65 protein-coding genes and 5 tRNA genes (1 of these 70 running past the window's edge) are annotated in these 54,180 nt (G+C 65.2%); 65 read left to right on the top strand and 5 right to left on the bottom strand.

What is annotated here, in order from left to right; all coding sequences use genetic code 11:
* The 21 genes from ACZ5V4_RS04280 to rpoC all read left to right on the top strand — a co-directional run.
* Positions 1-378: the 3' end of an ASKHA domain-containing protein gene (locus tag ACZ5V4_RS04280; RefSeq protein ID WP_464316931.1), read on the top strand. 1,161 nt of this gene lie to the left of the window's left edge; 378 of the gene's 1,539 nt are visible here — the last part of the coding sequence; its start codon lies off the left edge, out of view; it ends in the stop codon at positions 376-378.
* Positions 371-1,528: a small ribosomal subunit Rsm22 family protein gene (locus ACZ5V4_RS04275; protein ID WP_464316930.1), complete on the top strand. Its 1,158-nt coding sequence runs from the start codon at positions 371-373 to the stop codon at positions 1,526-1,528. Before ACZ5V4_RS04280 ends, ACZ5V4_RS04275 begins: the two co-directional genes overlap by 8 nt.
* Positions 1,528-2,169, top strand: coding sequence for a lipoyl(octanoyl) transferase LipB (gene lipB / locus ACZ5V4_RS04270; RefSeq protein WP_464316929.1), 642 nt, complete (start codon positions 1,528-1,530; stop codon positions 2,167-2,169). The genes ACZ5V4_RS04275 and lipB overlap by 1 nt, the downstream gene beginning before the upstream one ends.
* On the top strand, positions 2,129-3,013 hold the full coding sequence (gene lipA, locus ACZ5V4_RS04265; RefSeq protein WP_464316928.1) for a lipoyl synthase: 885 nt from the start codon (positions 2,129-2,131) through the stop codon (positions 3,011-3,013). The genes lipB and lipA overlap by 41 nt, the downstream gene beginning before the upstream one ends.
* Before the next feature lie 88 nt (positions 3,014-3,101).
* On the top strand, positions 3,102-3,659 hold the full coding sequence (gene rfbC / locus ACZ5V4_RS04260; RefSeq protein WP_464316927.1) for a dTDP-4-dehydrorhamnose 3,5-epimerase: 558 nt from the start codon (positions 3,102-3,104) through the stop codon (positions 3,657-3,659).
* Positions 3,660-3,680: 21 nt separating this feature from the next.
* On the top strand, positions 3,681-5,132 hold the full coding sequence (locus ACZ5V4_RS04255; RefSeq protein WP_464316926.1) for a mannose-1-phosphate guanylyltransferase/mannose-6-phosphate isomerase: 1,452 nt from the start codon (positions 3,681-3,683) through the stop codon (positions 5,130-5,132).
* Positions 5,133-5,312: 180 nt separating this feature from the next.
* Positions 5,313-5,388, top strand: a tRNA-Thr gene (locus ACZ5V4_RS04250).
* 11 nt (positions 5,389-5,399) lie between these two features.
* A tRNA-Tyr gene (locus ACZ5V4_RS04245) sits at positions 5,400-5,485 on the top strand.
* 56 nt (positions 5,486-5,541) lie between these two features.
* Positions 5,542-5,618, top strand: a tRNA-Gly gene (locus ACZ5V4_RS04240).
* Between the two features lie 33 nt (positions 5,619-5,651).
* Positions 5,652-5,727: transfer RNA gene (locus tag ACZ5V4_RS04235), tRNA-Thr, on the top strand.
* 65 nt (positions 5,728-5,792) lie between these two features.
* Positions 5,793-6,986 carry an elongation factor Tu gene (tuf, locus tag ACZ5V4_RS04230; RefSeq protein WP_464316925.1) on the top strand — a complete coding sequence of 398 codons (1,194 nt, stop codon included), beginning with the start codon at positions 5,793-5,795 and terminating at the stop codon, positions 6,984-6,986.
* Between the two features lie 4 nt (positions 6,987-6,990).
* Positions 6,991-7,140 (top strand): 50S ribosomal protein L33, encoded by a 150-nt coding sequence (rpmG, locus tag ACZ5V4_RS04225; RefSeq protein ID WP_027191949.1) that lies wholly within the window; start codon positions 6,991-6,993, stop codon positions 7,138-7,140.
* 16 nt (positions 7,141-7,156) lie between these two features.
* A tRNA-Trp gene (locus tag ACZ5V4_RS04220) sits at positions 7,157-7,232 on the top strand.
* A gap of 18 nt (positions 7,233-7,250) precedes the next feature.
* Positions 7,251-7,508, top strand: a complete 258-nt coding sequence (gene secE, locus ACZ5V4_RS04215; protein WP_464316924.1) for a preprotein translocase subunit SecE — start codon at positions 7,251-7,253, stop codon at positions 7,506-7,508.
* Positions 7,505-8,077 carry a transcription termination/antitermination protein NusG gene (gene nusG, locus ACZ5V4_RS04210; RefSeq protein WP_464316923.1) on the top strand — a complete coding sequence of 191 codons (573 nt, stop codon included), beginning with the start codon at positions 7,505-7,507 and terminating at the stop codon, positions 8,075-8,077. The genes secE and nusG overlap by 4 nt, the downstream gene beginning before the upstream one ends.
* A 45-nt stretch (positions 8,078-8,122) precedes the next feature.
* On the top strand, positions 8,123-8,548 hold the full coding sequence (rplK, locus tag ACZ5V4_RS04205) for a 50S ribosomal protein L11 (RefSeq protein WP_464316922.1): 426 nt from the start codon (positions 8,123-8,125) through the stop codon (positions 8,546-8,548).
* A gap of 15 nt (positions 8,549-8,563) precedes the next feature.
* Complete coding sequence (gene rplA, locus ACZ5V4_RS04200; RefSeq protein WP_464316921.1) at positions 8,564-9,271, top strand: 50S ribosomal protein L1; 708 nt, start codon at positions 8,564-8,566, stop codon at positions 9,269-9,271.
* Between the two features lie 119 nt (positions 9,272-9,390).
* Positions 9,391-9,915, top strand: a complete 525-nt coding sequence (gene rplJ / locus ACZ5V4_RS04195) for a 50S ribosomal protein L10 (protein WP_464316920.1) — start codon at positions 9,391-9,393, stop codon at positions 9,913-9,915.
* Between the two features lie 28 nt (positions 9,916-9,943).
* A complete protein-coding gene (gene rplL, locus ACZ5V4_RS04190) occupies positions 9,944-10,336 on the top strand; it encodes a 50S ribosomal protein L7/L12 (protein ID WP_464316919.1) in 393 nt (130 codons plus the stop codon).
* A 231-nt stretch (positions 10,337-10,567) separates the two neighbouring features.
* Positions 10,568-14,668, top strand: a complete 4,101-nt coding sequence (rpoB, locus tag ACZ5V4_RS04185) for a DNA-directed RNA polymerase subunit beta (protein ID WP_464316918.1) — start codon at positions 10,568-10,570, stop codon at positions 14,666-14,668.
* Positions 14,669-14,724: 56 nt separating this feature from the next.
* The gene (gene rpoC, locus ACZ5V4_RS04180; RefSeq protein WP_464316917.1) at positions 14,725-18,879 is read left to right on the top strand and encodes a DNA-directed RNA polymerase subunit beta'; all 4,155 of its coding nucleotides are present in this window, start codon (positions 14,725-14,727) and stop codon (positions 18,877-18,879) included.
* Between the two features lie 89 nt (positions 18,880-18,968).
* On the opposite strand, the gene ACZ5V4_RS04175 is transcribed toward rpoC, so the two are convergent.
* Positions 18,969-21,305 carry a PAS domain S-box protein gene (locus ACZ5V4_RS04175; protein ID WP_464316916.1) on the bottom strand — a complete coding sequence of 779 codons (2,337 nt, stop codon included), beginning with the start codon at positions 21,303-21,305 and terminating at the stop codon, positions 18,969-18,971.
* A 346-nt stretch (positions 21,306-21,651) separates the two neighbouring features.
* Here ACZ5V4_RS04175 and rpsL point away from each other — a divergent pair, with 346 nt between their 5' ends.
* The 38 genes from rpsL (at position 21,652) to ACZ5V4_RS03985 (ending at position 46,405) form a co-directional block, all read left to right on the top strand.
* The gene (gene rpsL / locus ACZ5V4_RS04170; RefSeq protein ID WP_464316915.1) at positions 21,652-22,023 is read left to right on the top strand and encodes a 30S ribosomal protein S12; all 372 of its coding nucleotides are present in this window, start codon (positions 21,652-21,654) and stop codon (positions 22,021-22,023) included.
* 24 nt (positions 22,024-22,047) lie between these two features.
* Entirely contained in the window at positions 22,048-22,518 is a 471-nt protein-coding gene (rpsG, locus tag ACZ5V4_RS04165) for a 30S ribosomal protein S7 (protein WP_464316914.1), read from the top strand.
* Positions 22,519-22,535: 17 nt separating this feature from the next.
* Positions 22,536-24,608, top strand: coding sequence for an elongation factor G (fusA, locus tag ACZ5V4_RS04160; protein WP_464316913.1), 2,073 nt, complete (start codon positions 22,536-22,538; stop codon positions 24,606-24,608).
* Between the two features lie 23 nt (positions 24,609-24,631).
* Positions 24,632-25,825, top strand: a complete 1,194-nt coding sequence (gene tuf, locus ACZ5V4_RS04155; protein ID WP_464316912.1) for an elongation factor Tu — start codon at positions 24,632-24,634, stop codon at positions 25,823-25,825.
* A 7-nt stretch (positions 25,826-25,832) separates the two neighbouring features.
* Positions 25,833-26,141: a 30S ribosomal protein S10 gene (gene rpsJ / locus ACZ5V4_RS04150; RefSeq protein ID WP_464316911.1), complete on the top strand. Its 309-nt coding sequence runs from the start codon at positions 25,833-25,835 to the stop codon at positions 26,139-26,141.
* A gap of 18 nt (positions 26,142-26,159) precedes the next feature.
* A complete protein-coding gene (gene rplC, locus ACZ5V4_RS04145) occupies positions 26,160-26,795 on the top strand; it encodes a 50S ribosomal protein L3 (protein ID WP_464316910.1) in 636 nt (211 codons plus the stop codon).
* Positions 26,796-26,798: 3 nt separating this feature from the next.
* The gene (gene rplD, locus ACZ5V4_RS04140) at positions 26,799-27,419 is read left to right on the top strand and encodes a 50S ribosomal protein L4 (protein WP_464316909.1); all 621 of its coding nucleotides are present in this window, start codon (positions 26,799-26,801) and stop codon (positions 27,417-27,419) included.
* 2 nt (positions 27,420-27,421) lie between these two features.
* Positions 27,422-27,712, top strand: coding sequence for a 50S ribosomal protein L23 (gene rplW / locus ACZ5V4_RS04135; protein WP_464316908.1), 291 nt, complete (start codon positions 27,422-27,424; stop codon positions 27,710-27,712).
* A 3-nt stretch (positions 27,713-27,715) separates the two neighbouring features.
* The gene (gene rplB / locus ACZ5V4_RS04130) at positions 27,716-28,546 is read left to right on the top strand and encodes a 50S ribosomal protein L2 (RefSeq protein ID WP_464316907.1); all 831 of its coding nucleotides are present in this window, start codon (positions 27,716-27,718) and stop codon (positions 28,544-28,546) included.
* A 10-nt stretch (positions 28,547-28,556) separates the two neighbouring features.
* Positions 28,557-28,841, top strand: coding sequence for a 30S ribosomal protein S19 (gene rpsS, locus ACZ5V4_RS04125; protein ID WP_464316906.1), 285 nt, complete (start codon positions 28,557-28,559; stop codon positions 28,839-28,841).
* A gap of 12 nt (positions 28,842-28,853) precedes the next feature.
* Positions 28,854-29,189 carry a 50S ribosomal protein L22 gene (rplV, locus tag ACZ5V4_RS04120; RefSeq protein ID WP_464316905.1) on the top strand — a complete coding sequence of 112 codons (336 nt, stop codon included), beginning with the start codon at positions 28,854-28,856 and terminating at the stop codon, positions 29,187-29,189.
* Between the two features lie 5 nt (positions 29,190-29,194).
* Positions 29,195-29,836 carry a 30S ribosomal protein S3 gene (gene rpsC, locus ACZ5V4_RS04115; protein WP_464316904.1) on the top strand — a complete coding sequence of 214 codons (642 nt, stop codon included), beginning with the start codon at positions 29,195-29,197 and terminating at the stop codon, positions 29,834-29,836.
* A complete protein-coding gene (gene rplP, locus ACZ5V4_RS04110; protein WP_464316903.1) occupies positions 29,836-30,249 on the top strand; it encodes a 50S ribosomal protein L16 in 414 nt (137 codons plus the stop codon). The genes rpsC and rplP overlap by 1 nt, the downstream gene beginning before the upstream one ends.
* Positions 30,250-30,254: 5 nt before the next feature.
* The gene (rpmC, locus tag ACZ5V4_RS04105) at positions 30,255-30,449 is read left to right on the top strand and encodes a 50S ribosomal protein L29 (protein WP_464317810.1); all 195 of its coding nucleotides are present in this window, start codon (positions 30,255-30,257) and stop codon (positions 30,447-30,449) included.
* A 6-nt stretch (positions 30,450-30,455) separates the two neighbouring features.
* Positions 30,456-30,716 carry a 30S ribosomal protein S17 gene (rpsQ, locus tag ACZ5V4_RS04100; protein WP_173086783.1) on the top strand — a complete coding sequence of 87 codons (261 nt, stop codon included), beginning with the start codon at positions 30,456-30,458 and terminating at the stop codon, positions 30,714-30,716.
* Positions 30,713-31,081 (top strand): 50S ribosomal protein L14, encoded by a 369-nt coding sequence (gene rplN, locus ACZ5V4_RS04095; protein WP_464316902.1) that lies wholly within the window; start codon positions 30,713-30,715, stop codon positions 31,079-31,081. Before rpsQ ends, rplN begins: the two co-directional genes overlap by 4 nt.
* A 20-nt stretch (positions 31,082-31,101) precedes the next feature.
* Complete coding sequence (gene rplX / locus ACZ5V4_RS04090) at positions 31,102-31,425, top strand: 50S ribosomal protein L24 (RefSeq protein WP_464316901.1); 324 nt, start codon at positions 31,102-31,104, stop codon at positions 31,423-31,425.
* Positions 31,426-31,436: 11 nt separating this feature from the next.
* Positions 31,437-31,976, top strand: coding sequence for a 50S ribosomal protein L5 (gene rplE, locus ACZ5V4_RS04085; protein WP_464316900.1), 540 nt, complete (start codon positions 31,437-31,439; stop codon positions 31,974-31,976).
* A gap of 12 nt (positions 31,977-31,988) precedes the next feature.
* Complete coding sequence (locus tag ACZ5V4_RS04080; protein ID WP_464316899.1) at positions 31,989-32,174, top strand: type Z 30S ribosomal protein S14; 186 nt, start codon at positions 31,989-31,991, stop codon at positions 32,172-32,174.
* 9 nt (positions 32,175-32,183) lie between these two features.
* Positions 32,184-32,567, top strand: a complete 384-nt coding sequence (rpsH, locus tag ACZ5V4_RS04075) for a 30S ribosomal protein S8 (RefSeq protein WP_464316898.1) — start codon at positions 32,184-32,186, stop codon at positions 32,565-32,567.
* Positions 32,568-32,579: 12 nt separating this feature from the next.
* On the top strand, positions 32,580-33,119 hold the full coding sequence (gene rplF / locus ACZ5V4_RS04070; RefSeq protein ID WP_464316897.1) for a 50S ribosomal protein L6: 540 nt from the start codon (positions 32,580-32,582) through the stop codon (positions 33,117-33,119).
* Between the two features lie 9 nt (positions 33,120-33,128).
* Positions 33,129-33,488 carry a 50S ribosomal protein L18 gene (gene rplR / locus ACZ5V4_RS04065; RefSeq protein WP_464316896.1) on the top strand — a complete coding sequence of 120 codons (360 nt, stop codon included), beginning with the start codon at positions 33,129-33,131 and terminating at the stop codon, positions 33,486-33,488.
* Positions 33,489-33,499: 11 nt separating this feature from the next.
* On the top strand, positions 33,500-33,991 hold the full coding sequence (gene rpsE, locus ACZ5V4_RS04060) for a 30S ribosomal protein S5 (RefSeq protein WP_464316895.1): 492 nt from the start codon (positions 33,500-33,502) through the stop codon (positions 33,989-33,991).
* Positions 33,992-33,995: 4 nt separating this feature from the next.
* On the top strand, positions 33,996-34,172 hold the full coding sequence (rpmD, locus tag ACZ5V4_RS04055) for a 50S ribosomal protein L30 (RefSeq protein ID WP_464316894.1): 177 nt from the start codon (positions 33,996-33,998) through the stop codon (positions 34,170-34,172).
* 1 nt (position 34,173) lies between these two features.
* The gene (rplO, locus tag ACZ5V4_RS04050) at positions 34,174-34,632 is read left to right on the top strand and encodes a 50S ribosomal protein L15 (RefSeq protein ID WP_464316893.1); all 459 of its coding nucleotides are present in this window, start codon (positions 34,174-34,176) and stop codon (positions 34,630-34,632) included.
* Between the two features lies 1 nt (position 34,633).
* Complete coding sequence (gene secY / locus ACZ5V4_RS04045) at positions 34,634-35,947, top strand: preprotein translocase subunit SecY (protein WP_464316892.1); 1,314 nt, start codon at positions 34,634-34,636, stop codon at positions 35,945-35,947.
* A 1-nt stretch (position 35,948) separates the two neighbouring features.
* Positions 35,949-36,722, top strand: coding sequence for a type I methionyl aminopeptidase (map, locus tag ACZ5V4_RS04040; RefSeq protein ID WP_464316891.1), 774 nt, complete (start codon positions 35,949-35,951; stop codon positions 36,720-36,722).
* Positions 36,723-36,754: 32 nt separating this feature from the next.
* On the top strand, positions 36,755-36,868 hold the full coding sequence (rpmJ, locus tag ACZ5V4_RS04035; RefSeq protein WP_084502162.1) for a 50S ribosomal protein L36: 114 nt from the start codon (positions 36,755-36,757) through the stop codon (positions 36,866-36,868).
* 28 nt (positions 36,869-36,896) lie between these two features.
* A complete protein-coding gene (gene rpsM / locus ACZ5V4_RS04030) occupies positions 36,897-37,268 on the top strand; it encodes a 30S ribosomal protein S13 (RefSeq protein WP_464316890.1) in 372 nt (123 codons plus the stop codon).
* A gap of 33 nt (positions 37,269-37,301) precedes the next feature.
* Complete coding sequence (gene rpsK, locus ACZ5V4_RS04025) at positions 37,302-37,691, top strand: 30S ribosomal protein S11 (RefSeq protein ID WP_027190532.1); 390 nt, start codon at positions 37,302-37,304, stop codon at positions 37,689-37,691.
* Positions 37,692-37,709: 18 nt separating this feature from the next.
* On the top strand, positions 37,710-38,336 hold the full coding sequence (gene rpsD / locus ACZ5V4_RS04020; RefSeq protein ID WP_464316889.1) for a 30S ribosomal protein S4: 627 nt from the start codon (positions 37,710-37,712) through the stop codon (positions 38,334-38,336).
* Between the two features lie 9 nt (positions 38,337-38,345).
* A complete protein-coding gene (locus tag ACZ5V4_RS04015) occupies positions 38,346-39,389 on the top strand; it encodes a DNA-directed RNA polymerase subunit alpha (protein WP_464316888.1) in 1,044 nt (347 codons plus the stop codon).
* Entirely contained in the window at positions 39,379-39,777 is a 399-nt protein-coding gene (gene rplQ / locus ACZ5V4_RS04010; protein WP_464316887.1) for a 50S ribosomal protein L17, read from the top strand. Before ACZ5V4_RS04015 ends, rplQ begins: the two co-directional genes overlap by 11 nt.
* A gap of 96 nt (positions 39,778-39,873) precedes the next feature.
* The gene (locus ACZ5V4_RS04005) at positions 39,874-40,785 is read left to right on the top strand and encodes a selenium metabolism-associated LysR family transcriptional regulator (protein ID WP_464316886.1); all 912 of its coding nucleotides are present in this window, start codon (positions 39,874-39,876) and stop codon (positions 40,783-40,785) included.
* Positions 40,786-40,789: 4 nt separating this feature from the next.
* A complete protein-coding gene (gene selD / locus ACZ5V4_RS04000) occupies positions 40,790-41,839 on the top strand; it encodes a selenide, water dikinase SelD (protein WP_464316885.1) in 1,050 nt (349 codons plus the stop codon).
* 109 nt (positions 41,840-41,948) lie between these two features.
* Positions 41,949-42,362, top strand: a complete 414-nt coding sequence (locus ACZ5V4_RS03995; protein WP_464316884.1) for a hypothetical protein — start codon at positions 41,949-41,951, stop codon at positions 42,360-42,362.
* 74 nt (positions 42,363-42,436) lie between these two features.
* A complete protein-coding gene (locus ACZ5V4_RS03990) occupies positions 42,437-44,215 on the top strand; it encodes a serine hydrolase domain-containing protein (protein ID WP_464316883.1) in 1,779 nt (592 codons plus the stop codon).
* A 162-nt stretch (positions 44,216-44,377) separates the two neighbouring features.
* Entirely contained in the window at positions 44,378-46,405 is a 2,028-nt protein-coding gene (locus ACZ5V4_RS03985) for a methyl-accepting chemotaxis protein (RefSeq protein WP_464316882.1), read from the top strand.
* Positions 46,406-46,495: 90 nt separating this feature from the next.
* Here the strand turns inward: ACZ5V4_RS03985 and mobA are convergent, their stop codons facing one another.
* Complete coding sequence (mobA, locus tag ACZ5V4_RS03980; protein WP_464316881.1) at positions 46,496-47,101, bottom strand: molybdenum cofactor guanylyltransferase; 606 nt, start codon at positions 47,099-47,101, stop codon at positions 46,496-46,498.
* Positions 47,076-47,786, bottom strand: a complete 711-nt coding sequence (locus ACZ5V4_RS03975) for a formate dehydrogenase accessory sulfurtransferase FdhD (protein ID WP_464316880.1) — start codon at positions 47,784-47,786, stop codon at positions 47,076-47,078. Before ACZ5V4_RS03975 ends, mobA begins: the two co-directional genes overlap by 26 nt.
* A gap of 70 nt (positions 47,787-47,856) precedes the next feature.
* Here ACZ5V4_RS03975 and ACZ5V4_RS03970 point away from each other — a divergent pair, with 70 nt between their 5' ends.
* The 6 genes from ACZ5V4_RS03970 (at position 47,857) to ACZ5V4_RS03945 (ending at position 52,750) form a co-directional block, all read left to right on the top strand.
* On the top strand, positions 47,857-48,678 hold the full coding sequence (locus tag ACZ5V4_RS03970; RefSeq protein WP_464316879.1) for an ABC transporter substrate-binding protein: 822 nt from the start codon (positions 47,857-47,859) through the stop codon (positions 48,676-48,678).
* Entirely contained in the window at positions 48,679-49,377 is a 699-nt protein-coding gene (locus ACZ5V4_RS03965) for an ABC transporter permease (protein WP_464316878.1), read from the top strand. It begins immediately after the preceding gene.
* Positions 49,374-50,054, top strand: a complete 681-nt coding sequence (locus ACZ5V4_RS03960) for an energy-coupling factor ABC transporter ATP-binding protein (RefSeq protein WP_464316877.1) — start codon at positions 49,374-49,376, stop codon at positions 50,052-50,054. The genes ACZ5V4_RS03965 and ACZ5V4_RS03960 overlap by 4 nt, the downstream gene beginning before the upstream one ends.
* The gene (locus tag ACZ5V4_RS03955) at positions 50,042-50,755 is read left to right on the top strand and encodes a molybdopterin-guanine dinucleotide biosynthesis protein MobB (protein WP_464316876.1); all 714 of its coding nucleotides are present in this window, start codon (positions 50,042-50,044) and stop codon (positions 50,753-50,755) included. Before ACZ5V4_RS03960 ends, ACZ5V4_RS03955 begins: the two co-directional genes overlap by 13 nt.
* 81 nt (positions 50,756-50,836) lie before the next feature.
* Positions 50,837-52,279: a sensor histidine kinase gene (locus tag ACZ5V4_RS03950; RefSeq protein WP_464316875.1), complete on the top strand. Its 1,443-nt coding sequence runs from the start codon at positions 50,837-50,839 to the stop codon at positions 52,277-52,279.
* Between the two features lie 45 nt (positions 52,280-52,324).
* On the top strand, positions 52,325-52,750 hold the full coding sequence (locus tag ACZ5V4_RS03945; protein WP_464316874.1) for a PaaI family thioesterase: 426 nt from the start codon (positions 52,325-52,327) through the stop codon (positions 52,748-52,750).
* A gap of 67 nt (positions 52,751-52,817) precedes the next feature.
* Here the strand turns inward: ACZ5V4_RS03945 and ACZ5V4_RS03940 are convergent, their stop codons facing one another.
* Positions 52,818-53,231 carry a universal stress protein gene (locus ACZ5V4_RS03940; protein WP_464316873.1) on the bottom strand — a complete coding sequence of 138 codons (414 nt, stop codon included), beginning with the start codon at positions 53,229-53,231 and terminating at the stop codon, positions 52,818-52,820.
* Positions 53,232-53,254: 23 nt separating this feature from the next.
* Positions 53,255-54,094: a hypothetical protein gene (locus tag ACZ5V4_RS03935; RefSeq protein ID WP_464316872.1), complete on the bottom strand. Its 840-nt coding sequence runs from the start codon at positions 54,092-54,094 to the stop codon at positions 53,255-53,257.
* Positions 54,095-54,180 lie beyond the last annotated feature (86 nt).

The following is a 54,180-nucleotide window of genomic DNA, read 5'->3' as shown; positions in this document are numbered from 1 at the left end:
GGCGGCGCGCGCCTGTACGCCTCGGACGTGGAGGCGGTGCTCAAGGTCAAGGCGGCCTTCGGCGTGGCCGTGAAGCTCTTGCTGGCCGAGGCCGGGCTCGGCTTCACGGCGCTTGCCGGGGTGCTCCTGGCCGGGGCGATGGGCTCGCACGTGCGTCCGGCCGACCTGGAAGCGCTCGGATTTTTCCCGCCGGGAGGGGCCGCGCGCGTGCGCGCCGTGGGCAACACCTCGCTCGCGGGAGCCTGCCTGGCCGCGCGCAGCGGCGAGGCCCGGTCCTGGCTCGCCGGGCTCGGCCAACGCACGGGCCTGGTGGAAGTTGCCCTGAAACCGGAATTTCAGAAAATATACATAGAATCCATGAGGTTCACCCATGTCTGAGGCAAAGACCGGGACCATCCGCAAGGCCACGCCCCTTTTTCCCCGCCCCGGGGCCGACCTGGCCCAGGCGCTCGCCTCCTACCGGGACGTGCTGAACGCGGCCCACCCGCTCAAGCCCCGCCACCGCGCGGGCCTGCACGAGGACGTGAAGCGCCTCTCCCTGGCCCTCACCGCCGAGCGCGGCCCGGGCCCCAAGGTCAACTACCTCTCGGACCCGGCCAGCCTCTCGGCCTACCTTCATTATTTCCTGCCCTGGAACCTCTACCGGCTCTCCAGGCTCTTCACCGGGCTCGATTTCGACCTGCCGGACGGCGCCGAGGTACTGGACCTGGGCGCGGGACCCCTGACCATGGTCCAGGCCCTGTGGATGAGCCGCCCGCACCTGCGTTCCCGCAGGTTGCGCTTCGTCTGCGTGGACCAGACCGGCCAGGCCCTGCGCGCCGGGCGCGCGCTCTTCGAGGCCATGGCGGGCGAGGCCGCCAAGGCCTGGGACGTCGAGACCGTGCAGGCCCCGGCGCACAAGGCTCCCGAGGGGCCCTTCCACACGGTGATGGCCGCCAACGCCTTGAACGAACTGGTGCGCGGCAGGGGGGAGGAGGGGCACGAGGCGATGGAGCGCGCGGGCGAACTGATCGGGTCGCGCGTGGCCGAGGGCGGGCGCGTGTTCCTGGTGGAGCCGGGCACGCGCCTGGGGGGGAAACTCCTCTCCAGGCTGCGCGAAGCGTTCATGGAGGAGGGCTTCTCCCCGCTTTCGCCCTGCACGCACGCCGGGCCGTGCCCCATGCTCGCGCCGCGCTGGCGCTCCTGGTGCCACTTCGTTTTCCCGGCCGAGGGCGCACCCGGCTGGCTCACCGGGCTCTCCAAGCTGGCCGGCCTGGAAAAGGACCGCGTGAGCCTGAGCTTCCTCTCCATGCTCGCGGGGGAGCACGCCCACGCCCCGGACGCTTGGCGGCTGGTGTCGCACCGCTTCACCCTGCCCGACGGGTTGGGCGTCTACGCCTGCGGCGAGGGCGGGCTCAGGCTCTTCACCTTCCCGGCCGCGCCCAGGGGGGTCGTGCCCGGCGCGGCCGTGCAGGCCGACCTGCCCGCGCCCACCCGGCGCGACCCGAAGAGCGAGCTCTGGCTCACCCCGGTGAAGGGGCAGCCCTGATGCGCGTCACGGACCTGGGGCTCGTCTCCTACGCCGAGGCCCTGGCCCTTCAGGAAAAGGCGGTGGACGAGGTGCTGGAGGGCGGCGAGGAGCGCCTGTTCGTACTCGAGCACACGCCTGTGGTCACCTTCGGCCGCCACGGCGGCGAGGCCTTCCTGGGACTGCCCCCGGGCGAGTTGGAGGCGCGCGGGGTGGACGTGGCCAAGGCCGCCAGGGGCGGCAGCGTGACCTGCCACTTTCCGGGCCAGGCCGTGCTCTACCCGGTGATGCGCCTTTCGCGCAGGCCCGGCGGGCTCAAGGGCTTCTTCCACATGATCGAGCAGACTGCCATCGACGCCCTGGCCAGCTTCGGCGTCCAGGCCGGGCGTTTCCCGGGCAGGCCCGGGGTCTGGACCGGGCCGCGCAAGATCGCCAGCGTCGGCGTGGGCGTGCGCCGCTGGGTGAGCTACCACGGGCTGGCGCTGAACGTGGGGCCGGACCTGTCGCTTTTTTCCACCATAACCGCCTGCGGCCTGCCCGGGGTGGAGATGACCTCCGCTGCCCGGGAGCTCGAGCGCCTGGGTCTCGACCCGGCGTTCGCCGACATGGGGAGAATGAAGGATGTCCTCGTCCAAGCCTTCCTGTCCCTCGCGGGACGATAGCCCGCGCCTGCCCCCCTGGCTCAGGGTCAGCCTGCCCAGGGACGGCGCCTTCGCGGCCACCGCGAAGGTGGTGGCCGGGCAGGACCTGCACACGGTCTGCCGCCAAGCGCGCTGCCCGAACATCTTCGAGTGCTTCGGCAAGGGCGTGGCCACGTTTTTGATCCTCGGCGGCGTGTGCACGCGCGGCTGCGGCTTCTGCAACATCACCCCGGGCCAGCCGCTGCCCGTGGACCCGGGCGAGCCCGCCCGCGTGGCCCAGGCCGCGGCGAAGCTCGCGCTGCGCCACGCGGTGATCACCTCCGTCACGCGAGACGACCTGGGCGACGGCGGGGCGGGGCAGTTCGCGGCCACGGTTCGCGCCGTTCGCGAGGCCCTGCCCGGGGCCTCGGTCGAGGTGCTCGTCCCGGATTTCCAGGGCAGCGCGGAGGCCCTGCGGACCGTGCTGGACGCGGGCCCGGCCGTGTTCAACCACAATCTCGAGACCGTGCCCGCGCTCTATTCCACGGTCAGGCCCCAGGCCCGCTACGAAAGAAGCCTCGAGCTTCTCGGGCGCGCCAAGGGGGCGGCTCCGACCGCGCTGACCAAGAGCGGGATCATGCTGGGCCTGGGCGAGACGCGCGAGCAGATAACGCGGGTGCTCGAAGACCTGCATGGGGTGGGCTGCGACATCGTCACCGTGGGCCAGTACCTGCGCCCCTCGCGGCGCAACCTGCCCGTGGCGCGCTACGTGCCGCCCGAGGAGTTCGAGGAGATCGCGGAGCTCGGGCGCTCTCTCGGCATCGCCAGGATGTACTGCGGCCCGCTGGTGCGCTCCAGCCACGACGCGGGCAGCCTGATCGGGTAGCTTCCGCCCGGCCGGGCCGCGCGGTTGCCGTGACGCAATCTATAGGATACACGGCGGCAGTTTCACATCCGCCGCCAGGAGGTACGACGTGGGCTTTCAGGACACCGGCATTCCGGGTCTTCTTCTTTTCGCCCCCAGGGTCATCAAGGACGACCGGGGCTTCTTCATGGAGAGCTACAAGCAGGCCGCCTTCCAGGAGCAGGGCCTGAAGATCGACTTCATCCAGGACAACCACGCCCTGTCCAAGACGCGCCACGTGCTGCGCGGCCTGCACTTCCAGACCCCGCCGCGCGCCCAGACCAAGCTCGTGCGCGTGACCAGGGGCGAGGTGCTGGACGTGGTGGTGGACCTGCGGGCGGGCTCGCCCACCTACGGGCAGTGGCGCTCCTTCGTGCTCTCCGAGAGCAATTTCCTGCAGCTGCTCGTGCCCAAGGGCTTCGCCCACGGCTACCTGACGCTCACCGACGAGGTGGAGTTTCTCTACAAGGTGGACGACTACTACGCCCCGGACAACGACAGCGGCATCATCTGGAACGACCCGGACCTGGCCATCGACTGGGGCGTCGCCGACCCGGTGCTCTCGCCCAAGGATTCCAGGCTCGGCTTCTTCAAGGACTTCACCTCGCCCTTCGTCTTCGAGGGCTGACACGCAAGCGAGGCCCCGCTCATGCCCGATCAGGCAGACAAGAAGAATCGTTTCGCCGCCTGCCACGCGATTATCCTGGCCGGCGGCTCCGGCACCAGGCTCTGGCCGCTCTCGCGCACGCTCCTGCCCAAGCAGCTCCTTTCGCTGGACGGCGGGCAGACGCTCCTCAAGCGCACCGTGACCCGCGCCCTGGAGGCCTTCGACCCGGCCAGCGTCTGGGTGGTGACCAACGAGGAGCACGTCTACGAGGTGCGCGGCCAGTTGCGCGAGGTCGACCCCAACCTGGAGGCCGGGGCGCTGGCCGAGCCCATGGGCAGAAACACCCTGCCCGCCATCATGCTCGCCCTGGACAAGATCACGGCCCGCGATCCCGAGGCCCTGGTGGCCGTCTTCCCGTCCGACCACCTGATCGAATCCAACGGGGCCTGGCTGGAGACCCTGTCCGAGGCCCTGCCCCTGGCGCGCGACGGCAGGCTCGTGACGTTCGGCATCAAGCCCTCCAAGCCCGAGACGGGCTACGGCTACATCCGCAAGGGCGAGCCCCTCGGCCCGGGCGCGTTCGACGTGCGCTCCTTCGTGGAGAAGCCCGACGCAGCCACGGCCCAGTCCTACCTGGAGAGCGGCGAGTATTACTGGAACAGCGGCATGTTCGTCTTTTCGGCCGCAGCCTTCCTGGATGCCGTGGCCCGCTTCCAGCCCGTGTTCCGGGAGTGGTGGGACGAGCGCGGGGAGACGCCCCTGGCGCTCGGCTACCACAAGCTCCCGGACATCTCGGTGGACTACGCCGTGGTGGAGAAGATGGACAGGCTGGCCGTGGTGGAGGCGCGCTTCGCCTGGGACGACCTGGGCAACTGGGAGGCCATCTACCGCATGGGCGGCAAGGACGCCTCGGGCAACGCCGTGCAGGGCGACGTTCTGTCCCTGGACTGCCGGGACAACCTGCTCATCTCCCACGGGGGCAAGCTCGCCTGCGTGGGCATCGAGGACATGATCGTGGTCCAGACGCGCGACGCCACGCTCATCTGCCCGCGCGGGAAGTCCCAGCGCGTCAAGGACGTGGTGGCCGCGCTGAAAAAGCAGGGCAGCCAGCTGGTCAACGCGCACGTCACCGTGCGCAGGCCCTGGGGCAGCTACACCGTGCTCGAGGAAGGGCCGCACTACAAGATCAAGCGCATCGAGGTCCCGGCCGGGGGCAAGCTGTCGCTCCAGATGCACCACCACCGCTCCGAGCACTGGGTGGTGGTCTCGGGCACGGCCCTGGTGCAGGTGAACGACAAGGAGATGCTCCTGACCGAGAACCAGTCCGTGGACATCCCCAAGACGGCCACGCACAGGCTCTCCAACCCGGGCAAGGTGCCGGTGGAGATCATTGAGATCCAGACCGGGCCGTACCTGGAGGAGGACGACATCGTGCGCTTCGAGGACGTCTACGGTCGCAAGGCCGGGGGCGGGCACGACGCGGAGCAGTGCTAGGGGAGGGCGCTTTCCTAAAATTGCGCGAGAAAAATGCGCGGGTTCCGTGGCGGACGCTTGACAAGCGGGGCATCCTCTGTCAGTTAGCCCGTCGCTCTTTGAGTTTGGAAGTTTCCCGCGAGGGCAAAAAAATAACCCTTGCAAGCCAATGGAGATTGAGCTAAAGCTCGCCGTCTTGGCGCTGGCGTAGCTCAACTGGTAGAGCAGCTGATTTGTAATCAGCCGGTTGCGGGTTCAAGTCCCTTCGCCAGCTCCAGGGGATATAAAGGTGGGGTTCCCGAGTGGCCAAAGGGAACAGACTGTAAATCTGTCGGCGTCAGCCTTCGGTGGTTCAAATCCACCCCCCACCACCACTGATAATGCGAGAAGCGCAGGAGACGTAAAACGTCGCTCGGACTGCGGATATGACGCGGGAATAGCTCAATTGGCTAGAGCATCAGCCTTCCAAGCTGAGGGTTGCGGGTTCGAGTCCCGTTTCCCGCTCCACGTCGCATCCCTCCGGCCTCGCTTCTAAAGAAGGCCCACGTAGCTCAGTAGGTAGAGCACTTCCTTGGTAAGGAAGAGGTCACCGGTTCAATTCCGGTCGTGGGCTCCATATAATTTCTATTAAAAACTCGCTGGCGGCAGCCACAAGAAAGAACGACCACTAGGGGGATTACCATGGGTAAGGCCAAATTCGAGCGCAACAAGCCGCACGTCAACATCGGCACCATCGGTCACATCGACCACGGCAAGACCACGCTGACCGCCGCGATCACGAAGCTTTCGTCTCTGCGGGGTTACGGCGATTACGTGGCGTTCGACCAGATCGACAAGGCTCCCGAAGAGAAGGAGCGCGGCATCACGATCGCGACCGCGCACGTGGAATACCAGACGGCCACCCGCCACTACGCCCACGTGGACTGCCCCGGCCACGCCGACTACATCAAGAACATGATCACGGGCGCGGCCCAGATGGACGGCGCGATCCTGGTGGTCGCGGCCACGGACGGCCCCATGCCCCAGACCCGTGAGCACATCCTGCTTGCGCGTCAGGTCGGCGTGCCGCACCTGGTGGTGTTCCTGAACAAGGTCGACCTGGTCGACGACCCTGAGCTCCTGGAGCTGGTCGAGCTGGAAGTGCGCGAGCTGCTGACCAAGTACGGCTACCCCGGCGACGACATCCCGGTGATCAAGGGCTCGGCCCTGAAGGGCCTTGAGTCCGACGACCCGAAGAGCGCCGACGCCGCTCCGATCTACGAGCTGCTGGACGCTTGCGACTCCTACTTCCCCGAGCCGCAGCGCGACATCGACAAGCCCTTCCTGATGCCCATCGAGGACGTGTTCTCGATCTCCGGCCGCGGCACCGTGGTGACCGGGCGTGTGGAGCGCGGCACCGTGAAGGTTGGCGAGGAAGTGGAGATCGTGGGCATCAAGGCGACCACGAAGACCACCTGCACGGGCGTCGAGATGTTCCGCAAGCTTCTGGACCAGGGCCAGGCCGGCGACAACGTGGGCGTGCTGCTCCGCGGCGTGAAGCGCGAGGACGTGGAGCGCGGCCAGGTTCTGGCCAAGCCGGGTTCGATCACCCCGCACAAGAAGTTCAAGGCCGAGGTGTACGTCCTGAACAAGGAAGAGGGCGGCCGTCACACGCCGTTCTTCTCGGGTTACCGCCCGCAGTTCTATTTCCGCACCACCGACGTGACCGGCGTGGTCACGCTGAACGAGGGCGTTGAAATGGTCATGCCCGGCGACAACGCCACCTTCAACGTCGAGCTCATCGCCCCCATCGCCATGGAGACCGGCCTCCGCTTCGCCATCCGCGAAGGCGGCCGCACCGTCGGCGCGGGCGTCGTGACCGAGATCACGGAGTAACACCATGCGGCTGAACATCATCTTGCAGTGCACCGAGTGCAAGCGCAAGAACTACGCGACTGAAAAGAACAAGAAGAATACGACCGGCCGTCTCGAAGTGAAGAAGTACTGCCCCTGGGACAAGAGGCATACCGTTCACCGCGAGGCGAAATAACCGGGCCGTATAACGCAGGGCAGTAGCTCCAACGGCAGAGCATCGGACTCCAAATCCGAGGGTTGTGGGTTCGAATCCCTCCTGCCCTGCCATATTTCTGGTAGGCACAAATGGCCACGAAGAAGATTAAATCCGGCGATGCGGCGGAGGTCGAAACTTCCGCCGCCTCATCGGTGAAAGGCAAGGTCGAGGAGTTCAAGGAATTCCTCGAACTTTCCAAAGTGGAGATCAAGAAGGTCACCTGGCCGACCCGCAGGGAGACCATGGTCACCTCCGTGGCCGTGCTCGTCCTGGTGGTGGTGATGACCATCTTCCTGGGCGCCGTGGATCTTGGCCTTTCACATTTGATGCAGCTCATCTTGTCATGACCGAAAACGTGACCGACACCACTCTTCCGGAGGGCTCTTCCAGGGCTCGCTGGTTCATCGTCCACACCTACTCGGGCTTCGAGAACCGGGTGGAGCAGACGATCCGCGAGATGATGCGCACGGGTCAGGACGAAGGCGCCATCGAGGAAGTCGTGGTGCCCACCGAAAAGGTTATCGAGCTGGTCAAGGGCGAAAAGAGGACCTCCACCCGGAAATTCTACCCTGGCTACGTGATGATCAAGATGGTCATGCACGACAAGTCGTGGCACCTGATCCAGGAGATTCCCCGCGTCACCGGGTTCGTCGGCGGCAAGAACAGGCCGACCCCTATGCGCGATTCCGAAGCCGAGCGCGTGCTTTCCATGATGGAGAGCCGGCAGGAACAGCCCCGTCCCAAGTTCAATTTCGATCGCGGGGACGAGGTCCGGGTCATCGACGGCCCGTTCGGCGGGTTCAACGCCCTTGTTGAGGACGTGAACTACGACAAGGGCAAGCTCAAGGTCTCCGTGTCCATCTTCGGCCGCCAGACCCCCGTCGAGCTCGATTTCGTTCAGGTGACCAAAAACTAGGCGGATCCCCAAAGATCCGTTGACCGATCAAAGGACGACACTACAATGGCTAAGAAGGAAGTCGCCAAAATCAAGCTGCAGCTCCCGGCCGGCAAGGCCAACCCCTCGCCTCCGGTGGGCCCGGCGCTGGGCCAGCACGGCGTCAACATCATGGAGTTCTGCAAGGCCTACAACGCCAAGACGCAGGACCAAATCGGCATGACCATCCCCGTGGTCATCACCGTGTACGCCGACCGCTCCTTCAGCTTCATCACCAAGACGCCGCCCGCCTCCGTGCTGCTGATCAAGGCCGCCAAGGTGGAGAAGGGCTCGGGCGAGCCCAACAAGAACAAGGTCGGCAAGGTGACCAAGGCCCAGATCGAAGAGATCGCCAAGCTCAAGATGCAGGATATGACCGCCAAAGACCTGGACGCCGCCATGAATACCATCATGGGTACGGCCCGCAGCATGGGTCTGGACGTGGTGAGCTAATAAGGAATTACCGCCATGCCCAAACACGGAAAGAAATACCGCTCCGCCGTCGAAGGTGTCGACCGTACCACCAAGTACGATCTCCCCGAGGCCGTGAAGATGGCCCTCCAGGCCGGACCCGCCAAGTTCGACGAGACCGTTGACGTGGCCGTCTGCCTTGGCGTCGATCCCAAGTATTCCGACCAGATGGTGCGCGGCGCCGTCACCCTGCCGCACGGCCTGGGCAAGACCATCCGCGTGGCCGTGTTCTGCAAGGGCGACAAGGTCGCCGAGGCCAAGGCCGCCGGAGCCGACATCGTCGGCGCCGAGGACCTGGTCGAGCAGATCCAGGGCGGCATGCTCGACTTCGACAAGGCCGTCGCCACCCCGGACATGATGGCCCTGGTCGGCAAGATCGGCCGCGTGCTCGGCCCCCGCGGCCTCATGCCCAACGCCAAGACCGGCACCGTGACCATGAACGTCACCGATGCGGTCAAGGAGCTCAAGGCCGGCCGCGTGGAGTTCAAGGTCGACAAGGCCGGCGTGCTGCACGCCCCCCTGGGCAAGAAGAGCTTCGGCCTGGACAAGATCCTCGAGAACTTGAAGGCCCTGCTCGACACCGTGATCCGCCTGAAGCCCAGCGCGGCCAAGGGCACCTACCTGAAGGCCATGGCCGTGGCCACCACCATGGGCCCCGGCTTCAAGGTGGACCCCGTCACGGTGAAGAAATTCCTGGAAGGCTAACAGCCTGACAGAACATCCGGAAGTAAGTCAAAGAAAGCGGGTGGGGCCGTTCCCCTTAATTTCCCGCCGAGACAGTCGCTTTGGCTTGCTTCCACCTATAACCCTGGAGGAGGCCGACCTTGCAAACTCGCGAACAGAAAGCCGAGATCATTGAGAAACTCAAGGATCGGGCCGTACGTGCGAGCATTGCCGTGGTCACCGATTTCAAGGGCTTGACGGTGGAAGAAGTGACCGCCCTGCGTGTCAAACTCCGCGAACAAGGAGTTGACTACCAGGTGGTCAAAAACACCCTGGCCCGAATCGCGCTGACCGACAGCCCGCACGACACCATCAAGGACCGCTTCAAGGAGCAGTGCGCCGTCGCCTTCGGGTATGATGACCCGGTGGCCGCCGCAAAGGCTCTGGTGGACTACGCCAAGGCCAACAAGAAGTTCGTCATCCGCTTCGCCTGCCTGCAGGGGAAGGTGATCGACGAGAACGGCATCAAGGCCCTGTCCACCATGCCCAGCAAGCCCCAGCTGCTTGCCCAGCTGCTCGGCACCATGAACGCGGTGCCCACGAGCTTCGTGTCCCTGCTGGCCAATGTGCCCCGCGGCATGCTCAACGTGCTGACGGCCCTGAAAGAGAAAAAAGAAGCCGCTTAAGCCAAAGCGTACTGAAGGAGAAGACTAAATGTCCGAGATCACCAAAGAGCAAGTTGTCGACTTCATCGCCAACATGACCGTTCTTGAGCTGTCCGAGTTCATCAAGGAGCTCGAGGAGAAGTTCGGCGTCTCCGCCGCCGCCCCCGTGGCCGCCATGCCCATGATGGCCATGGCCGGTGCTGGCGAGGCCGCTGCCGAGGTCGAGGAAAAGACCGAGTTCGACGTCATCCTCACCGGCTCCGGCGGCAACAAGATCAACGTCATCAAGGTCGTCCGCGCCCTCACCGGCCTGGGCCTGAAGGAAGCCAAGGACAAGGTGGACACCCTGCCCTCCACCATCAAGGAAGCCGTGTCCAAGGCCGACGCCGAGGACGCCAAAAAGCAGCTCGAGGAAGCCGGAGCCACTTGCGAAATCAAGTAGTCTGGTTAATATAACCAAAACGCCACGAAAGAGCGCACCCCCCGCAAGGGGGGAGTGCGCTCTTTTGTGCTTTCTCTTACAATCCTGCAAATCTTCAATGATTTTGGCAGGTTAGCATATAGGTCGAAATCAGGGCGAAGAGGCCCAGGCCAGCCCGGCAATGCCCGGGAAACCAACGTGAAGGCCGCCGGAAGCTGCGGCGGATCAACACAACTTCTCTTCGAGGGAACAATGGCCCAGCTGATCAAGAGTTTCGGCAAGGTCGACGACTCCGTCACCATCCCCCATCTCCTCAACCTGCAGGTGGACTCCTACGAGCTCTTCCTGCAGCGCGACATTCCGCCCGCTTCCCGCGCCGACGCCGGGCTCGAGGGCGTTTTCCGCTCCGTCTTCCCCATCGAGGATTTCAACAAGACAGCCAGCCTCGAGTACGTCAACTACGAGATCGGCGAACCCAAATACGACGTCCCGGAGTGCATCTCCAAGGGCCTGACCTTCGAGGCCCCGCTGCGCATCAAGGTCCGTCTGGTCGTTTACGACGTGGACGAGGAGACCGAGAACCGCACTATCCGCGACATCAAGGAGCAGGTGATCTACTTCGGCACCGTGCCCCTGATGACCGAGAAGGGAACCTTCATCATCAACGGGACCGAGCGCGTCATCGTCAACCAGCTCCAGCGCTCCCCGGGCATCATCTTCGAGCACGACTCCGGAAAGACGCACACCTCCCGCAAGGTGCTCTATTCCTGCCGCATCATCCCCATGCGCGGCTCCTGGCTCGACTTCGACTTCGACCACAAGGACATCCTCTACGTCCGCATCGACCGCCGCAGGAAGATGCCGGCCACCATCCTGCTCAAGGCCATGGGGATGTCCAAGTCCGATATTCTGGCATATTTCTACGACATCGAGCACTACTACCTTTCCGGTGAGAAGCTCTCCCGCGAGGTCCAGCCGCAGTTCTACCGCAAGGAGAAGGCCTGGGCGGACGTGATCGGCCCCGACGGCAAGGCCATCGTCACCGTGGACAAGCCCATCACCAAGCGCGCCTGGCGCCTCATGCAGGAGGCCGGGATCAGCCGCATCGACGTCGACCCCGCGTCGGTGCTCGGGCTCTTCGTCTCCCAGGAGTTCGTGGACAAGAACACCGGCGAGGTCATCGCCGAGCCCGGCGACGAGATCACCGAGGCCCTTCTCGAGCGCCTGCGCGAGCAGGGCGTGGAGACCATCCCCACCTTGTTCACCAAGGGCATGGACGTCTCAAGCTCCGTGCGCGACACCCTGCTGCTCGACAAGACCGCGGACCTCTCCGCCGCCCAGGTGGAGATCTACCGCCGCCTGCGCCCGAGCTCGCCCCCGACCCCGGAGATCGCGGCCAACTTCTTCGAGAACCTCTTCCGCAACCCGGACTACTACGACCTCTCCCCCGTGGGCCGCTACAAGCTGAACTCGCGCCTGCGCGTGAGCGAGCCCCTGGACTTCAGGACCCTCTCCAACGAGGACATCCTGAAGGCCGTGAAGCACCTGGTCTTCCTGAAGGACTCCCACGGCCCGGCCGACGACATCGACCACCTGGGCAACCGCCGCGTGCGCCCCGTGGGCGAGCTGGTCGAGAACCAGTACCGCATCGGCCTGGTGCGCATGGAGCGCGCCATCAAGGAGCGCATGAGCCTGCAGGAAGTGGCCACGCTCATGCCCCACGACCTGATCAACCCCAAGCCGGTGGCCGCGGTCCTCAAGGAGTTCTTCGGAACCTCCCAGCTGTCGCAGTTCATGGACCAGACCAACCCGCTCTCCGAGGTCACCCACAAGCGCCGCCTCTCGGCCCTCGGCCCCGGCGGCCTGACCCGCGAGCGCGCTGGCTTCGAGGTGCGCGACGTGCACACCTCGCACTACGGCCGCATCTGCCCCATCGAGACGCCTGAAGGCCCGAACATCGGCCTGATCGTGTCCTTGACCACCTACGCCAAGGTCAACGACTTCGGCTTCATCGAGACCCCCTACCTGGTGGTCAAGGACGGGCAGGTCACGGACGAGGTGGTCTACATGGACGCCTCCCGCGAGATCGACGAGGTGGTCGCGGCCGCCAGCACTCCGCTGGACGCCGGAAACCGCTTCACCACCCCGTTCGTTTCGGGCCGCATCAGGGGCGACCAGCTGATCATCCCCGTGGAGCAGGTCACGCTCATGGACGTGTCCCCGGGCCAGATCGTGTCCGTCTCGGCCGCGCTGATCCCCTTCCTGGAGCACGACGACGCCAACCGCGCGCTCATGGGCTCCAACATGCAGCGCCAGGCCGTGCCGCTCCTGCGTTGCGAGCAGCCCCTGGTGGGCACGGGCATGGAAGGCGCCGTGGCCCAGGATTCGGGCTCGTGCCTGCTGGCCGAGAACGACGGAGTGGTCGAGTACGCCGACGCCGAGCGCATCATCGTGCGCTACCTGGGCGGGGCCTCCCCGGAATCGGGCGGGGTCAAGGCGTATGAGCTCCTCAAGTTCCACAAGTCCAACCAGAACACCTGCTTCGGCCAGCAGCCCCGCGTGCTGGTGAACCAGAAGGTGAAGAAGGGCGACGTGCTGGCGGACGGCCCGGGCATCCGCGACGGCGAGCTGGCCCTGGGCAAGAACCTGCTGGTCGCGTTCATGCCCTGGTGCGGCTACAACTTCGAGGACTCCATCCTCATCTCCGAGCGCGTGGTTAAGGAAGACGTCTTCACCTCCATGCACATCGAGGAGTTCGAGGTGGTGGCCCGCGACACCAAGCTCGGGCCCGAGGAGATCACCCGGGACATCCCCAACGTCGGCGAGGAGATGCTCAAGAACCTCGACGACTGCGGCATCATCCGCATCGGCGCCAAGGTGAAGCCCGAGGACATCCTCGTGGGCAAGATCACGCCCAAGGGCGAGACGCAGCTCACCCCCGAGGAGAAGCTCCTGCGCGCCATCTTCGGCGACAAGGCCCGCGACGTGAAGAACACCTCCCTCAAGGTGCCGCCGGGCATCGAGGGCACGGTCATCGACGTGCGCGTGTTCAACCGCCGCTCCGGCGAGAAGGACGAGCGCACCCGCCAGATCGAGGACTTCGAGCTGGCCAAGATCGACACCAAGGAAGGCCAGCACATCGCTGGCATCACCGCCCAGACCCGGGCCAAGATCTGGGAGTTCGCCCAGGGCAAGTCCATCGGGCAGACGCTCATGGGCAAGAAGAAGGGCGAGGTCCTGGTGGAAGCCGGGCACCCGGTCAAGGCCGAGATCTTCGACACCCTGCCGGTGAAGAAGCTGGCCAACCTGTTCGTCTCGCGAGAGATCAACGAGCAGATCGCCGACATCCTGGAGAGCTACGACCGCCAGGTGCAGTTCGTGCGCGACGTGTACGAGTCCAAGCGCGGCAAGGCCGTGGAAGGCGACGACCTGCCCCCGGGCGTGATCAAGATGGTCAAGGTCTACGTGGCCGTGAAGCGCAAGCTCCAGGTGGGCGACAAGATGGCCGGCCGCCACGGCAACAAGGGCGTCGTGTCCTGCATCCTGCCCGCCGAGGACATGCCCTTCTTCTCCGACGGCACCCCCATGGACATCGTGCTGAACCCCCTGGGCGTGCCCTCGCGCATGAACATAGGCCAGATCATGGAGACCCACCTCGGGTGGGCCGCCAAGGAACTGGGCACCCAGCTGTCCTCCATGGTGGAGCAGGGCCTGCACACCAAGGACCTGCGCGAGCAGGTCAAGGCGACCTTCGAGTCGTCCTGGACCGCCAGGCTCGTGGACGAGATGGACGACGACGAGTTCGTGGCCGCCGTGAAGAAGCTCCGAAGCGGCATCGTGTGCAAGACCCCGGTCTTCGACGGCGCGTCCGAGGAGGAGATCTGGGGCTGGCTCACCAAGGCCGGGCTCCCCGAGGACGGCAAGGCCGTGCTCTACGACGGCCGCACCGGAGAGCCGTTCCACCGCACGGTCACCGTGGGCATCATGTACATGCTGAAGCTGCACCACCTGGTGGACGAGAAGATCCACGCCCGCTCCACGGGCCCATACTCGCTGGTGACGCAGCAGCCCCTGGGCGGCAAGGCCCAGTTCGGCGGCCAGCGCTTGGGCGAGATGGAAGTGTGGGCGCTCGAGGCCTACGGCGCCTCGTACCTCCTGCAGGAGTTCCTCACGGTCAAGTCCGACGACGTGGGCGGGCGCGTGAAGATGTACGAGAAGATCGTCAAGGGCGACAACTTCCTGGAGGCGGGGCTGCCCGAATCCTTCAACGTTCTGGTCAAGGAGCTCATGAGCCTGGGCCTGGACGTGGATCTGCTCCAGGAAGAGAAGAAGGTTAAAGCCGCCCGACGCTAGGCGGTTCGACATAGATTAGTAGACGGGACGACCCACAACATCACACGAGGGTAACCATGTCCTTGGACGACCTGTTCAGCTTGAGGGGCACAGCGGCGACGCAGCTTTCCAGCCGCACGCTCAAGGCCATCAAGATATCGATCGCCTCGCCCGAGAAGATCCGCGAGTGGAGCTTCGGCGAGGTGAAAAAGCCCGAGACCATCAACTACCGGACCTTCAAGCCGGAGCGCGACGGCCTTTTTTGCGCCAAGATCTTCGGCCCCGTGAAGGACTACGAGTGCAACTGCGGCAAGTACAAGCGCATGAAGCACCGCGGCATCGTGTGCGAGAAGTGCGGCGTGGAGGTCATCGCCTCCAAGGTCCGCCGCGAGCGCATGGGCCATATAGAGCTGGCCGCCCCGGTGGCCCACATCTGGTTTTTGAAGACCCTGCCCTCCAAGATCGGCACCCTGCTGGACATGACCATGGTCGATCTGGAGAAGGTGCTCTACTTCGACTCCTACGTGGTCATCGACCCCAAGGAGACCAACCTGGCCAAGTTCCAGGTTATCTCGGAAGACCAGTACCTGCAGATCATCGACCATTACGGCGAGGACGCCGTGACCGTGGGCATGGGCGCCGAGGCCGTGCGCTCCTTCCTGGAGGAGCTCGACCTGGTCAAGCTGCGCACCGAGCTGCGCGAGGAATCGCTGACCACGCGCTCCCAGACCAAGAAGAAGAAGATCATCAAGCGCCTGAAGATCGTCGAGGCCTTCCTGGAGAGCGGCAACAGGTCCGAGTGGATGATCATGGAAGTCATCCCGGTCATCCCGCCCGAGTTGCGTCCCCTGGTCCCCCTGGACGGCGGCCGCTTCGCCACGTCGGACCTGAACGACCTCTACCGCCGGGTGATCAACCGCAACAACCGCCTCAAGCGCCTGCTCGAGCTCGGAGCGCCGGACATCATCATCCGCAACGAGAAGCGCATGCTTCAGGAGGCCGTTGACGCCCTGTTCGACAACGGACGGCGCGGCCGTGCCATCACCGGCACCAACGGCCGCCCGCTGAAGTCCCTCTCCGACATGATCAAGGGCAAGCAGGGCCGTTTCCGCCAGAACCTCCTGGGCAAGCGCGTGGACTACTCCGGCCGTTCGGTCATCGTGGTGGGTCCCAAGCTCAAGCTGCACCAGTGCGGCCTGCCCAAGAAGATGGCCCTGGAGCTCTTCAAGCCCTTCATCTACGCCAAGCTCGAAGAGAAGGGCCTGGCCACCACCATCAAGACGGCCAAGAAGATGGTGGAGCGCGAGGAACTGGTGGTCTGGGACATCCTCGAGGACGTGGTCCGTGAGTACCCGATCATGCTCAACCGCGCCCCCACGCTGCACCGCCTGGGCATCCAGTCCTTCGAGCCCACCCTGGTGGAAGGCAAGGCCATCCAGCTGCACCCGCTGGTCTGCGCCGCCTACAACGCGGACTTCGACGGCGACCAGATGGCCGTGCACGTGCCCCTGTCCGTGGAGGCCCAGATCGAGTGCCGCGTGCTCATGATGAGCACCAACAACATCCTCTCCCCGGCCAACGGCAACCCCATCATCGTGCCCTCCCAGGACATCGTGCTGGGGCTCTACTACCTGACCGTGGAGCGCTCCTTCCAGCCCGGCGAAGGCAAGGTGTTCGCCAACCCCATGGAGTGCATCACCGCGCACCACGCGGGCGCGGTGCACCTGCACGCCAGGGTCAAGGTGCGCATGGACGGCCAGCTGGTGGACACCAGCGCCGGGCGCATCATGGTGGGCGAGCTTCTGCCCGAGGACGTGCCCTTCGAACTGGTCAACTGCGTGCTGAACAAGAAGTCCATCGGCCGCCTGGTCAGCGAGGTCTACCGCCTGGCCGGAACCAAGGCCACGGTGCTCCTCTGCGACCACCTGAAGGACCTGGGCTTCGAGTACGCCACGCGCGCGGGCGTCTCCATCGGCGTGAAGGACCTGATCATCCCCTCCAAGAAGGCGGACATCCTGGGCAAGTCCAACCGCGAGGTGGAGGAGATCGAGCAGCAGTACGCCGAGGGCATCATCACCCGCACGGAGAAGTACAACAAGGTCGTGGACGTGTGGACCAAGGCCACCAACGACGTGGCCTCGGAGATGATGCGCGAGATCTCCACCGACCTGATGATCGACCCCAAGAGCGGCAAGCAGGAGCGCAACACCTCCTTCAACGCCATCTTCATGATGACCCACTCCGGATCGCGCGGTAACCCCGACCAGATGCGCCAGCTTGCGGGCATGCGCGGCCTGATGGCCAAGCCTTCCGGCGAGATCATCGAGACGCCCATCACCTCGAACTTCCGCGAGGGCCTCTCGGTGGCGCAGTACTTCAACTCCACCCACGGCGCTCGTAAGGGCCTGGCCGACACCGCGCTCAAGACCGCGAACTCCGGCTACCTGACCCGCCGCCTGGTCGACGTGGTCCAGGACGTGATCATCACGGAGTACGACTGCGGCACCGTGGACGGCCTGGAGATCAGGCACTACGAGAAGTCCGGCGAGATCAAGCAGCGCCTCTCCGAACGCGCCCTCGGCCGCACGAACATGTTCGACGTGTTCGACCCCGAGACCTTCGAGGTGCTCATACCGTCCAACACCATCATCGACGAGACCTGGGCCATCAAGCTCGAGGAACTGGGCCTGCCCAGCCTGACCATCCGATCCACCCTGACCTGCCAGTCCGGCCACGGCGTGTGCGCCATGTGCTACGGCCGCGACCTGGCCAGGGGCCACCTGGTGAACACCGGCGAGACCGTGGGCATCATCGCCGCCCAGTCCATCGGCGAACCCGGCACCCAGCTGACCATGCGCACGTTCCACATCGGCGGCACCGCGGCGCGCGAGATCGAGAAGTCCTCGATCCCGGCGCAGCACAGCGGCCGCGTGGTCCTGCACCGCATCAAGCTGGTGAAGAACCAGGAAGGCGTGCAGATCGTGCTCGGCAAGTCCGGCCAGGTGTCCATCGTGGACGAGCAGGGCCGCGAGCGCGAGAAGTACTCGCTGCCCTCCGGCGCGCGCCTGGCCGTGTCCGACGGGCAGGATGTCAAGAAGGACCAGATCCTGGCCGAGTGGGACCCCTTCAACGAGCCCTTCGTCACCGACGTCGAGGGTACGGTCAAGTTCACCGACATCATCGAGGGCAAGACCTACCAGGAGAAGGTGGACGACACCACCAAGCGCGCCACCCAGACCATCATCGAGTACCGCACCACGCCGTACCGCCCGACCATCACCGTGGTGGGCGACGACGGGCAGGCCAAGATCCGCCCCGGCACCAACAGCGCCGCGGTGTTCCAGCTGCCCGTGGGCGCGATCCTGATGATCCGCGACGGCGAGCCGGTCCGCGCGGGCGACGTGCTCGCGCGCAAGCCCCGCGAATCCTCCAAGACCAAGGACATCGTGGGCGGTCTTCCCCGCGTGGCCGAGCTCTTCGAGGTGCGCAAGCCCAAGGACCTGGCCGTGGTCTCCGAGATCGACGGCATCGTGTCCTTCGGCCCCGAGACCAAGGGCAAGCGCAAGGTCATCGTCACCCCCGAGACCGGCGACCCCAAGGAATACCTGGTGCCGCGCGGCAAGCACATCACCGCCCAGGAGGGCGACTTCGTGGAGGCGGGCGAAGCCCTGACCGAGGGCAACCCCGAGCTGCACGACATCCTCAAAATCAAGGGCGAAAAGCACCTGGCCCGCTACCTGGTGGAAGAAATCCAGGACGTGTACCGGTTCCAGGGCGTGAACATCAACGACAAGCACATCGAGATCATCGTGCGCCAGATGCTCAAGAAGGTCTCGATCACCGACTCGGGCGACACCAACTTCCTCATCGGGGAGCAGGTGGACAAGTCCAAGTTCATGGAAGAAAACGCCCGCGTCATCCGCGAGGGCCTGAAGCCCGCCGTGGCCGAACCCCTGGTCCTGGGCATCACCCAGGCCAGCCTGACCACGGACTCCTTCATCTCGGCCGCCTCCTTCCAGGAGACCACCAAGGTGCTCACCGAAGCCTCCCTCATGGGCAAGGAAGACCACCTGCGCGGCCTCAAGGAGAACGTCATCGTGGGCCGGCTCATCCCGGCGGGCACCGGCTACCGCCGCTACATGGAGGCCGACATCGAGGTGCCCGACCAGCCCGAGCGCCCCGACAGGTTCCTGGAGGAGCTCGAGGAGAACTCCTCCTACATGGAGCAGTAGGCCTAGGCGCGAAAGCGAAAGAGAAGGGCGGCCCCGCGAGGGGCCGCCCTTTTTTTCGTAGGCCGGCCGTATCCGGGGCCGCGCCTCGCTCAACCCGGCCTGAAGAGGAGCCTGAACACGGCCCCGTTCTGCGTGAACGCCTCGATGGTCCCGCCGAGCTGCGCGGCCAGCGCCAGGAGCAGTTGTGCCCCGAGCGAGTCCTGCTCCGCAAGCGAGAATCCCTCGGGCAGGCCCTGGCCGCTGTCGGCCACGACGAGCTCAACGAAAGTGCCGTTGCGGCGCAGGCCCACCTTGAGCTCGGAGCCGGAGGAGCCGTTGAAGGCGTGCTTGAAGGCGTTTGTCAAAAGCTCGTTGAGCAAAAGCCCGAAGGGCACGGCCTGGTCGATGCGCAGGAAAACGTCGTGAGCCTCGATGTCCTGGGCGACGCGAACGCCGAGCCCAGCGTAAGCGCTGGCTATGCGCCGGGTCAGGTCCGGGATGTAGCGGGCGAGGTCCACGGCCGAGAGGTCGCTCGACTGGTAGAGTTGCTCGTGGACCAGGGCCATGGCCCGGATGCGCCCGAAAATGCGCGCGATGGGGCCCTCGCCAGCCTCGTCGCCGCCCTGGAGGCTAAGCAGGCTCAGGATGATCTGGAGGTTGTTCTTCACCCGGTGGTGGATCTCCTTGAGCATGACCTCCTTTTCCCTGAGCGAGCGGCGCACGGCCTCCTCGGCCTGTTTGATGGCGGTCACGTCGTGGACGATCCCGTTGAACCCGGCGAGTTCCCCGTCCGGGCCGAGAAAGGAGTTGACGGTCCACCGCATGTGGCGCGCGGAGCCCTCGTTGTCCGTCATCCTGTTCTCGAAGGCGGCCTTGGGCGCGCCGGCGCTCGTCCAGGAATCGAACGCCGCGCGCGTGTCCTCGCGGTCGCCGGGGTGGACGAGGTCGAAGAGCGAGGCCCCGTCCAGCCCGCCCCGGGCCATGCCGAAGAACCTCTCGGCCCTGCCGTTGGCGAAGAGCAGCCTGCCGTGCGTGTCCACGCTGACGATGAGGTCGTCTGTCCCCTCCACGAAGGTTTCGTACTTCTGTTTGCTCTCGAGGTGCTCGGCCTCGAGCTTGAGCTGCTCCGTCATGTCGACGTTGATGCCCAGGATGCCGATGGCGCCGCGCTCGTCGCGGATGGGGCCGAGGAAGGTCCGGGTGGGCCGCCTCGTGCCGTCGGGAAGGATTTCCTCCTCCAGCACTGAGAACGTCTCCCCCCTGAAGGCCCTTTCGTTGCGCCCCTGCCAGAGGGCGAGCGTCTCGGGCGGGACGCTCTCGGCCTGGAACGGCTTGCCGCGCAGATCCCCCCAACGCTGCACGCAGTTCTCGCTCTGGAAGATGACCCGGCCAGCGGTGTCGCGCGCCCAGGCCTCCACGGGAAGGTTGCGGAGCAGGGTGGAGAAGAGCACCTCGCTTCGGCGCAGGGCCTCGTCGGAGAGGGCCGCGGCGGTCACGGCCCGGATGCAGTAGCGCGTCAGCAAGAGGATGCTCCCGGCTCCGGCCAGGGCCGCGAGCACGTGGATGAGGCTTCGCGTGCGCCAAGGGTCGAGGACCGCGCTCGCGCTCTCGGACACCGCGACGACCAGGTCCGGGGGAAACTCCAGGCCGTGGAACACGACCAGGCGCTCGACCCCGTCGATGCTGTTTACCACCCTGTAGTCCTGGGATTTCTGGCCGGAGGCGATGAACCTCTCGGTGAACTCAGCTCCCTTGAGGTTTCTGCCCAGGTAGGGGGGCGGGTCCGGCACGCGCATGCGCACGAGCAGGTCGCGGCCGAGCAGGGTGATCCCCCCGTGGCGCGGGGGCAGCGCCGCTTCGAGCATGGCCTGGAAGAAGGCGGGCGTGAGCGCGATGCCAACCACTCCCGCGAATTCCCCCTTGTCGTCCCATACGGGCCGGGACGCGACCATGACGAACTTGTCGGTGAGGGTCAGGAAGGGCGCGGAAAGGAAAAAGGAGTCCACGCCGCTGTCCGCGTGAGCCTTGAAGTAGGACCGTTCGGAGACGTCCAGGCCGATGGCCTCGGGGGCGGTACCCGCGGTGATGATCCCGGAGGCGTCGGTGACGGTGGCGCTCACGGATTCGGGTAGGAAGCCCACCCGGTCGGTGAGCAGCGCGGCGAGGTCATGAGCGGAGAGCTCGCCTGAACGGATGCGCGCGCGCACGTCCAGGAGGATGGCGTCCACGTTGCGAAGACTGGCGGCCAGTTGAAGATCGATCTTCTGGGCCAGGAAAAGCCGGAAGGACCGGGCCTCGCGCAGGCAGGAGACGTACCCGTCCCAGATGCTAAGCCCGGTGACCCCCATGACGACGCACGCGGCGGCGATGCCCAGGATGCGGATGATCCTGGCCGCCGCGGGCCCGGGGCAGTATGAGGCGCGAATGGCCGACGTTCGAACTGCCACGTCCGCCGCGTCCGCCTGAGGGGAGCGGGAGGGGGCGCGCATGCCCCGCAGTATCCCGATCCGCGATTCATGGCAACGGGTTAGAAGGAACAGACCGGAAACTTTGGGAATCGGCTTGGGACGTCGATTTCTGGAAATAAAACTTGCCAAGCTTCGGCAGGGTTGCTATCTAAACGTGCTTTCAGCGAGTCGCACGGTATTTCCGCGGCCCGTGACCGGACGGGAGGGCAGGTCTCTCCGCGCGGTCCAGCGCCGTCGCATACTCCCCGGAGCTTGGTTGACAGGACCGGGTTTTTTGTCTACTGCCGTGCGCCTTTGCCAATTAAAAAAGTGAACGGAGCGAATCATGCCCACGATCAACCAGCTCATCAGCAAAGAGCGGGTGAAGCAGACCAAGCGCAAGAAGACCCCGGCTCTGCAAGCCTGCCCGCAGCGCCGTGGTGTGTGCACCCGCGTGTACACCACCACCCCCAAGAAGCCCAACTCGGCCTTGCGCAAGGTCGCGCGCGTGCGCCTGACCAACGGCATCGAGGTCACCAGCTACATCCCCGGTGAGGGTCACAACCTCCAGGAGCACTCGGTGGTCATGATCCGCGGCGGCCGTGTCAAGGACCTTCCCGGCGTGCGCTACCACATCGTGCGCGGCACCCTGGACACCGCGGGCGTTTCCGACCGCCGTCAGAGCCGCTCCAAGTACGGCGCCAAGCGCCCCAAATAAGGTTGTAAAAGGTAGGTACGACCCATGCCCCGCAAAGGTCCCGTTCCCAAGCGCCACATTCTGCCGGACCCGGTTTTCGGCAGCGTCCTCGTCAAGAAGTTCATCAACCGCCTGATGCTCGACGGCAAGAAGTCCATCGCCGAGTCGGTCTTCTACAAGGCCTGCGAAGTGCTCTCCGAGAAGACCCAGGAAGAGGGCCTGAAGGCTTTCGAGAAGGCCATTTCCAACGTGAAGCCGCACATGGAAGTGAAGCCCCGCCGCGTGGGCGGCGCCACCTACCAGGTGCCCATGGAAGTGCGCCCCGAGCGCCAGACCACCCTGGCCATCCGCTGGCTGATCAACAACGCCCGCAACCGCGGCGAGAAGGGCATGGTCAACAAGCTCTCCGGCGAGCTGCTGGACGCCTTCAACAATCGCGGCGGCGCTGTGAAGAAGCGCGAAGATACCCATCGCATGGCCGACGCCAACAAGGCCTTCGCCCACTACCGGTGGTAGGATAGAGGAAGCCAGACGTGTCCAAGATCGTTCCCATCGAGCGCCAGCGCAATATCGGCATCATGGCCCATATTGACGCGGGCAAGACCACCACGACCGAGCGCATCCTCTTCTACACGGGCGTCTCGCACAAGATCGGCGAAGTTCACGACGGCCAGGCCACCATGGACTGGATGGTTCAGGAGCAGGAGCGCGGCATCACCATCACCTCCGCCGCCACCACCTGCTTCTGGCGCGATCACCGCATCAACATCATCGACACCCCGGGCCACGTGGACTTCACCATCGAGGTGGAGCGCTCCCTGCGCGTGCTCGACGGCGCCGTGGCCGTGTTCGACGCCGTCGCCGGCGTCGAGCCCCAGACCGAGACCGTCTGGCGCCAGGCCGAGCGCTACCGCGTTCCGCGCATGTGCTTCGTGAACAAGATGGACCGCATCGGAGCGAACTTCTTCCGCTGCGTGGACATGGTCAAGGAACGCCTTGGCGCCAAGGCCGTCCCCCTGCAGATCCCCATCGGGTCCGAGGACGAGTTCAAGGGCGTCGTCGACCTGATCACGGGCAAGGCCTTCGTGTTCGACGACACCACCAAGGGCAAGGAATACAACATCGTCGACGTTCCCGCCGACCTCCAGGACCTCTACGAGACCCTGCGCCTCGAGATGCTCGAAGCCATCGCCGAAGAAGACGAAGGCCTCATGGAGAAGTACCTGAACGGCGAGGAGCTCACCCCCGAGGAACTGCGCGTCGGCATCCGCAAGGCCGTGATCGGCCTGTCCATCGTGCCCGTGCTGTGCGGCTCCGCCTTCAAGAACAAGGGCGTGCAGCCCCTTCTCGACGCGGTGATCGACTTCCTGCCTTCCCCCGTGGACATCCCCGCCATCGTGGGCATGAACCCGGACAACGAGGAAGAGCAGATCGAGTGCCCCTGCGACCCGGCCAAGCCCCTGGCCGCGCTGGCCTTCAAGCTGATGAGCGACCCGTTCATCGGCCACCTGACCTTCCTGCGCATCTACTCGGGCAAGATCGAGTCCGGCATGACCGTGCTCAACGCCGCCACCGGCAAGAAGGAGCGCATCGGCCGCCTGCTCAAGATGCACGCCAACAAGCGCGAGGACATCAAGGAGGCCCTGGCCGGCGACATCGTGGCCGCCGTGGGCCTGAAGCTCACCTCCACGGGCGAGACCGTGTGCGAGGACAGGCAGCCCGTGGTGCTCGAATCGCTGAACATCCCCGAGCCGGTCATCGAGGTCGCCATCGAGCCCAAGACCAAGGCCGACCGCGACACCCTGTCGCAGGCCCTGGCCAAGCTCGCCAAGGAAGACCCGTCGTTCCGCGTCAAGACCGACGAGGAGACCAACCAGACCCTCATCGCGGGCATGGGCGAACTGCATCTGGAGATCATCGTCGACCGCCTGATGCGCGAGTTCAACGTGAACGCCAACGTGGGCGCCCCCCAGGTCGCCTACCGCGAGACCATCACCAAGGCCGTCAAGCACGAGAACCGCTACGTCAAGCAGACCGGCGGCCGTGGCCAGTACGCGCACGTGGTCCTCGAGGTCTCCCCGCGCTCCGAGGGCGGCTACGAGTTCACCAACTCCATCGTGGGCGGCGTGATTCCCAAGGAATACATCCCCGCCGTGGACAAGGGCATCCAGAACGCCATGAAGGCGGGCGTGCTCGCGGGCTTCCCCGTGGTGGACATCAACATCAGCTTGGTGTTCGGTTCCTACCACGAGGTCGACTCCTCCGAGCAGGCCTTCTACATCTGCGGCTCCCAGGCTTTCAAGGAAGCCTGCCGCGCCGCCTCGCCGGTGCTGCTCGAGCCCATCATGAGCGTCGAGGTCGTCACCCCCGAGGAGTACCTGGGCGACGTCATGGGTGACCTGAACGGCAGGCGCGGGCGCGTCTCCAACCTGGAAGGCCGCGTGGGCTCGCAGGTGATCAAGTGCCACGTGCCCCTGTCGAACATGTTCGGCTACGCCACGGACCTGCGCTCGCGCACCCAGGGCCGCGCCACGTTCACCATGCAGTTCGACCACTACGAGCAGGTTCCCAACAGCCTGGCCGAAGAAATCATCAAGAAGAAATAGAGGGACGCCCCAGGAGATCAATTATGGGTAAGGCCAAATTCGAGCGCAACAAGCCGCACGTCAACATCGGCACCATCGGTCACATCGACCACGGCAAGACCACGCTGACCGCCGCGATCACGAAGCTTTCGTCTCTGCGGGGTTACGGCGATTACGTGGCGTTCGACCAGATCGACAAGGCTCCCGAAGAGAAGGAGCGCGGCATCACGATCGCGACCGCGCACGTGGAATACCAGACGGCCACCCGCCACTACGCCCACGTGGACTGCCCCGGCCACGCCGACTACATCAAGAACATGATCACGGGCGCGGCCCAGATGGACGGCGCGATCCTGGTGGTCGCGGCCACGGACGGCCCCATGCCCCAGACCCGTGAGCACATCCTGCTCGCGCGTCAGGTCGGCGTGCCGCACCTGGTGGTGTTCCTGAACAAGGTCGACCTGGTCGACGACCCCGAGCTCCTGGAGCTGGTCGAGCTGGAAGTGCGCGAGCTGCTGACCAAGTACGGCTACCCCGGCGACGACATCCCGGTGATCAAGGGATCCGCCCTGAAGGGCCTTGAGTCCGACGATTCGAAGAGCGCCGACGCCGCTCCGATCTACGAGCTGCTGGATGCTTGCGACTCCTACTTCCCCGAGCCGCAGCGCGACGTCGACAAGCCCTTCCTGATGCCCATCGAGGACGTGTTCTCGATCTCCGGCCGCGGCACCGTCGTGACCGGGCGTGTGGAGCGCGGCACCGTGAAGGTTGGCGAGGAAGTGGAGATCGTGGGCATCAAGGCGACCACGAAGACCACCTGCACGGGCGTCGAGATGTTCCGCAAGCTTCTGGACCAGGGCCAGGCCGGCGACAACGTGGGCGTGCTGCTCCGCGGCGTGAAGCGCGAGGACGTGGAGCGCGGCCAGGTTCTGGCCAAGCCGGGTTCGATCACCCCGCACAAGAAGTTCAAGGCCGAGGTGTACGTCCTGAACAAGGAAGAGGGCGGCCGTCACACGCCGTTCTTCTCGGGTTACCGCCCGCAGTTCTATTTCCGCACCACCGACGTGACCGGCGTGGTCACGCTGAACGAGGGCGTTGAAATGGTCATGCCCGGCGACAACGCCACCTTCAACGTCGAGCTCATCGCCCCCATCGCCATGGAGACCGGCCTCCGCTTCGCCATCCGCGAAGGCGGCCGCACCGTCGGCGCGGGCGTCGTGACCGAGATCATGGAGTAAACCAACAATGAACAGCGACCGCATCCGGATCAAGCTCAAGGCCTACGACTACCGCATTCTGGACAAAGCCGTGGCCGAGATCGTTGATACCGCCCGCAACACCGGCGCGGGCATTGCCGGGCCCATACCGCTGCCCACCAACATCCACAAGACCACGGTCAACCGTTCCGTGCACGTGGACAAGAAGTCGCGCGAACAGTTCGAGATGCGCATCCACAAGCGCCTGCTCGACATCCTCGAGCCGACTCAGCAGACCGTCGACGCCCTGGGCAAGCTTTCCCTGCCCGCCGGCGTTGACGTTGAAATCAAGCTTTAAAGGAAGGGGTAGACAATCATGGCCAAGAAAACCCTTGGCATCATCGGCCGCAAGCTGGGCATGACCCGCGTGTTCAGCGACGACGGCTCGGTGGTTCCGGTGACGGTCATCGCCGCCGGCCCCTGTCCGGTGATGCAGATCAAGTCCCAGGAGAAGGACGGTTACACCGCCCTGCAACTGGGCTTCGATACGCGCGAGGAAAAGGAGATGAACAAGCCGGAGAAAGGCCATCAGGTCAAGACCGGCAAGGGCTTCTTCCGCACCCTGCGCGAGATCCGCCTGGACTCCGTGGACGGCTACGAGGCCGGCCAGGAGATCACGGTCGAGATCTTCGCTCCCGGCGACAAGATCAAGGTGACCGGCACCTCCATCGGCAAAGGATTCCAGGGCCCCATGAAGCGCCACGGCTTCGCCGGCCTGAAGGCCACCCACGGCACTGAAAAAGCCCACCGCTCCGGTGGCTCCATCGGCCACAACACCGAGCCCGGAAAAGTCATGAAGGGCAAGAAGATGGCCGGACATATGGGCGCTCGCACCGTGACCAGCATCAATCTTGAGGTCTATGACGTGCGGCCCGAGAACAACATCATCCTGGTCAAAGGCCAGGTCCCCGGCCACCGCAACGGCCTGGTGATGATCCGCAAGCAGGGGTAGGCCATGGCCAACGTTAAAGTTTTTGATCAGCAGAACAAGGAAGTGGGACAGATCGACCTGGCTCCCGAGGTGTTCGAGGTGGCTATCCGCCCCGAGATCCTGCACCTCGTCGTCCGGGCCCAGCTGGCCGCCAAGCGCGCCGGCACCCACAAGGTGAAGACCCGTTCCTTCGTGTCCGGCTCGGGCGCCAAGCCCTGGCGGCAGAAGGGCACCGGCCGCGCCCGCTCCGGCGCCAAGCGCTCCCCCATCTGGAAGGGCGGCGCCGTGGTGCACGGACCGCAGCCGCGCAGCTACGCGTTCAAGGTCAACAAGAAGATCAGGACTCTTGCCCTGAAGATGGCCCTCTCCACCAAGGTGGCGGAAGAGTCGCTCATCGTGGTGGACAAGCTTGAGCTTCCCGAGATCAAGACCAAGCTCTTCGCCGGTGTCGCCAACAATTTCGGGCTGAAAAAGGCCTTGATTGTCCTGGGCGATTCCAATAACAATGTCGAGCTTTCCGCCCGGAACCTCCCCGGCATCAAAGTCGTTCGGCAGGATATGCTGAACGTTTACGATTTGCTGAAGCATCCTCAGCTGGTGATGGTGCAAGGCGCTGCCCAGGCCGTCCAGGAAAGGTTGAAATAGCCATGAGCTACGCAAACATTCTTTTGAAGCCCCTGGTCACCGAGAAGGCCACCAAGGCCAAGGAAGAGTCCAACCAGGTTCTCTTCTACGTCGCCCCGTCGGCCAACAAGATCGAGATCAAGGCCGCCGTCGAGGAAGCTTTCAAGGTGAAGGTCACCGAAGTGAACGTCGTGCGCCGCCGCCCCCTGAAGCGCACCCGCCATGGCCGCCCCACCGGTCACGTCCCCGGCTACAAGAAAGCCTACGTGACCCTGGCCGAAGGCGACAAGATCGAATTCTTCGAGGGAGTCTAAGCCATGGCCGTGCGCACTTTGAAACCCACTTCGGCCGGACGGCGCTTCCAGACCGTTTCCGATTTCGCCGAAATCACCAAGGCTACGCCCGAGAAGTCGCTCACCAAGGGCCTGAGCAAGAAGTCCGGCCGCAACAACCAGGGCCGCATCACTTCTCGCCGCCGCGGCGCGGGCAACAAGACCCGTTACCGCCTGATCGACTTCAAGCGCGACAAGTTCGACATCCCGGCCAAGGTCGCCTCCATCGAGTACGATCCCAACCGCTCCGCCCGCATAGCCCTTCTTAACTATGCCGACGGCGAGAAGCGTTACATCATCGCGCCGGTCGGGATAAATGTCGGTGACACGCTCATCGCCGGCGAGACCGCGGACATCAAGCCCGGAAACGCCCTGCCCATGAGCAAGGTCCCTGTTGGCACGCTCCTGCACAACATCGAGATGAGCCCGGGCCGCGGCGGCCAGATGTGCCGCGCCGCCGGAACCTACGCCCAGCTCATCGCGAAGGAAGGCAAGTACGCGCTTCTGCGCCTTCCCTCGGGTGAGGTCCGCAACGTCCTGGCCGCGTGCATCGCCACGGTGGGCCAGGTCGGCAACGTGACCCACGAGAAGGTTTCCATCGGCAAGGCCGGGCGTAACCGCTGGCTGGGCAAGCGCCCCAAGGTCCGCGGCGTGGCCATGAACCCTGTCGACCACCCGCTGGGCGGCGGCGAGGGCAAGAGCTCCGGCGGCCGTCACCCGGTTTCCCCTTGGGGCAAGCCGGCCAAGGGTCAGAAGACCAGAAACCGCAAGAAGGCCTCGTCGCGGCTTATCGTGAAGCGCCGCAACGAGAAGTAGGAGCCAGGACATGCCCCGTTCGCTCAAAAAAGGTCCCTTCGTGGACGGCCACCTCACCGCGAAGGTGGACAAGGCCAACGAGACCCAGGATCGCCGCGTGATCAAGACCTGGTCGCGCCGCTCCACCATCCTGCCGGAGATGGTCGGCCTGACGTTCGCCGTCCACAACGGCCGCAAATTCATCCCCGTCTTCGTTTCCGAGAACATGGTCGGACACAAGCTGGGCGAATTCGCCCCCACCCGCACCTTCCACGGCCACGCTGCCGACAAGAAGGCCGCCAAGGGCAAGAAGTAGGGGAGTTAAGCCATGGAAGCCAAAGCCATAGCCAAATACATCCGGGTCTCTCCCCAGAAGGCCCGCTTGGTGGCCGACACCATCAAGGGCAGGAACGTCGAGGAAGCCATGAACATCCTCAAGTTCACGCCCAAGAAGGCCGCCAAGATCATCGGCAAGGTGCTGCACTCGGCCCTTTCCAACGCCGAACAGCTGTCCGCCGACGTGGACACGCTCAAGGTGAAGGAAGTCATCGTGAACCAAGGCCCCACCCACAAGCGGATCATGCCCCGCTCCATGGGCCGGGCCAACCGCATCCTCAAGCGCACCAGCCACATCACCGTGGTGGTCGAGGAAGAGAAGGAGTAGGGGCCATGGGTCAGAAAGTCCACCCGTACGGCTTCCGCCTGGGTTACAACAAGAACTGGACTTCCCGCTGGTTCGCGAAGAAGGATTATCCCGCCTTCGTCTACGAGGACAACAAGATCCGCAAGTTCGTGAAGTCCTCGCTGTTCCACGCGGGCATCTCCCGTATCGAGATTGAACGCGCCGGCGGCAAGATCAAGCTCATCATCCACACCGCCCGCCCCGGCATCGTCATCGGTCGCAAGGGCACGGAGATCGAAAAGGTCCGCGCCGATCTCAAGAAGCGCTTCGGCCGCGAGTTCGCGGTCGAGGTCAACGAGATCCGCCGTCCCGAAGTCGATGCCCAGCTGGTGGCCGAAAACATCGCCCTGCAGCTGGAGCGCCGCGTGGCCTTCCGTCGCGCCATGAAGCGCACCGTGGGCCTGGCCCGCAAGTTCGGCGCCGAAGGCATCAAGGTGTTCTGCGCCGGCCGCCTGGCCGGAGCCGAGATCGCCCGCTCCGAATGGTACCGCGACGGCCGCGTGCCGCTGCACACCCTGCGTGCCGACATCGACTACGGCCTGGCCACGGCCAAGACCACCTACGGCGTCATCGGCGTCAAGGTCTGGATCTTCAAGGGCGAGATTCTCGATAGCGAGGTTGAACAATAATGCTCTCCCCGAACAGAACCAAGTTCCGCAAGCGTCATAAGGGCCGCCTGGACGGTCCCGCCACCGGCGGCACCGAGGTCTCCTTCGGCGAAGTCGGCATCAAGGCCGTCGAGCACGGCAAGCTGACCAGCCAGCAGATCGAAGCCGCCCGTGTCGCCATCATGCGCCACATCAAGCGCGGCGGCAAAGTCTGGATCCGCGTCTTCCCGGACTTCCCGGTCACCGCCAAGCCCGCCGAAGTCCGCATGGGCTCGGGCAAGGGCTCCCCGGTGGGCTGGTGCGCTCCGGTCAAGCCCGGCCGCGTGCTCTACGAGGTCAAGGGTGTCGAGATGGAGGTCATGATCGAGGCCCTCAAGCGTGCCCAGCACAAGCTGCCGATCAAGACCAAGATCGTGACCAAGGAGCTCGTCTAGCCATGTTGACCGCCAAGGAACTGCGCGAACTCGACGAGGCCAAGCTTGCCGAGAAGCTCTCCCAGTCCGAGGAAGAGCTTTTCAAGCTGCGTTTCCAGCACGCCACGGCCCAGCTGGAGAAGACGCACCGTTTGGGTGAGCTGAAGAAGGACATCGCCCGCATCAAGACGGCGATGAACCAAATCAAAAGCGGCAGGTAGGAAACCATGGAAGAGCACAAGAGCAACCGCCGGGTGCTGACCGGCATCGTGGTCTCCGACAAGTGCGACAAAACCATTGTCGTGCGCGTCGAGACCCTGGTCAAGCATCCCCTGGTGAAGAAGTACATCCGCCGCCGCAAGAAGTTCATGGCCCACGATCCGATGAACGAGTGCGGCATGGGCGACAAGGTGCAGATCATCGAGCACCGCCCCCTGTCCGCCCGTAAGCGTTGGCATCTGGTCAAGATCATGGAGAAGGCGAAATGATCCAGGTTGAATCCGTCCTCGACGTCGCCGATAACTCCGGCGCCAAGAAGGTCGCCTGCATCAAGGTGCTCGGCGGTTCGCGCCGCCGTTACGCCTCCGTGGGCGATATCATCGTCGTCTCCGTGAAGGAAGCCATGCCCCATTCCAAGGTGAAGAAGGGGCAGGTGATGAAGGCCGTCATCGTGCGCACCAAGAAAGAAGTTGGCCGCCCCGATGGCTCCTACATCAAGTTCGACAACAACTCGGCCGTGCTGCTCACCGCCCAGCTCGAGCCAGTGGGAACCCGCATCTTCGGACCAGTGGCCCGCGAACTTCGATTGAAGAACTTCATGAAGATCGTGTCGCTGGCCCCTGAAGTCCTCTAGATCGGCAGCCCGAGGAAACTATGAAAACGTACCGCATCCGCAAGGACGACAAGGTGATGGTCATCGCGGGAAAGGACAAGGGCAAGATCGGCAAGGTCTTGAAGGTCCTTCCCAAGACTGACCGCATCCTGGTGGAAAAGGTCAACGTGGTGAAGCGTCACCGCAAGGGCAACCCCTACGCCGGACAGGCCGGGGGCATCGAGGAGAAGGAGGCCCCCCTGGCCATCTCCAACGTCGCCCTGATGTGCGACGCCTGCGCGAAAGCCACCCGCGTCGGCTACAAGTACACCGAGGACGGCAAGAAGCTCCGCTTCTGCAAGAAGTGCAACGAAGTCATCAGCTAAAGGGAATCAACATGACTCGCCTCGAACAAGTTTACTCCGAGAAGGTCTTTCCGGCCCTTCAGAAGGAGTTCGGGTACAAGTCGCCCATGCAGATTCCCAAGTTCAAGTTCATCTCCCTGAACATCGGACTTGGCGAAGCCTCGCAGAACTCCAAATTGATCGACGAGGCCGTGGCCGAACTCACCGCCATCGCCGGCCAGAAGGCCGTCATCACCCGCGCCAAGAAGTCCATCGCGGCCTTCAAGCTGCGTGAGAATCAGCCCGTGGGCTGCCGGGTGACGCTTCGCAAGGACCGCATGTGGGACTTTTATGACAAGCTGGTGAACTTCGCCCTGCCCCGCGTCCGCGACTTCCGCGGCGTGCCGGACAGGGGCTTTGACGGCCGGGGTAATTTCACCCTGGGCATCAAGGAGCACACCATTTTTCCCGAGATCAACATCGACCGGGTCGAGCGCGTGAAGGGCATGAACATCACTATCGTGACGAGTGCCCAGACCGACAAGGAAGGCAAGGTCCTTCTCGATCTGCTCGGCATGCCCTTCAGAAAGTAGGAGGATACGACCGTGGCACGCACTGCTCTCATGGTGAAAGCCCGGCGCAAGCCCAAGTTTTCGGCCCGGGCCTACAACCGCTGCCCCATTTGCGGCCGCGCCCGGGCGTTTTTGCGCAGGTACGGCATTTGCCGTATTTGCTTCCGCAACATGGCCCTGGCAGGTGAATTGCCTGGCGTCAGGAAATCGAGCTGGTAGGAGGCCGACATGTCCGTGACCGATCCCATCGCCGATATGCTGGCCCGCATCCGCAACGCGTACCACGCGTTGCACAAGAAGGTCGCCATCCCGCACTCCAAGATGAAGGAGTCCATGGCCGGCATCCTGAAGGACCAGGGCTACATTGAGGAATTCGCCGTCGAGGGACGCGACCTGCTGCTCACCCTCAAATACGCAAAGGGCCGGCCCCTCATCGCCGGTCTGAAGCGCGTGAGCAAGCCCGGCCGCCGAATCTACGTGGGGGCTCATGACATTCCCCGCGTTCAGAACGGACTTGGCATCTGCATTCTCTCCACCTCCCACGGCGTCATGGACGGCATCACCGCCCGTAACGCCAAGGTCGGCGGCGAGTTGCTCTGCGAAGTCTGGTAAGAGGATTTAGCCATGTCCCGCATCGGCAAGCAAGAAATCGCCATCCCGTCCGGAGTGGAAGTCAAGGTCTCCGCTGACGTGGTGAACGTCAAGGGACCCAAGGGCGCCCTTTCCACGCCCACCCATCCCAAGATCACTTACGAGATCGAGGGCAACACCCTGCGCGTGGGCCGCGTGGACGACACCCGCGTCGCCCGCGCCCAGCACGGCCTGCGCCGCACCCTGCTGGCCAACTGCATCGACGGCGTGACCAAGGGCTTCTCCAAGACGCTCGAGGTCATCGGCGTGGGCTACAAGGTCCAGGCCGCCGGCAAGGCCGTGGTGCTCTCGGTGGGCTTCTCCCACCCGGTGGAGTTCCCTCTGCCGGCCGGAGTCGAGGCCAAGGTCGAGGGCAACAAGCTGACCCTCTCCGGCATCGACAAGCAGATGGTCGGCGAGGTCGCCGCGTGCATCCGCCGCGTGCGCCCGCCCGAACCCTTCAAGGGCAAGGGCATCAAGTACGACAACGAGCAGATTCGCCGCAAAGCCGGCAAATCTGGCGGCAAGAAGTAGAGGCTGGCCATGAAAAAGACCAAGCAAGCCGCGCGGCTCAGCCGCAAGGTCCGCATCCGCAAGAAGATCAGCGGAACCGCGTCGCGTCCCAGGCTGGTGGTGTACCGTTCCAACCTGCACGTCTACGCCCAGCTCGTGAACGACGAGAACGGCCAGACCATCGTCGCCTCCTCCTCGCTCGCCCTGGCCAAGGGCGGAGAGGCGCTCAAGCCCAACATGGAGACCGCCGCCAAGGTCGGCCGCGACGTGGCCGCCAAGGCCAAGGAAAAGGCCATCGAATCCGTGGTCTTCGACCGCAACGGCTACCTCTATCACGGCTGCGTCAAGGCCTTGGCCGAAGGCGCCCGTGAGGGCGGACTGCAATTCTAATGGGGCACATCATGGAACAAACCGAACTGACTCAGATCGAAAAGATCGTTTCGCTCAACCGCGTGGCCAAGGTCGTCAAGGGCGGCCGCCGGTTCAGCTTCAGCGCCCTGGTCGTCGTGGGCGACGGCAAAGGCTCCGTGGGCTTCGGCCTGGGCAAGGCCAACGAGGTCCCCGAGGCCATCCGTAAGGCCACCGACCAGGCCAAGAAGTCCATGATCAAGGTGCCCCTGCTCGACGGCACGCTGCCCTATCAGGTGATGGGCCGCTTTGGCGCCGGGCGCGTTGTGCTCATCCCGGCCTCCAAGGGCACCGGCATCATCGCCGGCGGCCCCGTGCGCGCCGTGATGGAGGCCGCCGGGGTGCACGACATCCTGACCAAGGCCATCGGCACCAACAACCCTCACAACGTCCTCAGGGCCGCAGTGGCCGGTCTGGCTTCCCTGCGTAGCGCCGAGCAGGTCTCCGAGCTGCGCGGCAAGGCCCTGGAAACCCCGAGGAAGTAAGACCATGAGCGGTGAAGTGACCATCAAGCTCGTCAAGAGCAAGATCGGCTGCAACCCCAAGCAGCGGGCGACGCTGGAGGCTTTGGGCCTCCGCAAGATCAGGCAGGAGAAGACCCTGCCCGACACTCCCGCCGTCAGGGGCATGATTTTCAAGGTCTCTCACCTGATCGAGGTGAAATAACATGCTGCTGCACGAACTCTATCCCTTCCCCGAGGAGCGCAAGGACCGCAAGCGCATCGGCCGCGGCCGCGGCTCGGGTCAGGGTTGCACCGCCGGCAAGGGCAACAAGGGTCAGAACGCGCGCGCCGGAACCGGCACCAAGGCCTGGTTCGAAGGCGGCCAGATGCCTCTGGCCCGCCGCCTCCCCAAGCGCGGCTTCAAGAACTCCTTCAAGGTCAGCTACGCCCCCGTGAACCTGGACAGGCTCATGGAGGCTTTCCCCGAGACCGTGGAGATCACCCTGGACGCCATCTATGATCGCGGCCTGGTTGATCGCGGCCTGCTCGTGAAGGTCCTCGGCAACGGCGACCTGACCAGGGCCGTCACTGTCGAGGCCCACAAGTTCAGCGCTTCCGCCCTGGACAAGATCTCCAAGGCCGGCGGCACCGCCAAGGCTCTGGAAAGCGTGACGGAAGGCTAACGTGGCACTGCAAGGCGTGGAGAATCTGGCTCGCGTGCCGGAGCTGAAGAAGAAGATCCTCTGGACCTTCCTGCTTCTGGCCGTCTACCGTGTGGGCATTCATGTCCCCGTTCCGGGTGTCGATCCTCTCGCTCTGGCGGATTTCTTCCAGAGCGCGAAGAACACCCTGTTCGGGCTCTTCGACATGTTCTCCGGCGGCGGCCTGAACAAGCTCTCCATCTTCACCCTGGGCATCATGCCCTACATCTCGGCCTCCATCGTCATGCAGCTGCTCACGGTGGTCAGCCCCGAGCTCGCCCGGCTCCAGAAGGAGGAGGGCGCGCAGGGGCGCAAGAAGATCACCCAGTACACGCGCTACGGCACGGTGCTCATCACCTTGATTCAGGGGTTGGGCATCGCCGTGGGCCTCGAGAGCATGACCAGCCCCACGGGGGCGCCCCTCGTGATGCACCCGGGCGTCGGCTTCAAGTTCATGACCGTCATGACGCTTACGGCCGGAACCGTGTTCCTCATGTGGCTGGGTGAGCAGATCACCGAAAAGGGCATCGGCAACGGCATCTCGCTGATCATCTTCGCGGGCATCGTGGCCGGCCTGCCCAGGGCGCTCATCAACACGTTCTCCCTCATCGGGCAGGGCGAAATGAGCCTTCTGGTCTTCCTGCTGCTCGTGGCTCTGATGGCCGCCACCATCGTGGCCATCGTGTTCATGGAGCGCGGCCAGAGGCGAATCCCCATCCAGTACGCCAAGCGCATGGTGGGCAGGAAGATGTACGGCGGCCAGACCACCCATCTGCCGCTCAAGATCAACACCGCGGGCGTGATCCCTCCGATCTTCGCCTCGTCGATCCTGCTCTTCCCGGCCACCATCGCCAACTTCTACCAGGCAGACTGGGTGCAGTTGGTCGCCGGGTGGTTCAACCCCAACTCCATCGTGTACAACGTGCTGTTCATCAGCATGATCGTGTTCTTCTGCTACTTCTACACGGCGATCATCTTCGATCCCAAGCAGATAGCCGAGAACATCCGCAAGCAGGGCGGCTTCGTCCCGGGCATCCGTCCGGGACAGAAGACCAAGGAATACCTTGACCGCGTGCTTGCGCGTCTTACCCTCTGGGGCTCGATGTACATCTCGGCGGTCTGCGTGCTGCCGATGCTGCTCATCGCCCAGTTCAACGTGCCGTTCTACTTCGGCGGCACGAGCATCCTGATCGTGGTGGGCGTGGCCATGGACTTCATGGGCCAGATCGAGTCCTACATGATCAGCAGGCAGTACGAAGGCCTGCTCGCCAAGGGACGCATCAAGGGCAGGACCTAGTTTGAAGAAGTATCGCGGCATATACGTCAAGAACGACGCCGAAGTGAACATCATGCGCCAGGCGGGCGGCATAGTCGCCGCCATCCTGGACGAGCTCGAGAAAGCGGTTCGCCCCGGCGTCAAAACCCTGGTCTTTGAAGAGATGGCCTTGCAGATGTGCAGGGAGTTCGAGGTGAAGCCAGCCTTCAAGGGCTACCTCGGCTACCCTTTCGCCCTGTGCTGCTCGGTGAACGAGGAGGTCGTCCACGGGTTTCCTTCGGAGCGCGAGCTCAAGGAAGGAGACATCGTGAGCTTCGACATGGGAGTCATCCACAGGGGGTTCTACGGCGACTCGGCCCGAACCGTCCCTGTGGGCGCAGTGGGCGATGACGTCCGCAAACTCCTTGAGGTGACCGAAAAGTCCCTCTACGTCGGCATCGAGCAGGCTCAGGCCGAGGGAAACCTGTACGACATATCTCAGGCCATACAAAAATATGTTGAAGGCCAGGGGTTCTCTGTTGTAAGACGATTTGTTGGCCACGGCATCGGCAGGAATCTCCACGAGAAGCCTGAGGTGCCCAACTTCGTCCCCAGCGGAGCCGGGGCCGTGGTGCTCAAGCCTGGAATGACCCTGGCCATTGAGCCGATGGTCACCATGGGCGGTCCGGAGGTGGAAATCCTCGCGGACAAATGGACTGCCGTCACCAAGGACCGCAGCCTTTCCGCCCATTACGAGCACTCGGTGGTCATCACCGCCGATGGACCGAAAATATTAAGCCTTCGCCTCCCGGCGTAGGCAGTACCCATTTCATTTATGGGAGAAAGAAGATGAAAGTGCGGCCTTCCGTGAAGAAGCTTTGTCCGAAATGCAAGATCATCCGTCGCCACGGCGTCCTGCGGGTGGTCTGTGAAAATCCCAGGCACAAACAGCGCCAGGGATAAGCCCAGAACCTAAGCGAGGTATCGAAACGTGGCACGTATTGCTGGAGTCGACCTGCCCAGGAACAAACGGATGGATATCGCCCTTACCTACATTTACGGTATCGGGCGCGCCACCTCTTTGCAGATCCTGGACGCCACCGGTGTGGAGTGGACCAAGAAGACCGATGACCTCTCCTCCGAGGAAGTCAACACCATCCGCAAGGAGATCGAAGCCAACCACAAGGTTGAGGGCGATCTCCGTCGCGAGGTCACGGCCAACATCAAGCGCCTGATGGACATCGGCTGCTACCGCGGCCTCAGGCACCGCAAGGGCCTTCCCGTCCACGGCCAGCGCACCCACACCAACGCCCGCACCCGCAAGGGACCGCGTCGCGCCGTTATGGCCAAAAAGAAGAAATAACCGCCTCAGCGCGTTATTCATTAGAGGATCAACATGGCTGCTAGACCGCGCCGTACCGGCAAGAAAGAGAAGAAGAACATCCCGGTTGGGGTCGCCCACATTCAGGCCACCTTCAACAACACCATCATCACCTTCACCGACCCCAGGGGCAACGTGGTGAGCTGGGCCACTTCCGGCGGAGCCGGGTTCAAGGGCTCGCGCAAGTCCACCCCGTTCGCCGCCCAGGTGGCCGCCGAGACCGCCGCCCGCAAGGCCCAGGACAACGGCATGCGCACCGTCGGAATTTTCGTGAAGGGACCCGGCTCCGGCCGCGAGGCCGCCATGCGCGCCATCAACGCCGCCGGCTTCAAGGTGAGCTTCATCCGCGATGTCACCCCCATCCCGCACAACGGTTGCCGTCCGCCCAAGCGGCGCCGGGTCTAGTTCAGGAGGAACATACAAGTGGCTCGCTATACCGGACCCAAGTGCCGCCTGTGTCGCCGTGAAGGCACGAAGCTCTTCCTCAAGGGAGACCGCTGCTACACCGACAAGTGCGCTTACGATCGCCGTCCCTACGCCCCCGGCCAGCACGGCCGCATCCGCAAGAAGATGAGTGACTACGCCGTCCAGCTGCGCGAGAAGCAGAAGGCCAGGCGCGTCTACGGCATCCTCGAAGAGCAGTTCCGCAGCTACTTCGCCGAGGCCGACAGGCAGAAGGGCGTCACCGGCGCCAACCTGCTCATCAACCTGGAGCGCAGGCTCGACAACGTGGTCTATCGCATGGGCTTCGCCAACTCCCGCGACCAGGCCCGCCAGCTCGTTCGTCACGGGCTGTTCGTGCTCAACGGCCGCCGCGTGACCATCCCGTCCATCCAGGTGCGCGTGGGCGACGTGCTCGAAGTGCGCGAGAAGAATCGCCAGTCCCCCGTGATCCAGGAAGCCCAGCAGGTCATCGCCCGCCGCGGCTGCCCCTCCTGGCTCGAGGTCGACGGCGCGGCCTTCAAGGGCAAGGTCAACGCCATGCCCTCCCGCGAAGACATTCAGCTGGCAGTGAACGAGCAGCTCATCGTCGAACTGTACTCCAAGTAAGAGGACACAATGCTCATACGTACAGGCGACAGGCTCATAAACACCCGCAACTGGTCTGAACTGGTCCGGCCCGAGAAATTGGCCCGGGACGCCAAGTCCAGCTCCACCTACGGGCGTTTCACCTGCGAACCCCTCGAGCGCGGCTTCGGCACCACGCTGGGCAACGCCCTGCGTCGCGTGCTCCTATCCTCGCTCCAGGGCGCGGCCATCGTCTCCGTGAACATCGAGGGCATCCAGCACGAGTTCACCACGATCCCCGGCGTGATCGAGGACGTGACCGACATCGTGCTGAACCTCAAGCTGGTCCGTTTCGCCATGACCACCGACGAGCCCCAGCGCCTCACCCTCTCGGTGAACAAGCAGGGCCCGGTCACGGCCGGCGACATCAGCCCCAACCAGCACGTGACGATCCTCGACCCGACGCAGCACATCTGCACCCTGTCCGAAGCGCGCGACCTCAAGATGGAGTTCGAGATTCGCATGGGCAAGGGCTACGTGCCCGCGGACATGCACGAGGGACTGAGCCAGGAGATCGGACTGATCACCCTGGACTCCAGCTTCACCCCCGTGAAGAAGGTCGCCTACACGGTGGACCAGGCCCGCGTCGGCCAGATGACCAACTACGACAAGCTCATCCTCGACGTCTGGACCGACGGTTCCGTGACTCCCGAGGACGCCATCGCCTACAGCGCCAAGATCCTCAAGGACCAGCTCTCGGTGTTCATCAACTTCGACGAGAAGGAATCCGAGACCGAGGGCGCGCGCGGCGGCGACGACCACGACCTGAACCCCAACCTGTTCAAGTCCATCGACGAGCTCGAGCTTTCCGTGCGCGCTACCAACTGCCTGAAGAGCGCCAACATCTCGCTGGTGGGAGAGCTCATGCAGCGCTCCGAGAACGAGATGCTCAAGACCAAGAACTTCGGCAAGAAATCCCTCGAGGAGATCCGCCGCGTTCTGGAGGAGATGGGCCTCGACTTCGGCATGCGCGTGGACAACTTCGAGCAGAAATACCAGGAATGGTTGAAGAGGAAGCAGACCAATGAGGCATAGCAAGGGCGGCAAGAAACTCGGGAGGACCCACTCCCATCGCAAGGCCATGTTCCGCAACATGGCCAGGTCGCTTCTCACCTACGGCCAGATCAAGACCACCGAGACCAAGGCCATGGAGCTGCGCAAGGTAGCCGACAGCCTTGTCACCCTCGGTCTGCGCGGGGACGTGCACGCCCGCCGCCTCGCCTACAAGGTGCTTGAGAACCACCAGCTGGTGAAGAAGCTCTTCGACGACATCGCGCCCCGTTTCCAGGGCGTCGGCGGCGGATACACCCGCGTCTACAAGCTGGGCCTGCCCCGCCTTGGCGACTGCGCCCCCATGGCGGTCATCGAACTGACCCGCCGTGAGGAAGCCGCCGCGACCCCCGAGCAGGGCTCCAAAGAGTAGCTGATTCGGCCTTACGGGTTAAAAAGCGGGGCGGCTTTGCCGCTCCGCTTTTTTTGTGCTTTACCATCGGGTTGCTTGATTGTAAGGATCAACTCCATGGATATCAGACGGCTCGAAGCATTCCGCAAGGTCTATGAGTTGGGCAGCTTTTCCAAGGCCGGGCAGGAGCTCTTCCTTTCCCAGCCGACCATCAGCGCCCATGTCCTCTCCCTGGAGCAGGAGCTCGACACTCACCTCTTCGACCGCCTGGGCCGGACCATCCTGCCCACCCAGGCCGGGGAGATCCTCTACCGGCACGTGCTGCAGGTCTTCGCGGCGCTGGAGAGCGCAAAGGCCGAGATCGGCCTTCTCCAGCAGCGCGTGGCGGGCGACATCCTGATCGGCGGCAGCACCATCCCGGCCACGTACCTCCTGCCCAAGCGCCTGGCCGAGTTCACGCGCCGCTACCCGGACGTGCGCGTGCGGCTCACGGTGGGCGACTCCCAGGAGATCATCGAGGGCGTCCAAAACGGTGAACTGGCCCTGGGCGTGGTTGGCGCGGCAGCCAACGAACCCGAGCTCTCCTTCACCCCCCTGATGGACGACGACCTGGTGGTGGTTGCCTCCAAGCGCATGCCCGGCATCCAGGATCTCGTGGAGGCCGGGGCACTGGTCATCAACCCCGATGACCTGCGCTCCTGGCCCTGGGTGCTCAGGGAGCAGGGCTCTGGCACGCGCAAGGCCTTCGAGCTGGCGCTGGCCGGGCTGGGCCTGGACATCCGGGGGCTGAACGCCGTCATCGAGGCTCGCACCCACGAGGCCGTGGTCCAGTGCGCCGTGCACGGCCTGGGCCTGTGTGTCACCTCCAGGCTGGCCGTGGGCCCCTGCCTGGCCAAGGGCGAGCTCTTGGTGGTAGACGTCCCCGGGCTCTCCATCAAGCGTTCGTTCTACGTGGTGCGCCACGCCAAGCGCCACGTGTTCCCGGCCATGCGCTACTTCATGGATTTCCTGAACAACCCCAAGGGATGAAGCGATGATCGCGCCTCTCCGGCTTGTCGATACCGTCAAAGCCGCTGGTTGAGCCGCCAAGCTCTCCCCAGGGGACCTGGCGGCAGTCTTGAGGGAGCTCGACGTCCCTGACGATCCTCGCCTGCTCACCGGCACGGGTGACAACGAGGACGCCGCCGTTTTGACCTTTCCGCCCGGCAAGGCCCTCATCCAGACCGTGGACTTCTTCACCCCCGTGGTGAACGACCCCTTCCGCTTCGGCCAGATCGCGGCCGCCAACGCGCTCTCCGACGTCTACGCAATGGGCGGCGAACCCTACGCCGCCATGAACATCGTCTGCTTCCCGGCCAAGTGCATGCCGCTCGACGTGCTCAAGGAGATCCTGCGCGGCGGGCTCTCCAAGATCAGGGAGGCCGGGGCGGCCATGGCCGGCGGCCACAGCGTGGAGGACAACGAGATCAAGTACGGCCTGAGCGTCTCGGGCCTGGTGGACCCCGACCGTTTCGCCTCCAACCGTGGGCTTGCGCCCGGGGACCTTCTGATCCTCACCAAGCCCGTGGGGCTCGGCGTGCTGGCCACGGCCGTGAAGGCCAACGTCCAGGGCTGCGCGGCGCATGAGGAGGCCATCTGGCGTGTGGCCGCCAAGCTGAACAGCGGGCCGGGGAGGGTGGTGCGCGAGCTTTCGCTCAAGGCCGCCACGGACGTGACCGGCTTCGGCCTGGGCGGGCACTGCCTGGAGATGTCCAAGGCATCCAAGCTGGCCGTGGAGATCGAAACTTCGGCTGTGCCCGTGATCCCGGGGGCGCTGGACCTCGCGCGCACGGGCTTCGTGCCCGCGGGCAGCCACGCCAACAGGCGCTACTTCGCGGACAGGACCGTGGCCGCCCCGGGAGTGGACCCCCTGGCCGTGGACCTGGTGTTCGACGCCCAGACCTCGGGTGGGATGCTCCTGGCCGTGCCCCGGGAACTCGAGGCGCGGGCGGCCGAGCTTCTCGCTGCCTCCTCCGACTTGTGCGCCCGGGTCGGGCGCGTCCTGGACGAACCCGCGCCGGAGGGCCTCTTGCGCCTGGCCTGAGGTGGAGCATTAGACACGCGGTTCTGGACAGAATGTGAGAAACGTGACAAAAGAATAACGTGTGTCTACGCCGGGGGAGTCCGTACGGCCACCGCCAAGGAGGAGATTCATGAAGCCCGAGGAAAAGGTTGTTTCCATGGACGAATTCCGCAAGCCCAAGGAGAATGAAGTGCCTTCCATGACCGATCTCAATGCCAAGACCTCTCAGGATATCAGCCGTATGGCTCTGCTTTTGGCCCTTCTCGCCGTGCTTCTGGCCGGCGTGCTCTTCTTCAAGGCCAACCAGAATCTGAACGTCCTGACCAAGGACGTCGCCGGCATCGGCACCAAGATCACCACCATCGACGCGAAGATGGCCGAGCTCGAGAACCTTCCGGCCAAGTCCAAGCGCATGGTCATGGGCACGATGATCATGGAGATGGCCCAGAAGGCTTCCTACCTCTCCACCCAGATCGACAATCCCGAGCAGGCCGCCAAGCTGCTCCAGGCCATGGAGCTCCTGCAGCAGGCCAAGCCCGAGTAGCCCGCGTTTCCCCGGATGTTTTCGAGCCCAGCGCCGCCTTCCGACGGCGCTGGGCTTTTTTTCGTGGAGTCCCGATGAAGTCCCTGATCCTGTCCGCGCTCCTGACCCTGTTGGCGCTTCCCTGCCTTGCGGCCGAAATCCCCGCCCCTTCCGACCCCGCCTTTTCCCCCGGTCTGGAGAAGCTCTCCGAGTCCATCGGGAAGCAGATGGCCAAGCACAAGGTCAAGGGGCTCGCGGTGGCGGTGGTGGACGGCAAGGGCCTGGTCTGGGCCAACGGCTACGGTGAGGCCGACGAGGCCAGGGGCGTCCCCATGGGGCCGGACACCGTGGTCAACCTGGGCTCCGGTGCGAAGCTCTTCACGGCGCTCGGCGCCATGTCCCTGGCGGGGCAGGGCAGGCTGGAACTGGACGCGCCCGCGTCCTCGGTCCTGCCCGGGCTTGGCCTCTCGTCCTTCGCCCAGGCCGGGGCGCAGGTAACGCCCAGGCGGATCATAACCCACCACGCCGGGCTCCCGGCCAATCACTTCAAGGGCCTCTACAGCCGCAAGCGCGAGCCGGCCCCGCTCACGCCCGAGGCCCTGGCCGACGTGCACATGGCCTTCAGGCCGGGCACGGTGTTCTCGTTTTCCAACCTGGGCACGGCGATCCTGGGCATGATGGTCGAGAAGCGGGCGGGCGAGCCCTTCGCTTCCTGGATGGACAAGGCCGTGTTCGGGCCCATGGGCCTCGCCGACACCTCCTACGCGCCCAGGGCCGCCTGGCAGGACCGGCTGGCGGTGAGCTACGGTTCCTCCGGCCCCTTGGCCACGCCCGGTTCCAACCAGGCCCCGGCAGTCTCGCTTTACTCCACCGCGCGCGACCAGGCCCGCTTCCTGGCCGCCGTGCTGGGCGCGCCCGGCGCGGGCCTGCCCCATAACGTCACGCGCGCGGCCCTGGCCGGAATGCTCGCCCCCCAGAACACGGGCGTGCCCCTGGACATGGACCTGCGCGTGGGCCTGGGCTGGAACCTCAACCGCCCCGCGTTCGGCCCGGCCGGGACCGTGGCCTGGAACTTCGGGCGCCTCGCGGGCTTCCGCTCGCTGGCCATGGTCAACCCCAGGGCGGGGCTCGGCGTGGTGGTGCTCGCCAACTCCAGCTCCGCCGAGGAGCCGCGCAACTCCATGATCGACCGCGTGGCGGACGAGGCCATGCGCGCGGCCATGGCCGCCAGGGGTGTCTCCCCCCTTCCCGTCGCACCGGCGGCGCCGTGCCGCGTCCTGCCCCTGGAGGACGTGACGGGCAACTACGCCACCATCCTGGGCGTGGTGAAGGTCGGCCCGGGCAAGGGCGGCAGGCCCGTGATCAGGCTCGACGGCAAGAACCTGGACCTGGAGCCCAGCGGCGAGGGCGTCTACGGCGTGAAGTACCAGGTCCTGGGGCTGACCCTCTACGACGTGACCAAGAACCAGGACGGCCTGCGCTTCTCCTTCGCGCAGGAGGCAGGCTCGACCTGGCTGGTGCTGCACCAGGGCGGCGAGCGCGAACTCTTCGGCCTGAAGGTGGAGCCCTTCTCCGCCACGCCCGGGTGGCAGGCCCGCCTGGGCAAATGGAAGATCGAGGACCAGGGCGACGACCTACCCATGGTCCGGGAACTCACGCTGCGCGAGGAGGACGGGCTCGTGCTCTACGAGGCCAGGCTGCCCACGCTCATGGACTTCAAGATGAGCATCCCGCTCTCGGCCCAGGGCGAGGACCAGGCCCGAATCACGGGCCCCGGCGGGTTCAGCCAGGCCATGGGCGATGTCCTGCGTTTCGCACCAGGCGAGGGCGGCGAGCGCCTGCATTACTCCGGGTACGTTTTCAGAAAAATGTAAATAATGGCTCGCGCGTGCGTGAGGCCATGCTGCCGGCGCGGTTTCGCGCCCGAAGCGGCCGGGTCACGATTGCGCTTCGCGCCGTGAGGGAGGGCTTTACAGCAGGGAGACATTTCCATAAGGATTAAGAAGGGTCGGGGCAGTTCTCAAAAGGGGTGTAGCATGCGTATCTCCTTCTCCCTGAAGATAGCAATCCTGCTCGTCATCAGCATCGTCATCGTCACGAGCGGCATCTTCTTCACCACCTACTATTTCATCACCGACGGATTCGACGAACAGGCCACGCAGGAGCTGGGCGCACGCCAGAAGTCGGTGCAGTCCAAGCTCGACGCGCTCAAGGAAGCCACGCTGGCCGAGACGTTCCTCATAGCCAACGACCTGGCCATCGCCCAGGCCATCGAACGCAGGGACAGCGAGTTCCTGAAGAAGCTGGCCAAGCAGATCCTCGAAAAGACCAAGATAGACTTCCTGACCATCTCCGACGTCGACGGCAAGGCCCTGGCGCGGGGCCACTCCGACAAGACCGGAGACTCGGTCATGGACCAGATCGCCATCCAGAAGGGCCTCAAGGGCCAGGAGAGCGTGGGCATCGAGGAAGGCACCGTGGTCAAGCTCTCCGTGCGCGGCGGCGCGCCTGTGAAGCTCGGCGGCAAGGTCATCGGCGCCATCTCCGTGGGCGAGAACCTGGGCACGCACGCCTTCGTGGACGAAGTGAAACGCGACATGGGCGTGGAGTGCACCTTCTTCAACGGCGACACCCGCGAGACCACGTCCATCCTGCGCGAGGGCAAGCGCGCCGTCGGCACCAAGATGGACAACCCCAAGGTCATCGAGGCAGTACTTCAGCGCGGCGGGGTGTACAACGCCCGCAACAAGATCCTCGGCCAGGAGTACGACACCGTCTACTGGCCCATGGCCACGGCCGACGGCAAGATCGGCGGCATGCTCTTCATCGGCAAGGACCGCAAGAGCATCGAATCCACGCAGAGGGGCATCGTCTGGAGCGTGTTGGGCTCGGCCGCCGTGGTTGGCGTGCTCATGCTCATCGTCGGGCTCGTCGCCGCCAGGACCCTGACCAAGCCCATCACCAAGGCCATCTCCTTCGCCAAGAACGTGGCCTCGGGCAAGCTCGACGAGACGCTCGACGTCAAGCGCAACGACGAGATCGGCGACCTGTCCGACGCCCTGCGCGACATGGTGGTGGCCATCAAGTCCAAGATCGCCGAGGCCGACGAGAGAACCCGCGAGGCCGGAATCCAGGCCGACATGGCCGAACAGGCCAAGGCCAGGGCCGAGGAGGCCCAGCAGAAGGCCGAGGCCGCCAGGCGCGAGGGCATGCTCACCGCCGCGATGCAGCTCGAGGGAGTGGTCCAGGGCATCAGCGCGGTCAGCGGCCAGCTCTCCAAGCAGATCGAGCTGACCACCGAGGACATGGCCCTCCAGGAGCGCAGGACGGCCGAAGCCGCCACCGCCATGGAGCAGATGAACGCCACCGTGCTCGAAGTGGCCCGCAGCGCCTCCAACGCGGCCCAGCAGGCAGCCCAGGCCCGCACCAAGGCCGCCGAGGGCCGCCAGGTGGTGGGCAAGGCCGTGGACGCCATCGGCCAGGTGGACCGCATGGCCGTGGAGCTCGAGCAGGACATGACCACCCTGGGCGAGCAGGCCCGCTCCATCAGCGGCATCATGAGCGTGATCTCCGACATCGCGGACCAGACCAACCTCCTGGCGCTGAACGCGGCCATCGAGGCGGCCCGGGCGGGCGAGGCCGGGCGCGGCTTCGCCGTGGTGGCCGACGAGGTGCGCAAGCTGGCAGAGAAGACCATGACCGCCACCAAGGAAGTGGGCGACTCCATCCGGGCAATCCAGGACGGCACCACGCGAAACGTTGGCAAGGTCAAGACCTCGGCCGAAGCCTCGCGCAACGCCTCCGGGCTCGCGGCGAGTTCCGGGCGGGCCCTGGAGGAGATCGTCTCCCTGGTGGACGACACTTCTGGCCAGGTGCAGTCCATCGCGGCGGCCGCCGAAGAGCAGTCCGCTTCGAGTGAGGAGATCAACCGCATCGTCGAGGAAGTGAGCAGGATCACCTCCTCCACGGCGGGCGGCATGCGCGATTCGGCCCAGGGCGTGTCCGAGCTGGCCGGGCGCTCCAGGGAGCTGGAGAACCTCATCGGCTCTTTCAGGCAGGGTTGAGCGCGGAAGGCCGTTCCCCATCCGGCAAACATGCAGGCCCCCGCGTGCGCGCACGCGGGGGCCTGTTTCGTTCCGGCCGTTTCGTAGAGCCTAGTCCCCGAAGTTGGAGCGGCGGATGCGCTCCAGGTCGTCCGGGGTGTTCACGTTGAAGAAGGGCAGGGCGTCGCGCACGCTGTAGGGCACGTGGTGGCGCAGGCTCTCCGGGATCGCGCGGGAGAGCTTGCGGCAGCCCTCCTCGTTGGCCCGGCGCAGCACGTTCGCGGCTTCGGGCTCGTAGACGCTCACCAGCGCCTCGATGAACCCCGTCTCCACCTGGAGGAAGGTGGTCATCACGGCGTCCTGGGGCTTCTCGCGCCACGCCGCCAAAAGCGTCTCCACCGTGGCCTCGTCCAACAGGGGCAGGTCGCAGGAGAGCACCAGGCAGGGCGTGCGGTAGCGCTCCAGGGCGGTGACTATGCCGCCCATGGGGCCGAGCCCCGGGGTTTCGTCCAGGAACCAGGGCAACCCCGGCACGAGGGCCGAGGGGTCGCGCCCGGACACGGCCACGGTGGGGCAGAAGCGCCCGGCCAGGCCGGCGGCCCTGGCCAGCAGGGCCTGCCCGTCCAGCACAACGGCGGCCTTGTCCCGGCCCAGGCGGCTGCTCTTGCCCCCGGCCAGCACCACCGCGACTTCAGGACTGCGCGTTGATGCGCCCATCGGTGTCGGTGAAGATGCTGAAGCGGTTCTCCCGGGAGAAGCCCACCAGGGTCATGCCCGCGGCGCGGGCAGCCTCCACCCCGGCCGTTGTCACGGCGGAGCGGCTGACCATCACGGCGTAGCCGGAACGCACGGCCTTGCCCACGAGGGACGCCGTGGCCCGGGCGGAGACGAAGAGCACGAGCCCGCCCAGGGGCCGCCCGTGCGACAGGGCCCATCCGGCCAGGCGGTCCAGGCAGTTGTGGCGGCCGATGTCCTCCACATGGTGGACGAAGGCGCGCAGGGCAGGATCGTAGACGGCGGCGCGGTGGAAGCAGCCGGTGGCGTCCCAGCGCCCGGCCATATCCATGAAGCGCGCCGCGCCCGCGAGGATGTCGTCGGGCTCCAGGGCGCCTTCCCAGGGCCTCGCGGCCGGGACCTCCCCGGGGGAAAAACGCACGCGGAAGTTTTGCCCGCCCAGGTCCTCCACGGCGGGGATCGTTCCCTCCGGGCGCAGGTCGAGCAGGGCCTGGCCCAGGGCGAGGTCCGCCAGCCCGTCCGGGAAGGCCCAGAGCTTCCTGCGGCCGCCGCCGGGAAGTTCGAGGTTCACGGGGATTTCAGGGGCGGCGTCGTCCTGGAAGGTCCTCCAGGCCCCGTCCTTGAATTGACGGCACGGCAAGTGGGCGAGATCGGTGCTTTCAACCATGCTTCTGTCTTCCTTGACACAAATATGCCGCAACTGGCACAATCACGAAAATTTCGAAAAGGGGGATCAAATGACCAGGAGCCTCGTGACTGTTGCCGCCCTGCTGGCGCTTTTGTGTTTTGTTTCGGCCGCGACGGCCCAGGATAAGGTGTTGATGATGGCCACCACCACCAGCACCGAGGATACTGGCCTTCTACCCGTACTCGCCGACGCCTTCAAGAAGAAGTCCGGGATCGAGCTGCGCTGGGTGGCCACGGGCACGGGCAAGGCCCTGGAGATCGGCAAGAACTGCGACGCCGACATCCTCATGGTGCACGCCCCCGCTGCCGAGCTGAAGTTCATGGAAGAGGGCGCGGGCAAGGCCAGGACCCAGATCATGTACAACGACTTCGTCATCGTCGGCCCCAAGGCCGACCCCGCCGGGATCAAGGGCAAGACCGCGGGCGAGGCCCTCAAGGCCGTCTCCGCCAAGAAGGCCCCCTTCGTGAGCCGGGGCGACAAGTCCGGCACGCACATGGCCGAGCTGGCCCTGTGGAAGGGCGCCGGCCTGGAAACCCCGGACAAGGAGGTCTGGTACGTCTCCGCCGGGCAGGGCATGCTCCAGTGCCTGCGCCTGGGCTCCGAGAAGGGCGGCTACGTGATCACCGACCGGGGCACCTGGATCAAGTTCGAGTCCGCCCCCGAGGCCAAAAACATGGCCATCCTGGTGGAGGGCGACAAGCCGCTGCTCAACCAGTACAGCGTCATCACCCTGAGCCCCGAGAAGTGCCCCAAGGCCAAGCTCGACCTGGCCGAGGCCTTCGCCAAGTGGATATCCACCGAGGGCCAGAAGGTGATCGCGGACTTCAAGCTCATGGATAAGCAGCTCTTCTTTCCCAACGCCGGGAAGTAGATGAGCTATCTGGCCGACGGCCTCTCCAGGGCCGTGGACCTTTTGGCTTCGGGCGACCCAGAGACGTTCTCGGCGGTGTCGGCCACGCTGAAGGCCACGGCCCTTTCCCTCCTCGCGGCGCTGGGCCTGGGCCTGCCCGCTGGGTTCTGCCTGGGCTACTTCAGTTTCCCGGGCAAGCGCTTGGCGCGCATGGTGTCCGACGCCTTCATGGCCTTCCCCACGGTGGTGATCGGCCTCTTGGTCTATGCGATGCTCTCCAGGCGAGGGCCGTTGGGGGAGCTGGGGCTCTTGTTCACCGTGCCCGGCATGGCCGCCGGCCTCGCGCTGCTGGCACTGCCCATGGTGGTCAGCCTCACGGCCTCGGCCGTGGAGCAGCTGGACCAGCGCCTGCGCCTGACGCTCCTGACCCTCGGGGCCGACGGCAGGCAGCTGCTCCTGGGAGTGCTGTGGGAGGCGCGCTACGGCGTTCTGGCCGGGGCCGTGGCCACGTTCGGGCGCGTGGTGTCCGAGGTGGGCATCGCCATGATGGTCGGCGGAAACATCAAGTGGCACACGCGCACCATCACCACGGCCATCGCGCTGGAGACCGGCAAGGGCGAGTTCGCCCAGGGCATCGCCCTGGGCATGGTCCTCTTGGGCATCTCCATGGCCGTGAACGCGGTCCTGGCAGTTCTCAAACGCAGGGGAGGGCCGTCGTGAGCGGACCGGTCTACGAGATCGCGGACGTGGAGCACCGTTTCGGCGGGCGCGCGGCCCTGCGCTGCCAGCGCCTCACGGTGCCGCCCGGGCGCATCGTGGGCATCAGGGGGCCCAACGGGGCGGGCAAGAGCACGCTTTTGTCCATCATGGCCTTTTTGGCAGCGCCCACGTCCGGCACGGTGCGGTTCATGGGCCGCGAGGGCCGCAAGGGCGACGTGGCCCTGCGCAGGCAGGCCGTGCTCATGCCTCAGGACCCGGCGCTCCTGCGCCGCCGGGTGCGCGCCAACGTGACCTACGGGCTTGCGGTGCGCGGCGTGGACGACGCGGGCGCTGCCGACGAGGCCATGGGGCTCGTTGGGCTCGACCCCGGGCGCTACATGGGGCGCTGGTGGTGGGAGCTCTCCGGGGGCGAGACGCGGCGGGTGGCCCTGGCCGCGCGCCTTGCGCTCAGGCCTTCCGTGCTGCTCCTGGACGAGCCCACGGCCAGCCTGGACCCCGAGAGCGCGCTGCTGGTGGGCCAGGCCCTGCTCGCGGCCAGGCGTCTGAGGGGCCTGACCGTGGTGGCTGTGAGCCACGACAGCGAATGGCTGGACTCGGTCAGCGACGAAATGTATCTTCTCGAGCCCCAAAAAGGCATCACCACCCTGAGACAGGAGCGGGAACAATGCGCGCAATGAACGTCGTCGGCTTCAAGAACACGGGCAAGACCACCCTCTGCCTGGAGATCGTGCGCGAACTCGCCCGCAGGGGCACCCAGGCCGCGACGCTCAAGTTCACCCACCAGACCGGGCTCGACAAGGCGGGCACGGACACGGCCAAGCTTCTGGAAGCGAGCCCGGCCGTGGCGGCCATCGGCGCGGAGGAGTCCGCCGTGTTCTGGCGCGGGCGCAAGTCCCTGGCCGAGCTTCTGCCGCTTCTGGGCCAGGAGATGCTCGTGGTGGAGGGCGGCAAGGCCCTTGGCGTGATGCCGCGGGTGGTCATCGCGCAGAGCGCGGCCGAGGCCGTGGAGCTGGGCGCAGGGCCCGGCGGGCTGGCCGTGGCCGTGTACGGCGCCGCCGACGTGGAGGGGGTGCCCTCGGTGACGGACGTGGCGGAACTCGCGCGCATCGTGGCCGAGCGCGCCTTCCTGCTGCCCGGGCTCGACTGCGCCGGGTGCGGGCGCGCGGACTGCCGCGAGCTGGCCGCGCAGATCGTGGCCGGGAAGGCCTCGGCCTCCGAGTGCGTGGCCGTGCAGGGCGAAATCTCCGTGGAGATCGGCGGCGCGCCCCTGCCGCTCAACCCGTTCGTGGCGCGCATCCTCAGGTCGGGCATCGCGGCCATGCTCGGCGAGCTCAAGGGCTACTCGCCCGGAGAGACGGTCATCCGCTTGAAGCCCTAGGTTTTCCACTTCTTGTGTTCACGCTCCTGTGCGTGTAGGCTCTTGAGCGTCGCGAGAACAAGCCGCAGCCAGGAGCCGGAAATGGATCATCCCGACAGCGCCCCTCGCCCGGCCAGCGAGCCTTCCCGGAAGGATCAGCACGAATCCCGCCTGGAGCTGGTTTCCAGGCGCATCCAGGAAAAGCTCGGCAATTACAGGGCCTACAACTTCACGCAGCTGCAAAGCGTGGCCCTGAACATTTTCTTCGACCTGGCCCAGGAATTCACCGACGTGGAGGACGTGTACGCGGTCTGCGTCATGATCCCCAAGTCGCTCTTCAACCTGGAGTGCACCCTCTACGTCATCGACGGGCAGCGCGACATCCTGAGTTGCTGCGCCTCGCATTGCCCCATGCCCGACGGGTCCGTGGTCTTCGCCGAGGAGACCATGGTCAAGGACGGCCACCTGCTCATCCCCATAAAGGGCAACAGGGAGCTCATCTCCCAGCTGCCGTTCACGCCCCACGGCGACGTCATCGGCATGCTCGAGATCTTCCCCGCCGACAGCCTCACCGAGCACGACAGGCTCTTCTGGGGCCGCTACGCCAACAGGATAGGCTTCCAGCTGCACAACAGGTTCATAAGCCTGAAAAACAAGGAGCACGTCCAGTTCATCCGCAGCCTGGTGAAGGACATCGGCCACAACGTCATCGTGCCGAACATGTACTTCAAGCTCTTCTACAAGCGTCTCGAGGCGCGCATCGGGCTCATGAAACCGTATCAGACGAAGTTCAGGCGGCTGATGCAGGACTGCGCTGGGGACAAGCAGGAAATCGAGAAGGAATGGCAACGCCTGGACCAGGACATCCAGTATATCTATAACGCAATACTTGATCAATACAAAGAGATATACAGCCACTACCAGAACACGAGCCTCTTCCTGGAGACCCTTTTGCGCACGAGCCACTTCGAGGAAGGGCGCTACGTCCTCGAAAAGCGCAAGTGCAACTTCAAGAGCCACGTCATCGACCCCCAGGTGGAGCGTTACCGCTCCCGCCTGGCGGACCGGGGCATCGAGATCGACACCTCCATGGGCGGCGTGCCCGACCGCGAGGTGGAGGTCATGGTGGACGTGGGGCTCATCTCCCAGGTGTACTCCAACCTGTTCTCCAACGTGGTCAAGTACACCCGCGAGGTTGACGAGGGGCACGGGCGCAGGCGCAAGTTCATGTCCTACGGCTGGGAGATCATCCCGGACTATTTCGACCCCGGCCGCGACGGCATCAAGCTGAACGTCTTCAGCTCCGGCCCGGCCATGACGGCCGAGCAGAGCGCGAGGCTCTTCACCGAGGGCTACAGGGGCGACAACGCCCAGGGCGAGTACGGCACCGGGCACGGGCTGTACTTCATCCGCGAGGTGGTGAAGCTCCACGGCGGCGAGGTGGGCCACGAGCCCACGCCGCTCGGCAACAACTTCTACTTCATCCTGCCCTACGAGCCCAACGCCCAGGCCGAGCCGGACCAGGGCGGAGCCGCCGCGACGTGAAATCCCGCCCCATGTGGGCGCAAGCCGAAGGGAGTGCCTGTCCCCATGCCCTCGAAATATCTCGAAGCCCTGTCCAAGCCGGGCCAGGGCGTCAATCCGCTGTTCGGCTTCCTGGGGGTCGTCCCCGTGCACGTGGACGCCTCGCGCGCGGTGCTCGAACTGCCGCTCAGGCCCGAGTTCATCCAGGGCGCGGGGGTAGTGGCCGGCGGCGTGCTCGCCACCCTGGCCGACGAGGCCATGGCGCACCTGGTGCTGGCCAACCTGGCCGAAGGCGAGCGCACGGCCACCATCGAGATGTCCGTACGCTATTTCAGGCCGGTGCTCGGCGCGGGGGCGCTCAGGGCGGAAGCCTCGCTCGTGAGCCGGGGCAGGCGTATCGTGGGGGTGGAGGCGGGCGTGACCGATTCCGAGGGGCGGCTTGCGGCCAAGGCCTCGGCCTCGTTCTTCATCCTCGAGGCCAAGCCCGCCTGAAAAGGCCGTCCCCCGGCGGCGAGGCCTCCGGGGGACGGGAAAGAAGGGGCCAGGCGCTGGCGTGCGTTCAGCGCAGGACCATCACCGAGCACTTGGAGTGCGCCACCACCTTGCTGGCCACGCTGCCGATGAGGAAGCGGTCCAGCCCGGTCTTGGCCCGGCTGCCCATGACCACGAGGTCCACTCCTTCCTTTTCGGAGAACGTCAGGATGGAGTCGGCGGGGGATGAGCCGAAGTCGAGCACGGCCCGGGCCTTCACGCCCAGGTCTTCCGCCTTCTTCTTGGCGGCCTCGAGGCTCTTTTCGGCCTGCTGCTTGATCTGTTCGGTCACGGCCAGGGTCACCCCTTCGCCGAAGTCGATGAAGTCCTCCGCCACGGTGAAGAGGATCATTTCGGCCTTTTGCCATTTGGCCAGTTCGACGCCCTTTTCCAGAACGGCCTGAGACTGGGTGGAAAGATCGAGGCAGACGAGAATCTTCACGACAAGCCTCCTTCCCGGTGGGATCACCGGCGTTGTGATGAGGACTCACCGCCGTGGCGGTAAGACCCGCCCGGCTGGAGCACCACCATGTCGCCCAACGCGCACGAGCCCGACACGACCACCGCCGTGGCGTCGGAGTCGAGGCTCGACTTCACCCGCGCCTCGCCCAATCCACGCCCGGCCTTGTCGATGAGGCCCACGGTCATTCCCGGGGAAAGCCCCTGCTTCGAACCCATCGAAAACCCGATCAACGGGCCTTCCTCGGACTCCTTCACCATGTAGACTAGCCCTTTTCCTTCAAGAGTCAACAACCGCTCCACGCGCCAACTGGCGAAAAAGCCGGCCAAGCCGAAGGGCACGGCCAGGGCCAGGGCGATGAGCGTGGCCGAGTAGGGCTGGATGCCGAAGGTGCGCATGATGAACGACGGCGAAGCCATCCGCTTGGCCATGGCGTCGGCGTGCACGGTCACCATGATGGAGAGGTTGGCCGGGCCGCGCGCCGGGCGCTCCCCTGGCGGGCCTTCCAGCACGAAGATGCGGTCCCCGGCCATTGCGCCGGGCCCCACCGTGATGACGCCCTTCCACATGGTGCCGCCCAGCCAGAAGCCGGTGTAGAGGCCTTCGGGCTTGAGCACCACGTCCTGGTCGCCGCCGGTGACGCGCATCTCCTCGATGGTGGTGGCCCCGGGCGGCAGGGGGGAGGTGAGCAGGATGGTCTCGCCCGGGATGGCCTGGAATTCCCTGCCCGCGTCCATGAAGCCCTCGCGCAGGGCGTCGGCCAGGCAGGCCAGGGTGGTGAAGAGCAGGATGGAGGCGATCAGCCCCAGGATCTTCCTGATGCGGCCCGTCTGCGTGATGTCCATGGTGTGGCCTCGCCTTTCCCTGTTTGCGGGCAGCCCGGGCGCGCCCGCATGCGTTTGGCTTGAAAAGAGAGGGCCGGTCGAAGCCG

The organism is Fundidesulfovibrio sp. YSD1, from assembly GCF_055397115.1.
Note: the sequence above shows the minus strand (reverse complement) of the source record. Positions and strands in the feature narration are given on the sequence as shown.

Excerpts from the sequence above, each read along its gene's own strand:
- rplK (WP_464316922.1), top strand. The coding sequence starts at position 8,123 with ATGGCTAAGAAGGAAGTCGCCAAAATCAAGCTGCAGCTCCCGGCCGGC.
- ACZ5V4_RS03965 (WP_464316878.1), top strand. The coding sequence starts at position 48,679 with ATGAGCTATCTGGCCGACGGCCTCTCCAGGGCCGTGGACCTTTTGGCT.
- rplV (WP_464316905.1), top strand. The coding sequence starts at position 28,854 with ATGGAAGCCAAAGCCATAGCCAAATACATCCGGGTCTCTCCCCAGAAG.
- rplF (WP_464316897.1), top strand. The coding sequence starts at position 32,580 with ATGTCCCGCATCGGCAAGCAAGAAATCGCCATCCCGTCCGGAGTGGAA.
- rpoC (WP_464316917.1), top strand. The coding sequence starts at position 14,725 with ATGTCCTTGGACGACCTGTTCAGCTTGAGGGGCACAGCGGCGACGCAG.
- tuf (WP_464316912.1), top strand. The coding sequence starts at position 24,632 with ATGGGTAAGGCCAAATTCGAGCGCAACAAGCCGCACGTCAACATCGGC.
- ACZ5V4_RS03975 (WP_464316880.1), bottom strand. The coding sequence starts at position 47,786 with ATGGTTGAAAGCACCGATCTCGCCCACTTGCCGTGCCGTCAATTCAAG.
- rpsH (WP_464316898.1), top strand. The coding sequence starts at position 32,184 with ATGTCCGTGACCGATCCCATCGCCGATATGCTGGCCCGCATCCGCAAC.
- ACZ5V4_RS03985 (WP_464316882.1), top strand. The coding sequence starts at position 44,378 with ATGCGTATCTCCTTCTCCCTGAAGATAGCAATCCTGCTCGTCATCAGC.
- rpsQ (WP_173086783.1), top strand. The coding sequence starts at position 30,456 with ATGGAAGAGCACAAGAGCAACCGCCGGGTGCTGACCGGCATCGTGGTC.
- ACZ5V4_RS04255 (WP_464316926.1), top strand. The coding sequence starts at position 3,681 with ATGCCCGATCAGGCAGACAAGAAGAATCGTTTCGCCGCCTGCCACGCG.
- ACZ5V4_RS04005 (WP_464316886.1), top strand. The coding sequence starts at position 39,874 with ATGGATATCAGACGGCTCGAAGCATTCCGCAAGGTCTATGAGTTGGGC.
- rpmG (WP_027191949.1), top strand. The coding sequence starts at position 6,991 with ATGCGGCTGAACATCATCTTGCAGTGCACCGAGTGCAAGCGCAAGAAC.
- lipA (WP_464316928.1), top strand. The coding sequence starts at position 2,129 with ATGTCCTCGTCCAAGCCTTCCTGTCCCTCGCGGGACGATAGCCCGCGC.
- rpsL (WP_464316915.1), top strand. The coding sequence starts at position 21,652 with ATGCCCACGATCAACCAGCTCATCAGCAAAGAGCGGGTGAAGCAGACC.
- rplL (WP_464316919.1), top strand. The coding sequence starts at position 9,944 with ATGTCCGAGATCACCAAAGAGCAAGTTGTCGACTTCATCGCCAACATG.
- rplD (WP_464316909.1), top strand. The coding sequence starts at position 26,799 with ATGGCCAACGTTAAAGTTTTTGATCAGCAGAACAAGGAAGTGGGACAG.
- rplC (WP_464316910.1), top strand. The coding sequence starts at position 26,160 with ATGGCCAAGAAAACCCTTGGCATCATCGGCCGCAAGCTGGGCATGACC.
- rpsE (WP_464316895.1), top strand. The coding sequence starts at position 33,500 with ATGGAACAAACCGAACTGACTCAGATCGAAAAGATCGTTTCGCTCAAC.
- ACZ5V4_RS03990 (WP_464316883.1), top strand. The coding sequence starts at position 42,437 with ATGAAGTCCCTGATCCTGTCCGCGCTCCTGACCCTGTTGGCGCTTCCC.
- ACZ5V4_RS03945 (WP_464316874.1), top strand. The coding sequence starts at position 52,325 with ATGCCCTCGAAATATCTCGAAGCCCTGTCCAAGCCGGGCCAGGGCGTC.
- rplR (WP_464316896.1), top strand. The coding sequence starts at position 33,129 with ATGAAAAAGACCAAGCAAGCCGCGCGGCTCAGCCGCAAGGTCCGCATC.
- rpoB (WP_464316918.1), top strand. The coding sequence starts at position 10,568 with ATGGCCCAGCTGATCAAGAGTTTCGGCAAGGTCGACGACTCCGTCACC.
- rplA (WP_464316921.1), top strand. The coding sequence starts at position 8,564 with ATGCCCAAACACGGAAAGAAATACCGCTCCGCCGTCGAAGGTGTCGAC.
- rpmD (WP_464316894.1), top strand. The coding sequence starts at position 33,996 with ATGAGCGGTGAAGTGACCATCAAGCTCGTCAAGAGCAAGATCGGCTGC.
- rpsS (WP_464316906.1), top strand. The coding sequence starts at position 28,557 with ATGCCCCGTTCGCTCAAAAAAGGTCCCTTCGTGGACGGCCACCTCACC.
- rpsK (WP_027190532.1), top strand. The coding sequence starts at position 37,302 with ATGGCTGCTAGACCGCGCCGTACCGGCAAGAAAGAGAAGAAGAACATC.
- ACZ5V4_RS03955 (WP_464316876.1), top strand. The coding sequence starts at position 50,042 with ATGCGCGCAATGAACGTCGTCGGCTTCAAGAACACGGGCAAGACCACC.
- ACZ5V4_RS03995 (WP_464316884.1), top strand. The coding sequence starts at position 41,949 with ATGAAGCCCGAGGAAAAGGTTGTTTCCATGGACGAATTCCGCAAGCCC.
- ACZ5V4_RS03935 (WP_464316872.1), bottom strand. The coding sequence starts at position 54,094 with ATGGACATCACGCAGACGGGCCGCATCAGGAAGATCCTGGGGCTGATC.
- rpsG (WP_464316914.1), top strand. The coding sequence starts at position 22,048 with ATGCCCCGCAAAGGTCCCGTTCCCAAGCGCCACATTCTGCCGGACCCG.
- rplX (WP_464316901.1), top strand. The coding sequence starts at position 31,102 with ATGAAAACGTACCGCATCCGCAAGGACGACAAGGTGATGGTCATCGCG.
- rpsJ (WP_464316911.1), top strand. The coding sequence starts at position 25,833 with ATGAACAGCGACCGCATCCGGATCAAGCTCAAGGCCTACGACTACCGC.
- ACZ5V4_RS04275 (WP_464316930.1), top strand. The coding sequence starts at position 371 with ATGTCTGAGGCAAAGACCGGGACCATCCGCAAGGCCACGCCCCTTTTT.
- mobA (WP_464316881.1), bottom strand. The coding sequence starts at position 47,101 with ATGGGCGCATCAACGCGCAGTCCTGAAGTCGCGGTGGTGCTGGCCGGG.
- rplB (WP_464316907.1), top strand. The coding sequence starts at position 27,716 with ATGGCCGTGCGCACTTTGAAACCCACTTCGGCCGGACGGCGCTTCCAG.
- rpsC (WP_464316904.1), top strand. The coding sequence starts at position 29,195 with ATGGGTCAGAAAGTCCACCCGTACGGCTTCCGCCTGGGTTACAACAAG.
- tuf (WP_464316925.1), top strand. The coding sequence starts at position 5,793 with ATGGGTAAGGCCAAATTCGAGCGCAACAAGCCGCACGTCAACATCGGC.
- ACZ5V4_RS04015 (WP_464316888.1), top strand. The coding sequence starts at position 38,346 with ATGCTCATACGTACAGGCGACAGGCTCATAAACACCCGCAACTGGTCT.
- rpmJ (WP_084502162.1), top strand. The coding sequence starts at position 36,755 with ATGAAAGTGCGGCCTTCCGTGAAGAAGCTTTGTCCGAAATGCAAGATC.
- rplW (WP_464316908.1), top strand. The coding sequence starts at position 27,422 with ATGAGCTACGCAAACATTCTTTTGAAGCCCCTGGTCACCGAGAAGGCC.
- rplO (WP_464316893.1), top strand. The coding sequence starts at position 34,174 with ATGCTGCTGCACGAACTCTATCCCTTCCCCGAGGAGCGCAAGGACCGC.
- rplP (WP_464316903.1), top strand. The coding sequence starts at position 29,836 with ATGCTCTCCCCGAACAGAACCAAGTTCCGCAAGCGTCATAAGGGCCGC.
- rplQ (WP_464316887.1), top strand. The coding sequence starts at position 39,379 with ATGAGGCATAGCAAGGGCGGCAAGAAACTCGGGAGGACCCACTCCCAT.
- rplN (WP_464316902.1), top strand. The coding sequence starts at position 30,713 with ATGATCCAGGTTGAATCCGTCCTCGACGTCGCCGATAACTCCGGCGCC.
- lipB (WP_464316929.1), top strand. The coding sequence starts at position 1,528 with ATGCGCGTCACGGACCTGGGGCTCGTCTCCTACGCCGAGGCCCTGGCC.
- ACZ5V4_RS03950 (WP_464316875.1), top strand. The coding sequence starts at position 50,837 with ATGGATCATCCCGACAGCGCCCCTCGCCCGGCCAGCGAGCCTTCCCGG.
- nusG (WP_464316923.1), top strand. The coding sequence starts at position 7,505 with ATGACCGAAAACGTGACCGACACCACTCTTCCGGAGGGCTCTTCCAGG.
- secE (WP_464316924.1), top strand. The coding sequence starts at position 7,251 with ATGGCCACGAAGAAGATTAAATCCGGCGATGCGGCGGAGGTCGAAACT.
- ACZ5V4_RS03970 (WP_464316879.1), top strand. The coding sequence starts at position 47,857 with ATGACCAGGAGCCTCGTGACTGTTGCCGCCCTGCTGGCGCTTTTGTGT.
- rplE (WP_464316900.1), top strand. The coding sequence starts at position 31,437 with ATGACTCGCCTCGAACAAGTTTACTCCGAGAAGGTCTTTCCGGCCCTT.